The following is a 57,671-nucleotide window of genomic DNA, read 5'->3' on the forward strand; positions in this document are numbered from 1 at the left end:
TCATCAACTGGTGGATGATGTGCGCCATCTGCATGAATTGGAAATAATTCTTGAGTGCACGGTAACTCTTCCTGGCATACTGGTGTTCCATACCATAGCCGCCATTTTTCAGCGTATTGAAACCTTCATTCTCGATCTTCCATCGCAACCGCCCCGTCCTGCTAGTGTCTGCCACATTACGGGCATGGACAGGCAGGTCGGTGATATGCACAAACCGCGTGGTTTTGGGCGCTTCAGCCGAGGCACCTGGTTTGGTCGGTGCGATAGTTTCTTGGCATTCCAGCCAGTTGAGGTTATGCCCCTTATAATCGATGCCGGTAACCCAATGGAAGACTTGGGTAACCGTGTTGCCGTCAGGGCGGTAACAGATGTCTTTACGCCTGTTCTGGCTTTGCAACGGCTGTAATGCCAAGGCCTCTTGCCAGACACTGGGCAGGTTACCGTCCTTAAAAGTGACACAATAAGACCATTGGTTAGCCTTGCAGATGTCAAAAAAACCTTGGTAAGGGTATAGTCCATCAGCAAGTATCACTATAGGCAGGCGTGGGTAAAGCGCTTTTAGCTTGGCTGCCAGACGCACGAAGGTTTTGCGCTCGCAGTCTTGTTTGTCATATTCGCCCCCTTCAGGATTTTCAATCCATTCACTGGCGATGGAAACACTGAAGCCGGTCGAGGTGATCAAGCGTGCTTCGAGGACAAAATGGAAGTAGCTTACCTTACCGGTTTTTGAGGTTTTATGTAGGCACTGCTCGTCGCGCCGGTGGTCGTAACTGCCAACACAACTGCCATCAACCGCGATCCGAAACCACTGCCCACGGTAACGGCTACGATGGAAGGTTTTGCGTTGGAGCAGGTTTTGTACCATTTTTTGCTTGAGGTGTTCGATTTGGTCGATGTCCAATAATTCGATGACATTCTGGACGGAATCACCGTGCGGCATCGCAAAACCGAACAGACGCTTGTAGTTTTTGTGAAACAGAACATCCCCACGGTGCTGGTTGTATTGGTTACGGGAACCGACCTTGAACAAGAACATCGCCAGGCAGGCGGTCAGGTGGGCGGCCAGTTCATAGTTGGAGGCTTTTTTAGGGCAATCATCCACATCCCGCATCCAGCCAAACAGGTCAGGAAAGTGCTGCTGGATGGTCTGGTACATTTCATATACAAGCTGTATTTTCTTTTGTTGCTGGCTGGCAATGGCTTGTGCTTCGGTCAGGGCTTTGCGTAGTTTAGCTTTTTTTGCACGACGCTGGGCTATAAATTGGGCACGATTTGGCTGGGCGTTTTTTCATTAGAAATTTACAATGCAGAATGGAATGGATGGAAAACTGGCTATTGTCCATCTTGTTGCCGGAAAAATTTAATTTCAATGCACGCTAATCGATTGATTTACGTTTAATTCTGATACGCTCTGAATTGCTGGTTTAAGCACAGCCATCCAAACGCCAACCCAAATCAACAATAACAGCCCAATAATAAGCACACCGCGCAACGTATCGGCCAAACCATCAACTAATGGCACTAAGCGCTCAAATAATGCCAATAAGCGTTGTTTTTGTGCTGATGCTGATACGAATGTGTTTTGCTCTGGCATAAAAAACCTGTCTGACGTTAAAATTATAAAAATACTGATTTTATTGAATTTTAGCAACGGGCTTACACATCAAAAAATAGCCGTTCTGTTATAGCGTATAGGCATTCTATTCAGCAAAATTAACTCCTCAATGGAGCGCTGACATTTTTGAATACTCAGGTACAATTAAGCCCCACTCTCGTCAGACCATTAATCTATGAACAACGACTTATTTATCTACGATACTGAGCGTTTTAAAAGCATTGCTTTAGACAATGTATTAGAACAGGGACTCTTTTGCTTTACAGAACATTGTGTAATTGCATTAAATAAACAAGATAATACGTTAATAGCGCAAGTACAAGAGACAAATAACCCGCACACCACACATCACGTAACCTTGTCCAAAGACACAGGCACTAAACTGAACTTTCAGTGTAGCTGCGATACCCCTAAAAATACCGCTTGTCAACATGCAATTGCCGCACTGCACAGCTATACCGCCTATGATAAACGCTACAAAAATCTAATCGACACAAGCGCAGCCGCTGCGGTACAAACCTGTATTGAGCAAGGTAATAATGAAGTCAGAACAAAATTAATCAGCGGCAATCTTGGTTTTGGTACGTGGCAAGCAACCGCAACTACATTGGGTACACAAGGTTTAGAATCTTACCAAGTACACATTCGCAGCCTAACGAAGCCTTTTAATTATTGCACCTGCCCTGACCTTAACCTGTATCGCCTAGGTACGTGCAAACACATTGAAGCCGTGCTGCATTATGTACAAAGCAAACCCGACTATAACAATTATCTCGGCGCTGGTATTCCTGTTTCCTTTGTCTATATGGCCTGGGAAAACAACAAACCCATTATGCGTTTACATGCACTGAGCAGCATGAGCGACAATCTGTCCAGTATTTGTGCGGGCTTTTTTGGCCCTAACAAAATTTTTAACGGTAATTTACCAGAAGATTTTTTTCGCTATACTCAGCAAGTACAAGGCAGAGACGACCTGCATATCGGTGAAGATGCCTTACAATATGCACAACAAAGCGCTAAAAATGCGGCTTACAAAGAGCGTGCTAAACAAATTAACGACGCTATTTTAAACACACACGGCGTAATACCCGATATTAAAGCACGCCTACTGCCCTACCAAATTGACGGTGTGGCTTTTTTAGCCACGCACGGGCGAGCATTATTAGCCGACGATACCGGTTTGGGCAAAACGCTGCAAGCGATTACAGCGGCTTCTTGGCTGGTTAATCATGCCGCTATTAACAAAGTACTGATTGTTTGCCCAGCCTCTTTAACGTTTCAATGGGCACGAGAAATAAAAAAATTCACCGCCTATACCGTACAAATCATACAAGGTAACGCCGAACAAAGAGCCGTACAGTATCAATCTGATGCGCTATTTTTCATTATTAATTATGAATTAGCCATGCGTGATATAACGCTTATCACTGACGACTTTAATGCAGATTTGCTGGTTGTCGATGAGCCGCAACGTACCAAAAACTGGCGCACCCGCATCACCCCAAAACTAAAACTCATACCCAGTCAATACGTGTTTGTGTTAAGCGGCATAATCGTCGAAAACCGGCTGGACGATCTATACAGTTTATTGCAACTGGTTGATCCGACAATACTCGCACCTTTTTGGCGCTACTTACTCGATTATCAAATTACCGATGAAACCGGCACAGTGCTGGGGTATCGCGATTTAGCCCAATTACTGCACCGCATCGCACCGGTTATGCTACGGCGACAACACCAAACCGTCAGCACACAGTTACTGGAAAAAACTGAAGTCCGACTTGATATTCCTCTGGATAAAAAACAACGCGAATTACATGACAGCGGGCTCTCTACTGCCAAGCAACTGGCACAGCTTGCCACACGTCGTACTTTAACCCCTGGCGAGCAACACCGCTTACTGGCGGCGCTGCAACAAGCACGGATGGCGTGCAATGCAGCAGGCTTAGTTGATAACGAAACACACGGCTCACCTAAATTACATGAGCTATCGTATTTACTGGAAGATCTCTGCCTACAAAACAACCATAAAACCGTTATTTTTTCGCAATGGGCAGTCATGACCGAAATGGTCGAAGCATTAACACGCCAAATAGGCTTATCGGCGGTACGCCTACACGGTGGTATGAGCAGTGACACACGTACTGACGCTATTAATCGTTTTAAAAATGATGACAGCGTGCAGGTACTTATTTCTACCGATGCGGGCAGTGTCGGCTTAAATTTAAAATCAGCTACTGTATTGATTAATTTGGATATGCCGTGGAATCCTGCCATTTTGGAGCAGCGTACAGCCTGCCTACACAGGCCAGGACAAAAAAACACCCTGCAAGTGTTTTTAATGCTGGCCGAAGATTCATACGAGCAGCAGGTCACTAAACTTGTTAAAAATAAACGGGATTTATTTGATAATGTTATCAGCCCAGAAACCTCCAAAGAGGTCGTAGGGGTTTCTAAAAAAATGTTGCAAACGCTGATTAATACACTGATTAGTAATACTGCCGAGTCTAACAAACACCAAAATATAAAACCGTCACATGCGTTAGCAGCGTCAGATACTCAGCATAGCGACACAGGGCAATCAGAACCAGACCCTCAGCTTCAGCAACTGCTCACCAGTATGCAACTAGTATTTAAATACCGCTTACAATCCGTCGTCGGCTCACCCGAACAGATATTAGTTATTGTTAATCCTATCCATAACAGCGACGAAGACACTGTGCGCCAACTATCGAAAGGTGTTGTGCCAATCGCCGTTGTTGACACTAAAACACTTAATAGCTTAAAGGGCTTAGAAGCCTGCTCTACACTGGCAACTTTGCCGGTATTGTATAAGCAAAGCCTTACCACAACAATCAACCCACTCACACAGATGGCTGAAGCTAAGCTGCATTCAGCTGAAACTTTACTGGCGCAACACTGTGTAGCAGGGGTGTTAGATTTAATCGCTTCCGCCATGCTCTTACAAGCAGCTGCTATAGCAGGGCAGTTTCAAGCACCCGCAATAGATACCGTAACCGTTTGGTTACATAACGAAATACTACCACAGCAATTACTCACACCCGCCCAAGCGGATGCCATTATCCGCGTGGTGTCTTTACTGCAAAGCCCAGATGTACCATTGAGTTTAATTGAGCAGGCTATTACAGACGCAAGATTATTCTGTTAATGGTGCTACGATGAAAACACTCTGCCGATAATTGTCACCTATTAACAAAAACAGTTCCCTGTTAGCAAGAAAACACGTTAATTTAAACCAACCCAAAACGCTAAACTACTAAAAAAAACAACTGTTGCTAAAAAATCAATACCACCTCAAAAAATTCGCACTAATAAAAATACAATACTTATCAAATAATTAAAATCAAAAATAAGATTTATTTTTCCAAAACAGCGATCATCTCAGCCAATTTAGCAAAAAACACAACATGGCATGAATTATGCTTTGTACATTTTTAAGAATATGGACTATCTGTCATTCACATAGGTGTTTGACCATAAGAGTTCACGACACCGTGAACTGAGTTAACTACATTTTAAAATGGTATTTATTATGAACAAAAAAATGCTTTTTCCCATTTTTTGCTCAGCAATGCTAGGATTTAGCACGGCTAACGCTGGCTACATTACTATTTCTGATACAACAGGCAATAATGTTATGAAAAATGCGTACAATTTGGATTCGGCGTTTAATAAAAACGCCGATAACACTATTGGCAAACCTAACAATGGCAAAGACACGAATATCTCTGAGTCTTTTTTTCATTCATCCGTCATTGCAATTACTGAAAAAGATAACAGCAGTTTGGATTGGTATTCATTCAACGTCACCGCATCAAATAAAAATCCTATACAAGCCTATTTTGATATAGATCAAACCTCGTCTAGTCTGGATTCTTTTATAAAACTATATAACTCTTTTGAGAAGGAAATTGATTCTAATAACGATCACGAAGCAACCGATCCAGGCTCGCTTTATACCGGCACCTTCAAGGCACATAATGGCAAGGATTCTTTTATAAGTTACACTTTTAAAGCCACAGGTTTGTATTATTTATCCATTGGCAATGCCGTTAACCCACCAAATGATAAGCGCAATATCTTTTATCAAAATCCACTTAGCACCGGCCAAAACTACACTTTACATGTGTCGCTATCAGACAATATAGCCGTTAATAATCAACAATCTAATGTGCCAACACCGCCTGCGACATTACTGTTTGGCTCAGGTCTTATAGGATTTATGGGCATGTATCGTCAGAAAATTTTCGCAACCACTTTAACAGCATAAGTCTAAAACCAAATCGCCTTCGCTATAACGAGGGCGATTCTTAATTAAATCATTAACAACAGCGTTTAACACCCGTCCATTTTTCATCTTGCCATTGCTTAAAAAAATCCGCCTTAGTTAACGCGGGATGACAAGCGCCTTCCGCATGCCGCTGATGGTATTGTGCGTAATGCTGCAAATAACGTTCATACGCATCATCGCCAGACAATTGGCGCACGGTTTGCCAAACGGCTTTGATTTTAACGTGCATTAATGCCCCACTTGCTCTTCAGCCAATTGTGTTAGCACATAAGGCGATTCTGTCAGCGGCAATACCGGCTTACCTGCCACGTAGCGCATACACATACGCAACATATCAAACACAATCAACCACAATAAGCAGATAAAAAACAGCGTAATACCGGCATCCAGATGCAGGTTAAAAATCAACTTCGGTGCAGCAGCGGCTTTGTCCACCGGCAATGTACCCAACGCCAGTTTATTGGCTAAATCATTAGCCCCTGCTAAAAAGCCAATGCGCACATCGTCACTGAACAATTTTTGCCAGGCGGCGGTACTGGTGATAATCACCAGCCACAACAACGGTGTGCCGGTAATCCAGGCAAAGCGTAATTTACCCGATTTCACCAAAATACCGGTCGCCACCGACAAGGCAATCGCCGCCAACATCTGGTTGGCAATACCAAACAACGGCCACAAGATATTCACCCCACCGTTGGGGTCAATCACACCGATGTACAGAAAATAACCCCAGCCCATAACAACGATAGCACTGGTCAGCACCACCGACGGCAGCCACGAGGTTTCGCCCATTTTTGGCCAGATATTACCAAGCATATCCTGCAACATAAAACGCCCCACTCGCGTACCGGCATCCAGCGTAGTCAGGATAAAAATTGCCTCAAACATAATGGCAAAGTGATACCAAAGCGCCAGCATGCTTTCACCAAAGGCACTGCCAAAAATACTCGCCATGCCCACCGCTAATGAGGGCGCACCGCCGGTGCGGGCAAATAAGGTTGCCTCGCCCATTTGCCGTGCCAAGTTTTGCATTTGTTCAACCGTTACCGGATAACCCCAAGACGAAATTTTAGCTACGGCATCCGCCGCGTCTGCACCGACTATACCTGCCGAACTGTTGATGGCAAAAAACACACCCGGGTCTAAAACGGTCGCCGCCACCATCGCCATAATGGCCACGAAAGATTCCAGTAACATGCCGCCGTAACCAATCATCACAATGTCGCGTTCGTTGCTGAGCAATTTCGGGGTCGTGCCCGATGCAATCAAGGCATGAAAACCAGAAATCGCGCCGCAGGCGATAGTAATAAATACAAACGGAAACAACTTGCCGCCAAAGATCGGTCCCGTGCCATCAATAAACGGGGTAATGGCGGGCATTTTCACATCGGGCCTGAGTAAAATTATCGCCACCGCCAACAGGGTAATCGTGCCCAACTTCATGTAAGTCGATAAGTAATCACGCGGCGCTAATAACAACCATACCGGAAATATCGCCGCCGCCAAACCGTAAGCCATCACCGCAAAGGCCAACGGTAAGCTATCGTGGTCAAACCAGCCGCGCAAACTTGGGTTGGTGTCTATCCAACCGCCAGCCCCCACTGACAGCAATAATAAAACCACCCCGATGAGGGATGCTTCCAATACACAACCTGGGCGCAAAAAACGCATATAAATGCCGACCAACATGGCTATCGGTATGGTCGCTGACACAGTAAACGTCGCCCACGGGCTGTGCTTCATGGCATTCACCACCACCAAGCCCAATACCGCAATCAGGATAATCATAATGGTAAACGTGCCAATTAACGCCGCCGTACCACCAATGCGGCCAATCTCATCACGCGCCATTTGGCCAAGGCTTCGGGCATCGCGACGAGTGGATATAAACAAGGTAACCATGTCCTGCACGCAGCCGCCCAGCACTGCACCAAACAATATCCACAACGTGCCTGGTAAATAACCGAATTGCGCCGCCAGCGTAGGCCCAACCAGTGGGCCTGGTCCTGCAATGGCGGCAAAGTGGTGGCCAAACACCACCCATTTGTTGGTCGGCATAAAATCGCGACCATTATCCAGGCGCTCAGCCGGTGTGGCGCGGGTGTCATCCACCATGAGTACCGTGGCGGCTATCCATGCCGCATAAAACCGGTACGCCAGTGCGTATACGCACAAGGCGGCGGTGATAAACCACAACGCGTTAATGTGCTCACCGCGATTGAGCGCAATGCCGCCCACCGCTGCCGCACCTAAAATGGCTACTAATAGCCAGATTGCATTTTTTGTTATGCTGTTCATTATTAATACCTGTTATTCAAGCCGCTGCGCCCACTTTTGTTATTATTACCGGGTGCTGACACACGCTACATTGTCATACAGACTTAATAGCCTGTCGATCAATTGCTAAACAGTGGGATAATTTAAGATCTGTTACCAGCCTGTTAGCATTATGGTTGAAAATAACCAACTACATGCTGAATAAGCACAAATGCCTGACTTTTCATGCTGAAAGTCAGGTTTTTGGGGATTAAATTAATAATATCGGTGTAAAGATGCAAGGTGCTACATCCCTACCGCATGTGATTACGGACATAAAACGCGACAAAAAATAATGCTACTGAAGTAGGTTGGCCTGACTGCTGTTTGGCAACCCAACCTACAACAGCGTGTCCGCGCTCAAGTTAATAGCCCTGTATTTGATGTGTTGGTGCGTGTTTAATGCGGACAGTGCAAGATCAATAAAACTTACGGTTATCGCCTTTTAGCCTGTCTTCTTGGGCTTGTTTGGCTTCCAGTTCTTCTGGGGTAAGTTCGGGTACTATAATCACAACAGGCTCAGGTATTTTAGTCAGCTCTTCTATAAACGCTAAAAACCAGTCCTGATCTTTAACGTTGGCCATATCAGGATCGCTGGTAATATCAGCCACATCTGGCAAACTGGCCTTAGCTTTAGAGCTTTGCAGTGCTTTTAAACATGCCTCGTTGTCGCCGCGTAAACTATAGATACACGCCAAGTTATAAGATGCCGTCCCCGCTTGAATGGCGTTGCCGCGTTCAAATTGTTTTTTAGCCTGTTCGTAAATAGCATCATCGGGTGCAGCATTTTTAACACGCGCCATATCCATATACGCCACGCCACAGTCGATAGCCGCCGCTAAATATTCAGCTTGCAGCAATAAACAAAATTCAAATTTTTGAATCGCTTCTTGATACAAGGTAACTGCCTGATCGCCGTCTTTAACTTTAGCCTGGTATAACAAGGCCGCACCCCAGTTATACAAAGCCTGGGCACGCATGGGCTCATCGCTGATAACGTCCGCAAAAGTCTGATAGATGTGTTTGTATAACTGATCGGTGTTACCGCTCTCATCTTGACGCGCCTTAGTGATTTGCTTGATAGCGGTTTCCATCTTAGATTTTTTTTGAAACGATGCAATCAACGACATGTTTTATTTCTCCTTAAGAAAAGTAAATGGCAGATAAAAGTATAGGATAACAGCTCAATTGCCGACGACAACATTAAATACTTCGACCTATACGATTAATTTTTGCTTTTTCCGACAACGTAAAAGGAATGATACTATCTTGTGCCCATTACTGTGTTGCAATGCATATTTTTACTATATATTTGATTAAAAATATTTTTTTATTTTAAAAAAATCTTGCTTTACATTAAATTTAATAAACACTAACTATTGTCTTGACGTGCGTAATCACTATCATGCCTAATTCGCATTTTACCAAAAACGAATAGGTGTCAATTATGATAAATTCTAAAAAGAATATTGTTTATGCATGCTTAATTATTATTTGCACTAATGCTGCGGCATGGGAGGGCGATGAAGATCAAAGTAGTGCCCAGCAAAATCTCAATGCTCAAATATTATCTCAACCCTTTAATGTGGCAGATGAGACCACTTTAGATGAATCTTTATCAGAAGCAACAAAAAGAGGTAAACCCACTAAATCTGAAGTCAAAACAGGACAATACCAGTATTTTCACAATGGTTATTATTATCCATATTGGGCCTATTCACGAGGTTACTGGTATTAAAGCTCCCACACTGTAAAACATCACTAAAATATTCCAGCAGTAACATAACATTAAAAATAATAATTATAGGAAATATATGATTGACTCGAAAAAAACAAAAAACTTTGGCTTAATTAGCATTGTTGCGATTACGTTACTGTTAAATGGTTGTGCCGCAGTTCATACAACAATCGCTAAGAAAGATTTAGATGTGCAAACTAAAATGAGTGACACGGTTTTCTTAGATCCTGTCGGCCCTGATAAAAAGACTATTTATGTTGATATTAGAAACACATCGGATAAATCAAATTTTGATATTCTCAGTACGGTAAAAAGATCATTAAGTACTAAAGGCTATACGATTACAACTGATCCTGATCGTGCGCATTATTGGTTGCGTGCTAACGTGTTAAGTGTTGACAAAGCCAGCCCAACAGCGGCAGAGTCGGCATTGCATGCAGGCTATGGCGGCGCTTTAGCAGGTGGTGCGGCAGGCGCGTTAACAGGTGCGGCGGTAAGTGGTGGTATTGGCGCGGCAGTTGGTGGCGGCGTTGGTATGCTGGTTGGTAGCGCTGTTGAACTTGTTGCTAACGCAGCGGTAAAAGACGTGACTTATATGGCAATTACAGATATTGAATTATCAGAAAAAACAAAGCGCGGCGTGGTGGTCAGAAAAGACAGTCGACGAGATCACAAAAATGGTATCGGCGGTTCTAGCCGAGAAACTGATTCGGAAATCAAAAATACAAAACAATACCGCATTCGCGTTGTCAGTACCGCCAATAAAGTCAATTTAGACTATGCAGAAGCAGCACAGCCATTAACAGAAGGTTTGGCGCGATCTATTTCTGGTTTGTTCTGATAGATACAAAAATATTCATTTTTTTAAACCGTTCTTAAAAACCACAAGAACGGTTTTTCTGCTTATCACGTTCTCCGATATTGCTGCTTTTTAAACTCATTTGCAATTCAATAAGCGTAAATATCTTCAAATACCTCGTAAAATATAGCGTGTCTGTGTTTGACCTGGCATTGCCACAGATGATTAATTCCGGTAATAGGCAGGTAATTGTTATAATTAGCAACTTAGCCAACTGATCAAAATTACACAATGCTATTAACTCAAAAGTGGAGAAACTATGTTTGGACGAATTGAAAGTTATGACCCTGATACCAAAACCGGTGTCATCACAGCCGGCAAAGAGCTCTTCAAGTTTGATATGAAAGTGTGGGTGGCCGACACGCAACCTGAAAAAGATGATATTGTCCGCTTTGATTTAAGAGCTAAAGCCATTGCCAACATCACTTTAGCCGGTGCTTTTATTGATAAATCCAATGCCGTCAAACGTCGGTGGATAGCCGCCTTATTATCGTTTTTACTCGGCTGGGCAGGCATGAGCCGTCTGTATTTGGGTTATTATCAAATTGCTTTTGTGCAAATGTTTCTAACCGCTATTTTAATATCCGCAGGCTTTTTACCTTTTGCATTGCTGTGGGGATTTTTAGATGCCGTGTTATTAATGGCGGGTCATAACGATAAAGATGCCAAAGGTCGACCTTTAAAATAAGCACCGACTTTACTGTACATTTTTTCAAGCACAAAAAAAGGCTCCCGAAGGAGCCTTTTTAATCTTGAATCTGGAAAAAACTTTATTCGGGATGAACGTTAACAGCCGTCAAGCCTTTTGGTCCTTTTTCACAATCAAAACGCACGTTTTGATTTTCTTCCAAAGTTTTGTAGCCATCACCTTGAATTACTGAATGATGTACGAATACATCAGCACTGCCATCAGAAGGTGAGATAAAACCAAAACCTTTGGTGTTATTGAACCATTTTACTTTGCCTGTTGCCATCTTAAAAACTCCTACAATAAAAACTTAACAAATAGAACTACAACATTGAAACCGGGCAAACTAACTGACTGCTAAAATCCCTCAACTCAACATCCCACTTCTAACCACAGCCTATTGTACCGCTATTTTTATCCGTATGCTATTTATTGAAAAATTTTGTACAGCCCATCTAAAACCAAGGCATTCGGACTGACCATTCCTATCACGGTTTTATTATCTAATACCGGCGCTCGCACCAAATTATAGGTGGCAAAAAGCCTTGAACAATAACGAATATCCATATCAGGATGCACGGAAATAACCGGCTTAGTCATTATTTCATAAACATTAACCCGCTCTGGCGCACGGTCTTTGGCCAACACATGACGGGCAATATCACCCGAATTAATCAAGCCATATTCATCATCGTCATTGCGTTTATTAACCAATAATACCGAAGTTTTACAATTTTTCATTTTTTTTAAGGCATCCGCGACCGTGGCTATACCGTCAATACTGACAAAATCGGTTTTCATGACATCACGAACGCGAATGACAATGCGTTGTTCACTCATAGTTTATCCTCAAGTTCTTGGGTTAGTTCTTCTACCTGATGCCGAATGCCAATAGCATCTTCCACGTCAATTTGAAACGCAATGCCCGTACCGGGTTTATTATCAAATTCGGCAACGCGGGCAATTTCTTCCAATATATAGCGACTTAAACGCTCTTCAACTAAAAACAACAACACATCGCGCTGCGTTTCCAGCGTCAAGCCAAAAAAAGTTTTAGGCTGATTTAAGCCTTCACCACGGGCATTACTGACTACAGTCGCGCCTTTAGCGCCACATTTACGCGCTGTTTCCAGCACCAGATCGGTTTTATCATCTTCGACAAAAGCAATAATCAACTTAAAATGCACACACACCTCACACTAAAATCAACGACGACGGTTATTGCGCCACTGGGCAATTTGGGCATAAGCCAACACCGTTATAATAGGAAACAAACTGGCAAAAGCGATCAGACCAAAGCCATCAATTAACGGATTGCGCCCTGGAATCGCTTGCGCCAAACCTAAGCCCAGCGCTGTCACCAAGGGCACAGTCACCGTGGACGTAGTGACACCGCCAGAATCATACGCCAAACCAATCATTAATTTGGGAGAAAATGCCGTTTGAATGATGACTATGATATAACCAACAACAATAAAATAATACAGCTCAAATCCGCTCACAATACGGAACACCCCCAAGGCAATGCCAAAAGCCACACCGATGGACACCGCACAACGCAAACCAAAGGCGCGGATTGCCCCCCCAGAAATTTGCTCGGCTTTAATGGCCACCGCCAACAAAGACGGCTCAGCAAACGTGGTGGCAAAACCAATGCTGGCAGCAAATACGTATACCCAACCATACGACAGCCAATTTGCTAGCTTAAGATCAGCTACCCCCAAAAACGCCGGCGTGGTTAATTGCTTGGCCATTAACTTACCCAGCGGAAATAACGCCATCTCCAGGCCTTCCAAAAAAAAAGCCACTCCCAGCAAAATACAAACAAAACCCAGCAGTATTTTTTTAGGGTGTGCCATTGGCTTGCGGATAATCAACACCTGAAAACCAATGATAATAGCGGCTATAGGCAAAATATCTCGACACGTTGCCAACAAACCCGTCATAAAATGCACAATGCTAACCATCACCGGAGCATCCCATAAGCCATAACAAAAATCATGGGGGTTAATGACGCTAAGGCAATTAAACCAAAACCATCTAACATAGGGTTGCGACCTTTAATGGCAGAAGCCAAACCCACACCCAAGGCAGTCACCAATGGCACAGTAATGGTGGAGGTGGTAACACCGCCCGAATCGTAAGCAATGCCAACAATCTCCGCAGGTGCAAACGGTGTCATAATAATGACGGCACAATAACCGCCAATAATTAAATAATACAACGACCAGCCGCGCAATATACGCAGCACACCAATTAAAATGGCAAAACCAACCGACAGCGCCACGGTAATCCGCAATCCTAAGGCATACTGGCTTCGAGCAACATCAGTTTGTGCAATTAAATGGCTTTTACTGGTAACGTTAGCCGCTTCTTCTGCGACCGCTACCAGTGCCGGTTCGGCAACGGTTGTGCCAAAACCCAGGCAAAAAGCAAACAGTAACAACCAAAACACACTGCCTTTACGGGCAAAAGCATGAGCCATGCTCTCACCAATCGGAAATAAACTTTGCTCCAGTCCGTAAACAAACAAGGTCAGCCCTAAAATAACTTGCAAAACCCCAACCACCATACCCACCACATCAGGAATCGGCTGTCTAATAATAAAAATCTGAAATACCAGTACTACAACAAGAATAGGTAGTAAACTTAAAAAACTACTGATCAGTTGCTTAATAAAACCGTGTTTTAGCATAAAGCATCCAATAAACAATATTTTTAGATAACTGTCGTTTTATTCTGCAAAAAAACACCCCTAACAGCAACATAAAAACTTTATCAAAAATTTCCATGCGTATTTTACGTTTATGGCTAATGCTTTCCAGAATAGATTATTTTTTTTAAAACCGGCTATAATGAGCCGTACGTAAGCTATCGCTTAGATAATACACGCTGAAAGCATACACTTTTTACACAGCTGAAAAATATCGACTGACATCCAGCTCTAGCCAGCAAATATTTGCAAAATAATCCAACACAACACTGGGGATACACACCATGCGCGCCGACCTATTAACTTCCATTTTATCCGAACTCAATGGCACTTCTGCCGATATCGAAGCATCAGGGGTTATTTCAACCGATGGCTTAATGATGGCATCGGTATTACCGGCAGGCTTAGATGAAGATAGAATAGGCGCAATGAGCGCTGCCATGCTATCACTGGGTGATAGAACAGCTCAGGAATTAATGCGCGGTAACTTAGAGCAGGTACTTATTAAGGGTGCCAAAGGCTATGTGTTAATGGTATATGCCGGTGATGAAGCCGTTTTAACCGTTATCGCTAAACAAAACTCAAAATTAGGTCTGATTTTCCTGGATGTTAAACGTGCAGCAGAAAGCATTTCTGAATTACTGCATCCATCTTGATAACCCGCTTTTAAAGGGGTAACTTATTAATTTAACTGCACCGGAAAAATAATGTATTAAACACACCAACTCACCACCAAGCGTTGGTTATAACATTTTTCTGAGGCTAAAATAATCATTTAATTCATCCCACAATTCAGGGAACGGATTTCCCTGCTCAGTCAGTTTTTCCTGTAGCGCCACAAATTTACTGACATCTTGTAAAGATTTATACAGCTCTAATAGATCCACATGCAATTCTTTACGCTCAGCTGTTTGTAAAATCGCCTGGCTCAAAACAGCTTCCGCTTCTTGAAATTGGGAGTATTCAATATAATCACGAGCCAAATCCAGTGGATCGTGTGCAATTTCAGCAGGCACACTATTATCAGCTAACTTAGTAATTAACTGGGTAGTACCCAACAAACCTTTACCCATAACAGCAAAAGAATTTTGCACCCTGAACAAGACATCAATGTCTTTATCTTGTAAATACTGATTTAACAAAAAAGCATGTGAAGCCGCTAATCTGGGCAATGCTTTATCCAGTAATCGCCCACAAAAATCATCCGCATGATTACCCAACACACTGAACAAATCAACCATTGCGCCGTACAAATGCTCAGATAAGTTTTTCTGATAGCACAAACAGATACGCTGCACATGGGTAATTAAATTTTGCGGCTGCCTAAAAATACTCGCCACCAAAAAATCTAAAATACCAGGATGCTCATTCAACCAGTGCAAATTAAGTTGCAGGGGACTTTGTGCAAACAAAAAAGCCACCTCATACTGCGCCAAATTCGGTAATGGTTGTTCGGCATCTTGACAAGAAACCAGATAATCAGTCGTTATCACACGCACTTTTCCTTAAAACGATAAGCTTTTGAAGAATCGACAGACATTGTACATTTATTAACTCCCAGTGCCAGATGAAAAACTTTTAGGGATGAAAATTTGTTGTCTTAACCACTTCCAACCAACATAGAATGCCAGCGCTCTTAAGGAACGCGCACGAAATAACTTGAGCAAGTTCATGCTTCGACAGGCTCAGCACGAACGGTGGTGGCGTTTAAGTTGTTCAAGTTATTTCATGCACGTTCCTAAGTTAAGCAAAAAGCCCCTCTCCTGCTGAGCTGCACCTGTGCTGAGAATAAAATTGACTAAGTAAACCTATCACTCGCTCACAATGGCTGCGCTTCTTTCGTCGGTATATATCGGTGTAAGCTATATATTTTATTGCTTACTCTAAAAACATGTCAAAATAAAATACACTTCGCTTTGTTTGAAAAAAATACATAAAATACTGTATTTAAATATATTTTATTATAAAAACTACTCTAAAACAGCCAATATATGTTAGCTTGCTTTACATAACAGACTCACCATCCTTAGCACATCGCGCAAAATACACAAGACTGAATTGCTTAATGGCATTGTGTGTTTACAAAAAAACAATCGCTTAGTACGGCAAGGTTTACTTTATGATGAAATCTTGTGCAGCGCAACAACAAAAATATCTGCTAAAGCATCAAATACACTGACTTAATACATTTTTCAGCGCTTATTAAAAAACACTAATACATCGACACTTATCAAAAAACATAAAAAAATACACATATTATTATTCATTTTTACATATTACGGCATAAAAATTGCTTTATAATTAATAATATTCGTAACTTAATAATGGTATTTTTATTTTAAAAACAACTCATCTGTTTCATAACAATCTCACTGAAATAATCGACTATACTTCGAAAAAGAAAGAAACGCTGTAGCCGACAACCTAGCCAAACGGATAGAGTCAGTTAAAAATAGAGCATAAATACAATATAAGTCATTTATTTATATATGTATTAGCTTATTTTTATCGTATTTAGACCCCAAAAAATTGGCGCAGGATTGCTAACATAAATAGCTTTTTAACATCTGTCAGATTACTTATGAAACTTACAAATTTTCTCAAAAAAAATACTACCTTGGAAAATATGGCCGAAAACTGTATTATGAAAACGCTACACCTTCTCGTTTTTATTCACAGCTCTTAGGTTACTAAAGTATATGGACACTAACATATTCGAAGCTGCACATAATACTCACTTGAAAAAGCCATTTTCACTGTTGCCGTTGGGCTTTGATGCCGTTATTGTCGAGCGTATACAGGCCATATTGAAAAGCAATCATCAAAGCAACCGCAACTACCAGTTAAGCGTGTCAGATAACAGCGATCAGATTGATATTTTGCTAGTTAATCATGATAACCCTATGGCGTTACATAAAAAAGATACCCTGCTACGCACAAGCAGCCCTCATGCCTGTCTTATTGTGGTGAGCCAAGGCCCTTTAGTAAATACACCGGAATACCATATTCGTGGCATGTTAACCGCGTCGCGCTTATTAAGTATTTTAGATAAACTGCCGTTGCCTAATGCTGGCTTGCATGCACCAAAACAGCCAGTTAGCCCCGTTAATATGCCCCACTTAGTGGCAACGGGGCTTACAGCAGAAGACGCTGGCTTCGCGCTTAAGCCCCCAACAGAAAATACCCAGCCTGTTAACGCTATACCTCAAACAACAGCAACAAACTTACTGAACCCATCTGCAACACCTAACTACCGCACATACAGCAGCTTTAAAACTACAGCCCCCACCCTGCCTGCTGCAGCAACACCCAGCCTAAAAGACATCAGCGCCACAGCGCCGTCACACACAATACCGCCTATTAACGCGGCAGTTGCTGTACCCGTACAACATGATGGCTATCGCGCACTGATCGTAGATGACAGCTTGGCTATACAAATGTCTATTAAATTAAAGCTGCAAGCCATCAGCCAAATTACCACTATTGATTTTGCTGACGACGGCGAAAGCGCTTTAGAAAAAACCGCCACCACGCAATACGATCTGATTTTTTTAGATGTTATGATGCCCGGCATTGATGGCTACGAAACCTGTACACGTTTACGCAAAAGAATCGAGTACAAAAAAACCCCAATCATTATGGTATCTGGCAAGACATCGCCGCTAGATGAAGTGAAAGGAGTAATGGCAGGTTGCACAACCTATCTGACAAAACCTGTCGAAGACCAAGCATTTCACAAACTTAGTCTGCGCGTGCTAAATTGGCTTGCCGATCGTAAAACAGTCGCAACAACGCAGTAAACATATTCTCACTCTTACTCCATAACCAAAGGACAAAACCCCATGAATATTCAAAAAATACTGATCTGTGATGATTCACAAACCGATCTTGCTAACTTAAGAAATGCCTTACAAGGCACTAAATACCTGTTAGTAACTGCCAATAACGGCAAAGAAGCGTTGGAAAAAGCCAAATCAGAACGCCCCGATGTCATATTTTTAGATATTGTTATGCCAGACATGGACGGTTATGCCGCCTGCCGTTCGCTGCGTGATGACCAAGAAACCAAGCATATCCCCGTCATATTTGTCAGCTCTAAAAATCAAAAAGCCGATCGTATCTGGGCGCAAATGCAAGGTGCAAAAGACTTAATTGCTAAGCCTTACGAAGCCAGTGCCATTACTGCCGCGTTGGCTGCATTGCATTAATCGTTTGGCGACAGACTAAAACGTAGATTACGCTTTAAGACTACCCACTAAGCTGAGACATCACAGTACGTTGGGGTGAGGTAACAATCCCCCAACGATACTACACGTTATGCGCTGGGGATGCCAATCACCCCAATCTGCACAGATACATTACACCTTGTCCCATATTAAGTGGCTAGCCCATTTTCTCAGTAGAAAACGCGGCAATCTTAAACTGACAGCAACACACTAACCCCGCAATCTACAGCTGTGTCATTATTTTGATTTCATCAATGAACAACCAAAACTTTTAACCTATTCACAATGCTGCTGGAGTACCCCACCGTGGAAAGAGAGCTCTTCGAACTTAATACCCAAGACCCCACTGTTAAGCCATTAGCCACCAGTTTTAACAGCACAGAAGATCACCTAAATCCCGATATCAGCGATGAAAGCGTACTAGGCTTTCGCGTCGGTAACCTGCGGTTTTTATTAGCAGCCAATATTTTTTGTGAAATTGTCGATCAAAACAAAGTCAGTCCACTGCCCAACGTACAACCATGGTTTAGTGGCGTACTCAATTTGCGTGGTGATATTGTACCGATTATCGACTTACACATTTTATTAGCCGATGGCAGTACCCCGCTCAAAAATCGTCATCTGCTGGCTATTGATAAAGGCAAAAAAACGGTGGCTTTTTGGATTGATGGCTATCCGCAAATGCTCAGCCCACATTTTACCAGCGCCAGCGCACCAGATGATCTCCCAGACGTATTACGGCAAGCTATTACGGATTATAGCCGTCAAGACCAACACCTCTGGCTTACACTTTCGCTGGACAAATTATTTAAAGCGCTGAGCGTTCACACTGTTCAGGACAAGGATTAAGGCTATGTTGCAACACGCTGACAATACAGAAACAACCCGGCTTAAAGCGCATATCGACACTATCGATCAACTTGCCAATCAAGCCTCAGAAACCAACTACTTTGGCTTACAGGATGTGTGCTTATTAATCTTAGAAGCACTGAACGAACGTCTGCATAATGAAATACCGGCTATAACAACAGAACTTGACTTATGCCTACAAAATTTTCCGGTGCGTGTCGTCGAATATCTACAAAACACTGCCAATGCGGCCGAAAACATCATCAGTCTGCTAAAACACCCCGACCTCAATATCGCCTTGATTGACGATGAATTTACGCTATTAGAACAAACATTAACCGACGACAGCACCGCTCAGCACAGCTACACCGACTTAGTAACAGAAAACAATGCTTATGCAGCACAACATTACCCCGAAATTCGTACAACAGCCAACGACACACAAACACAGTACATAGAAAAGCACCTGAGTACACTGGAAAACTATGCCAATGAAGCCGCAGAGAAAGCGCAATACGGCTTGCAAGATGTGTGCTTGTTAATTATTGATGCCGTACAAACGCAACAAGCCGAAGCAAATCCTGTTGAACTGTTAACACTATTAGACAGCTTGCCCGTATTAATTAACCACTACAACCAAGATCCAGACAACGCAACAGATGCCTTACTGGCAGCACTCAACCAGCCAATATTAAATATTGCCCTGATTGATGACGAACAAAACATGCTGAGAACCTTGCTGATAGAAACCAGTACTGTACCGCAAGCGCTACCAGCCAACGATAACAATCCTGGCCTAGAAGCTGCTACTCACCCAACACTGCCCGCCGCCAGTTTAGAGTTAGTAGAACTGCTGGTTATGCAGGCACATCTCATCGAAAAACTATTAGACGAGATAATTTTTAATGACGATCTCAGCAGTCATTTAGAAAGCATTGATGATGAATTGGAGCGTTATATTAACGTCTCAAAAATAGCCGGTTTTGCAGGGCTAGCACAATTATGCGAGCACGTTCAGCATAACACGCAGTATTTTCATAGCCACCCAGATACATTTACGCCTCATCAGCAACAGCTCTTGCAAACTTGGATAGGCCACGTTAAGCATTACTTAGCCACATTTACCGAAGAAGATGCAGGATTAGCGCTAATAACGCACTTAAACGACTCACAATGGCCGGTAGCGCTCACACCGGACATTGCGCTAAAGGTATTAAACCACCTGCGCCACACAAATCTCAGTGCAGAACAAACGGCATTGCCCAAACGCACGCACTTAGCCAGTGACAACGATGTCTCATTAACTTTACCCAGCGATGTTAATCAAGAGCTACTGGGGATTTTGTTACACGAACTGCCCATTTATACACAAGAATTTTCCCAAGCCATACACAACTTGCAGCAAGACGGTAGCGCTGAGGATCTGAACGTTGCCCAACGTATCGCGCACACCCTAAAAGGTTCCGCTAATACCGTGGGTATTGGCGGTATTGCGGTATTAACGCACCATTTAGAAGACATTCTGGAAGCCTACGCTAAAGCGCATAAAATGCCAGGCAGCGCCGCCATTAATGTATTAATTGATGCCGCCGATTGCTTGGAAGCCATGAGCGAATTCCTTATTGGCATGAGCCAGCAACCGCCCGATGGCGCTCGTCAAATTTTACAAGAAATTTTAGATTGGGCTAATCAAATTGACCAAAGCGGCCTACCCGACCAAGAAGAGTCAACACCTCGCCAGCCAAGACCTGCTGCTGTTGAACACACTGCCAACACAACAGCAACCACGGGTCTAGGCGATGAATCATCGTCTATAAGTCAACAAACGGCCATGGTTCGCGTACCCAGTGAGCAAATCGACACCCTATTACGCATGTCGGGTGAAAGTCTTATTCTTAACAGTCAGGCCAACGAACGTTTACGCCGCCTTAAAGCACAACTGCTGGCAATGGATACCCAGTTTATTACTCTGCAACGCTTGAGTGACGAACTGGAACAATTAATAGACATTCAAGATTTAACCGGAAAAACCCTGAGCGGCATTGACCAAGAATTCGATAGCTTGGAAATGGATCAATACAACGAACTGTATACCACCAGCCGACGCTTGGTTGAGGCGGCCTTCGACGCACGCGAAATGAATTTGGATGCCAGAAGCGAACTGGAACACATGAGTGAAGTACTGGAATACCAGCAACGCCTGGTTATCGACACCCAAGGCGCGATTATGCAAACGCGCTTAGTACCGGTGGCTTCTATTACCTCTAGATTACAACGCACATTACGGCAAACCTGTCGTCTAACCGGTAAAAATAGCGAACTGAGCCTATCTGGCGAACAGCTGATGATTGATGGTGACGTACTGAACGCCATGATAGACCCGCTTATGCACATATTACGCAATGCGGTTGATCACGGTCTTGAAAGCGAAGCAGAACGTTTAGCCGCTGGCAAACCCTCAGTAGGACTGATTAATCTTGAGTTTGATCGTGAAGGTAATAATATTTTAGTGCGCTGCCGCGACGACGGACGTGGTTTAGATTTTGCCGCCATCCGTAATACAGCGGAACAGCGCGGCGTTATTCAACAAGACCAAGACGTTTCTGAAGAAGAACTCAAGCGTTTTATTTTGCGACCTAATTTTTCTACCCGTACCGAATCCACGCAAACCTCAGGACGCGGCGTGGGCATGAACGCAGTGCATTTCCAGGTTGTCTCACTGGGTGGCTCACTTAACTTGTATTCGCAACACGGCAAAGGTTTAACTATTGAACTCCGCATGCCGTTACCTATCAGTCGCTCTCATGCACTGTTGGCAATGGCCGGTACGTATCGAGTGGCCATTACCAGCAAAGGCCTTAAACAAATTTTGTATGCCGTAGCAGATGATTTTAGCAGTGTAGGCGGCGAACAAATACTGCATATGGAAGGTATCGACTACCCCGTTATATCACTGAACCGATTGTTACATGTTGCAGAAAACCGCAAGAAAAACCAACGCCACAGTGCCGTTTTGCTGATCGAACACGACGAAAAAACCAGCGCTGTGCTACTTGACAGTATCGCCGACAGCTTGGAACTGGTAATTAAAGATTTTGGCCATTACCTCAAAAAAATCCCTGGCTATATTGGCGCAGCCATTATGGGTGATGGTGCTGTAGCACCGGTTTTGGATATGCCCGCACTGCTTAGATTATCAGCACAAAGCACCAGCGCCTACGTTGAACCAGCCGAAATCATTGATCCTAGGGCGCTGTTATCCAAAGTATTAATCGTAGACGATTCCTTAAGCCAACGCCGTTCGCTAGAACAATTACTCAGTGACGCAGGCTTTGCGGTACACATTGCCCGTGACGGCATTGAAGCCATTGAATTACTCACAGAAGTTACGCCCGACATTATATTAACCGACTTGGAAATGCCACGCATGAACGGTATAGAATTGACGGCACATTTGCGCACGCAGGCACAGATAAAAAACCTGCCAATTATTATGATTACCTCACGTACCACACAAAAACATCATAAATTGGCAGAAGATGCAGGTGTTGATTTTTATTTAGTCAAACCAGTACGCGAAGACGATTTATTAAGCAAAATACAGTATCTCTTGCAAAAAAGAAATCAATAAAACGCCATGCTTAGTAGGTATGCAATACGACTATCCGCTTCAAATGGGGCACGGTGTAAAACTTAACCGTGCGCCCTAAGCCTGCTGCAATCTATAAGATAAACAAACAACCCAACATTACTCTCATTCATACACACTAAAACACGAGGCGCAAAACCATGATACAACAACATCTAAATCCCCTTAACCCACAGACTATTAAGCGACAAATGCTTTGCCTGTAAACAGCATCACCCTTAAAACCAAAGGACAATAAAACTATGAAACACGATAACACCAATCTGTTTACCGGACTTTCGCTAGGGCAAAAGCTACTGTTGCTCTGCGTTGTTGCGACCATACCCGTATTAATGCCTTTATACCTGTATTACAGTGGCCAAGAAAAATACATTGTTATTACCGAAACGGAACAGGTTGGTTTACAACCTGCAACGAATGCACTGCAAGTATTAAACGACGTACAAAAACACCGTGATTTGGCGTTTGCGGCCTTATCAGGTAACGAAAAAGCCGCCACCGAGCGTCAACAAGCCAAATTACGTGTCGATGAGAAAATTGCCAAATTTGACAAACTGGCTGCTAACTTCAATTACCCAGGCTTGGCCGCCGCCTGGTTAGCGTTTAAAGAAGAATGGGCAAAACAAACGATCAGCATTGAATCTAAAACCGTGACTGCGGAAAAAAGTTGGGAAATCCAGACACAGCTAGTACAACAAATTTTTGCTGTTCAAGATTCAATACTCGCTGGCTCTACTATGGATTTGGATCCTGACGCGGAAACCTATTATCTTATTCAAACCGTGATGGTAAACACACCGGCAACCGCTGAAGCGATGGCACAAACCCGTCATGTAGGCGCTGGCATATTAGCCAATGATACCGCTCGTTCAGAAGGTATTACTCAGCAAGACCGCCTGTTATTGTCGACTTTTATCAGCAAAACCGACGATTTAACCAAAACCAGCAAAAACTATATTGAACGTTCGGTTAAAAATTTCCCTGAGTTAAAAACCCGTATCTACGCCAAAACTCAAGAAGCTATCGCAGCCACCGAACAAACCAATAAACTCACCGCAACTGAACTGGTTAACGCAAAAACGGCGACCTACTCTGCACAAAATTATCTCAGCCAATACAATACAGCGATTGATCAGCAGTTTGCATTTATCAGCAGCGGTATTGATTCCATCAATAAAGAATTTGATCGTCAGATTAAAGCTACTCGTACTGCCTTGTACACCACGTTTTTTATCACCCTGGCGGTTATTGGCTTGGTATTTTTAATTGCGACTATATTTGCGCGTTATATTTCTAAATCGCTTACCAATCCTATCACTTACTTAGTAAATGTTATGGACAAAATGGCGGGCGGTGATACCAAAATACGCGCCAATATACAAAGTTTTGATGAAATTGGTGCGCTAGGTCGTCAGTTTGACATGATGATTGACCAACGCGAACTGGTTAATAATAAAATCACCCAAGAAAACGATCTATTGAATAACTCGGTTATTGATTTGCTACAAACGGTGGCAAGGTTGGCGCAAAAAGACTTAACAATTCGCGCGGTGGTAGCGGAAGACATTACCGGCCCCGTATCAGACGCGTTAAATATGTTAGCCGACGAAACCGGCAAGGTATTAAGCAAGGTAACAAAAATTGCGGCTAATGTTTCTAACGTATCTCGACAAATCCAAAGCCAATCGTCTGTGGTAATTAGTGTATCGTCTGATGAAAAGCGCGAAGTGGAACAAGCATCACAAGAACTGAATGACGCGTCTAAAGCCATGCTGGATATTGCCCAATCTGCGTTATCGTGTAACGAAGCGGCTGAAAAAGCCATCAACAATACCAACAAAGCCCAAGCAACGGTATTAAGTACTGTGCAAGGCATTACCGCCATTCGTGACACCATTCGCGAAACCGAAAAACGTATTAAACGTCTGGGTGAACGTTCACAAGAAATTGGCGGTATCGTTAACCTGATTAACGACATTGCGGAGCGTACCCATATTTTGGCGCTAAATGCGTCCATGCATGCAGCATCTGCCGGTGAAGCCGGTCGTGGTTTTGCGGTAATCGCCAACGAAGTACAAAAACTGGCGGAAAACTCTCGCGATGCGACCTCAAAAATTTCTGGTCTGGTCAACAATATTCAGGTAGAGACAGCGGATACGGTAACAACCATGAACGATGCGATCAGTCAGGTGGTACGCGGAACTGATTTGGCACAAAAAGCCGGTGAAGAAATGCGTGAAACCCGTGATACCACGGCAAACTTGGTACAACTGGTTAATCGTATTGCCGCAAGTTCTACACAACAATCACAAACTTCACTACGTTTGGTAGAACGAGCGCACACCATTCAAAAAAGCTCAGCACAAACCTACGATCAGTTACAAGCGCAAGGCATTGAAACTGACCGACTGGTAGAGCTATCAAAAGAACTGGTGGCTTCGGTAAGCGTATTTACACTGTCCAAATAAACACTTTACCAGCGCATAACGACTGACTCGATAGCCACTATCGAGTCAACATCTTGGTTACTGTATGTCGCACGGCATTAAAAATTGAACCCTATGCCTTACACATACTGTCAGTACTGAAATTATTTTTTAACTACTGATGTCTTTAGATTGTTTAAAGCTATCTTATTATGCGAAAATGACTAACAGGCTGGTTGTAAAAGAATTTTAGACATTACGTTAAGATCATGTCACGCAAACCTTACAACTTTACACCCAAAAACAACAAATAATACACTTGCAAGCGGCTTGCTTCACAACCTAGCCACTGACATTTAAGGCATAAAGTGTCGCTTATTTTTTACAATTACTCTAATAACAATACTAAACAATATAATTTTATTTTTTAAAATAACTACCATTCAATAGCTTACCGATTTAAAATAAAATAAGGCACACTATATGCTTAATAAATGTTACTAGTAATTGCACTCAGCATAATAAATTTTTTTTCTAAATACAGATAAAATAATTGGTGTATTGCAATTAACATAAATAACTAATATTTTTAATCCATTTAACACCTATGAGGGGCGAAAACCCGCCATTTTGATGAGACCAACAAAGCAACAGAAAACACAATTGCAGATTGCTCTCCTTGGCATGGATGAGCGTTCTTGTAAAATCATGACCATGTTTTTTAAGGGCCCGTGCGAGGGACATGCGGTCGTGGTTAAAGAAGACAATGCTACCGTAGCTATTATTGATACCCGCTTTGAACACGCCAGAGAATTATTGGAACAAAGCATCACGCAAGGGAAAATGCGCGCCATTATTGTTTTATCATCACAATTAGTCGACAGAATTAATCACGACAACGTCATATACCTTGATAAACCCATAACAGCCGAACCCATGTTTGAAGCACTGGATTGGGCAAAAGATATTAGCGAAGGAAAACAGCGCGGAAAACCTTTTCAAACTCACCGATTTTTAACACCCGCATCCGCAGCAACACCCCCCCCCGTGCAGGCAGCGGTTAAAAGCTTTCCTGCACCTGCACCTGCACCTTTACCTGTCGTCACTCACAACCAAGAACCGCCTCTTGAAAACAACGCAAAACCACCTGAGTTAACAACAGAAAAACCACCAACCGCTCAGCAAACACCGACTGTTACAAAAGAAACAACGGCTGCAAACACAGCCACGGATGCTCCCGTATCGATACAGATGCACGAGAGTGATTTTGCCGAAATTATAGGTACTGTACTTAATATTGACCTTACCGATCCCGCAAAACAGCGCACAGCAACCTACGACCCTGATAAATATTATCAGGGCTACGTACAGCGTGCCTTTAGTAAAGCAACCAATGAAAAACACGCTTTTCAGCTTACCTTAGGCTGGAATCCACTTATCATATTGCCGCAAAACAAACAGATATGGTGGGATGCCGACGACAAATTACTCAAAGCTGTTTCTGATATTGAAATTAATATTAACACTGCCGTCGCCACAAGCTTAAACCTAAGTGACTTAAATGAATCATTAATGGTGCCTGAAAAAAAACAGGATATGGATGCTTTTTTATGGAAACTGGCATTATGGAGCTCCAGAGGTCGCTACCCGCAAGCCATCGACATAGAAAGCCCTATTCAACTGAAAAGATGGCCTAACTTTACCCGCTATATTATCACTCCGCATGCGTTACGGATCTCTGCACTGCTGATAAAAGAAGGCCCCGATACCATGATAGGTATCGCTAATACCCTCAATATAGAGTTACGTTACGTTTCTATTTTTGTCAGTGCAACACACGCATTAGGTTTAATTCGTCAAATACCCAGCCCTAAAATAGATGAAATATTAATGCCTGTGTCACGTAAAAAATCCAATCCGCGAAAAAATGGCATCCTCAATAAAATTCTTAATAAATTACTTGGTCGCTAGCGCAAACCCGCCAATTTGTGCCAAACTAACCCACAGTTTTGCAAACTATTTCTTCAATCGTAAAAATCCAGCGACACCGTCACCACATAACTACGGATGCTACATGCGCACTACCATTATGTTAAGAAAACAACGCCTTCTCCTCCAGAGAGAAAATGCAAATAAGGCAATAAAAATACAGCATGAACGGTATTTTTATTGCCTTCAAGCCACCCCTCTCCAGTACGAACAGAAGCTTTTTTCTTTAACTGTGCTGATAGCGCATGTATAAAATAATTTTTACAGGCCCAGTAGGTGCAGGAAAAACCACAGCCATCGCTGCCATCAGTGACACACCGCCCATTAAAACCGATGTAGCGGCCAGTGATATGACCAAAACCCGAAAAAAAACCACAACCGTTGCCTTAGATTACGGTGTTATGGCGCTAGAAAGCGGCGAGAAAATACATTTGTATGGCACGCCAGGACAAGAGCGCTTTAACTTTATGTGGGATATTTTAAGATCAGGGGGCATAGGGCTGATTCTGTTACTGGACAGCACACGACCTGATCCCTTTAAGGATATGTGCTTTTTTCTAGAGCGTTTTCGAAGCTTTATTGAAGAAACCGGTATTGCTATCGGTGTCACGCAAATGGATTTAGACAGCCGATTCTGTATTGATGATTATTATCGCCAGTTAAAAAAATTAAATTTAAATCCGCCGATATTTTCCGTCGACGCACGCGTCAAACAAGATGTATCGTTGCTGATACAATCGCTCATGTATTCACTAGAACCCAGCTTAAAAACGGAATAAATTATGGCTAGCTATAAACTGGAAAACAGCCTCTATCTCTACCCGACACCTGCAGGCGCTTACTATGCTATAGCCTCAAACGAGGCCGATAAATCTCGACAGTTTTTATGCAGCTTATTGCAACAGCAACAAACACCGTCATTAAACATAGATAATCTCAAAATTTTGATGAATCTGGATAATGAAGAATCTTGTCTGGACTTGCTCTACCATTGCCAGCGTTTAGGCTGGGTGCAAGGCGTGCATGAGATATTGCATTTTCCACAACAACCCATGGAAAAACTATTGCCTGGCTTACTCACTAAGTTATCGCACACCGGCAAAGCCTTACTGGCAGATAATGAAGGGTTTTACTTGGCCAGTAGCGGTTTTCCGCATGAAGTTTCCGAAGAATTATCCGCACTCAGCGCTGAAATTGCTGTTGTTTACAACCGAAGGTCTGGGGTATTAATTAAAAATTTAGGCTTAGCCAGCAATGCCTGGGCCGTTATTGATGCGTCGGGTAACAGTAAAATTGGCTTTTGGCCGATTATGATAGGCGCACAACGCTTTCATATCGTCATTTCTGGACCACCCAGTTTTAACCAAGCAGAGTTTGTATCGTTAATCTGGGTATTAACCGTACGCTACGCAAAAACCGGTATTACTAAAGAATCCACCAACGCTAAAGCCTAATAGGCATGGAAAAAATAGTTATCTATTCAATGAAGTGTGGTAAAAGTCTAGGTTGAGACGACGTTAGCAACTTCAACACATAACGCACTACATCGTTGGGGTTCGTTACCTCACCCCAACCTAGAAAAAATGTCCGAGCTTAAAGGGCTAGTTCTATTTTAAGCGGCACTATTTTTGTCTCGCTTTAATATATTGCCAAAGTGCGAGACTTAAAAGCATCATTCCCACACGGTGTAAAAGATATTTTACAGCGTAACAACCTCATCACCTTGGCTAACCAATACCACATCGGCAGGGCGCATACCAAAAATACCTACCGCAACAACACCGGTAATATTATTAATGGTTTGTTCCCATTTAATAGCATCTCTTATATCCAAATTATGCACATCCAAAATATGATTATGGTTATCGGTTATAAAATCGCGCCACACTGGCTGACCACCGAGCTTGACGATTTCTCTGGCAACAAAACTTCTGGCCATAGGAACCACTTCAACCGGCAGTGGGAATTTACCTAATACATCAACACATTTAGAACCATCAGCAATACACACAAAGGTTTTACTGGCTGCGGCAATAATTTTTTCACGCGTTAATGCACCACCGCCACCTTTCACTAATTGCTTTAGCGGATTAATTTCATCCGCACCATCCACATAAACTTCAATTGTACCCACCGCATTTAAATCAAGTACCGGTATACCCAACTTTTTTAGCAACGCAGTACTGCCTTCAGAACTGGATACTGCACCTTCGATATCGGCTTTAATATCGGCTAAATAAGTAATAAAGTGGTTAACGGTGGAGCCTGTACCTACACCAATAATAGGTACATTTTTAACGTATTTTAAAGCAGCGTAGGCCACTTTTTGTTTTAATTCATCTTGGGTCATGATTTTGTCAGTGTAATAAAAGTTAAAAAACCTTACGATAATACCGCAGATAAAAAAAATCCTCAGCCCTTTTTTGGTCAGCAGCAATTTATTTTATAGGCTGCGCACCACAGCACTAAACTTACCCGTAGTACTTTTGGGAATGTGCTTGACTTGCTCAACCTTAATACGCATAACTTTGCCCAATAATTCTTGGGCTAACGCGATAACCTGTTGCTCATTTACTACATTACCACTGCTCAACACCAACAAAATACGCACCTCATCAGGCTTATCTTGTCTTATCTGTGACTCCAATACATGATCAAGTTTATCAAGCAACATGCAAGCCATGAACACTTTACTGCCATCAGGTTTAATCAGATAATCCGCCGTGCGCCCTATTACCTGTTCAATAACCGGAAAAGCACGCAGGCAAGGACAGCTGTAATCGGACTCCGCAAGCACCACTTCATCATCTAACGAATACCGGATCAGCGGCATCAGTAAGTTATCAAAGCCTGTACCCATTAAGGTATGCGTGCCATTATCTTGAGGTATTAATTCGGTAAAACCATAATCTGACAACAGATGATAATTGCCATATTCGCACGTACCCATCGCACTCACACGCTCAGAGCTACCATACCAATCAAAAATACGGCAACCAAAAGCCTGGGTAATAAGCTGATGCTGCTCATGCGTTAAGGTTTCACTGGAGGTAATAAAACATTTTAACGATTTACCCCGATAGCGTTGTCTTTTATTCAGCAAATAACGCGCTAAAAAGGCTAACGAGGACGAATAAGCCATGCCAAAAACAGGATCAAACGTTTCCATTGCCTGAATATAGGCCTGTGCATTACGTTCAGACAAATGAAAAGACGACATAAGAATGGTATTATCCGCCTTATTGTAACGCCAAAAAGGCGGCTGGGTGGCATCGCTAGCCACAATTTTATCGCCTCGCAACCACAAGCGCCGCTCTCCCAACTTCACCCCTGCCCAATGACATTGCCGAGCAATAAAAGCTTTTTCTCTATTAATGGCATGTAAATCTCGCCATAACTTAATTGGTGTACCGGTAGTACCACTGGTAACACTTGAAAAACGGTACGCTGTTGAATTGTCTGTCAACAAACGTTCGCCCGCCTGAACCACATCAAGCTTAGTGAGTACCGGAAGTCGCTGCATATCGGCAAGCGTTAAAAGTTGCTCAGGTGCAAAACCTGCCGCCGCAAATGACTCGCGGTAATACGGCACATGCATGGCGGCATGATGCACCAGCGCTTGCAAGCGCTTAAGTTGCAATTGCGCTAACGCATCACTGTCCAGCCATTGACTGTCTGCTATATCGTCTGCTGCTGCACCCGATGTTAAATTTTGTAAAACGCGTACCGCATAACCACGCGCGGACACCAAAGCATTTTGAAGCAGCGCAGGACTGTGCCTATAAATACGCGACGTGTACATAAACGCTAAACTTCCCAGTAACAAGATGTAATCAATAAGCGCCCATAATACACTACTCAACAAATATTAAGCACGGTCTAAAATAAGTCATTAAAACCGTCTATAGTTAAATGCGTTTCAATCACTGCTACGTCAGATTCAACACACACCCTAATCACCGAAATTGCTTGCTTTACCTCGTAGGCATTAGACATCCAGCCTAAAGGCAAAGCTTCGTCACCGTAAAATTGCTGTATCTGTAAATCAGTGCCCAAAAACGCCATATGCGCTGAAAATCGCTGACCTTTAATATAAAGATGATTACCCGACAACGCCAACGTCAGGGTGGCACCAAAATGCCAAAACTGTTCAACCTTATGAGAAACTTTACCAGATACCACGTCGTGTATAATTAAGCATCGTTGATCGGCATCAAAGCGCACACTGCGCTGGTGTTGCACAGGATCAGCAAGCCGCCGATAACCATCATGATGCCCCAAAAAATCAAATTGTGCGGCTGATGCCGGCAAGTGATCCACCGTGGCTTTAGCTTTGCGTGTCCACATAAAGCGTCCACCACTGACAGATTGATCAACACCGTCTACGCGCACGGTATTGTGTGCAGAAGTACCCCGAAAATAATCGCGCCACTTTAGTGTCTGCCCATACGAAAAAGTACCCGAATCAACCAAACACGCTTCACCCGCGACAGTCAGCGTAACGGCCAACGCATCCGCATGACCGTGCGCTGCAATAGCTAAATAGCCTACAGCTCCACAATCCACTAAACCCTTAATTTCAGTGGGCAGACCAAAATCAGTACCCAACACAAAATAACCGGCATCTGGAAATTGCCAATCGGTAGCGGTCGGCGCTATTGGGGCAATTTGGTTATATTGACCATTACCCAGCAACCATTTAACCGTATCGGTGGATACCTGCGTATGGTTATTAAAAACAGCATCACCCAGCGCTAATATCATCGCAACACGATTGTTAGCCGCGTGTGGCTCAAGCCGTAACACCATACCATCATCGGCATCGCCTATCTGGGGAATATGCCCCGCAACATCACGAATCGATCTCAAAAACCCTAATGCTTTGGACACCACTCGCCAAAAATCATCAGAAAATTTATCGCTATTGCGCTGAGCAACAATGCCCGCACTAAGCAAAAATTCCAATGTAAAAATATGATAAGCAAACGCCTGCTCTTTATTAACTCCCTCCGCAGAATACTGGCGTAGCACTTCGCGCTCAAGCCCCGCCATACTGGTTAACGCCCATTGTTTAGATTGTGACCAATATGGCCACGTCTTTGCAGCGACATAAAGCCCCGCTAGCTCGCCTATTAAATGATTATTGGCTGAGGAATACCGCGAAAAATGCCAGTTGATAAATTGACAATGCGCAAAAATACTTGCCAGCCACCGCGTCCGTAAGCGCTCGCCGCTTGGGTGTTGAAATAACGCTCCCTCCCATCCACCTAACATGTGCCAAATAAGACTCCAGTTAATCAAGCGGATACTAAGCTCCAAGGCGCTCGACCAATTAACGCCTGTTAAACGCGGACATTGTTCTAACCAGGCATTAATTTGTGCAGCAAGACCATAAAGATAACGTGAATCAGCACTGATAAGATAAGCCTGCGCTAAGCGCACCCAGTGCAAATGGCGATTTAATTCCCAAACATGCTTAATATCGCCTACTAACGCACGGTTACTAATAGCAATATCCGGCCCAAAGCTTAATGGCGCAACAATACCCGTTAAAGGATCACGATTCCAATCCGGTAAACTGCCCACATTAAATGGCTTGGCTGCAAATAAAATTACCCTGCCTGCAAGAATAGCATCGGCTTCTTGTAAATACGCTGCACCCTCTGTATTTGTGCAATCAAAAGTAACCATCGCCTCATGGTTAACCGGTGCGTTAAATTTAGGCATCAGCGTATTCAGTAGCCCGTATTTAAACGCTTTGGTAATACCAAGCTGTCTGATACGGTGAAAAACTTCTACTACCGACATACAGCGTAAGCGATTAATCATCCAGCGTAATTTATGCGGTAATAGATTCATAGCGATTTTTACCTTATTATCCACGTCATTGGCACTACGAAAAATGCTGTATTCATACCGATGTTATGCCAGACAAATCATCATAAAGTAGAGCAAGCCTATCTAATACGGAGCAACTGCTGTAATGATCTTCAATCAGTTGACGGGCGTTTTTAGCAAACTGTGTTCGCAATGCTTTATCGCCCAGCAATTGCCCTAACGCTGCCGCCAATTCAGCTACCTGACCCGGCTGCACTAACAAACCACTGATTTGATGATGAACAACACTGGGTATACCACCCACATTACTCACCACAATGGCCTTCCCCGCAGACATGGCTTCTAACATAGACATCGGTAAACCTTCCGCATGAGACGGCAAAGTAAAAATACAGGCTTTCTGTAGCTCCTGTGCTTTTTGCTCATTGTCTATCCAGCCCAGACATTCCACACACGCAGCAATACCCAAGGCTTGAGCGTTATACTGCACACTAGCAAAATCGCCCTCACCCGCTATAATCAACTTAATAGCGGGGTAAGTCGGTTTAAGTAAGGCTATCGCAGCTAATAATTCAAAGATCCCCTTCTGCGCGTCAATACGCCCTAAAAACAGAATACGTCCGTCTTGTTCATTACTGCCATCACATAAATCAGTTAAAACAACCGAATTAGCCAGTACCATTACCTTGGCTTTTGGGGCAAACTGACAAAGGAAGCCAGCCCATTGGTCTGACAATGCGATTACCTGTGAACTGCGTTCCAGTGTTGCACGTACAAAGGCTTGCATAACAGCACCCGATTCTTCAGTAACATAGCGCTTAAATCCGCCGCCGTGCAAATGAAAAATAGTTTTACATCCGAAACTTCTGGCCACTGCAAGCAACAACGCTTTTCTAATAAAACTGGCATGTGATGCCGCATGAACATGCACAATACACGGCCGGGAAAAAATACAATATTTGATAAGCTCAGCACCTGTTCTTACGAACAACACTAACTTTTTAAGTAAGCCGCTTTCGGCATGCGAACACAAATACCGCACTGCGTATTGCTGTAAAAAACCACTCGCCATGAAGACAGTAATCACCGAAGCAATACCGCCTTTACCCGCAGGGTCAGTACCTATCATAAGATTCATAAGCCTACCTTGACTAGCAACTTAAAAACAGAACAAAGTCAGTGATATTGCAGTAGCTTAGCTTGGTAGCCGCCATCTTGGTATCAAACGTAAACCATCAACCGCCCAAATATTTTCAGACCGAGACAGGGTGTGAGTGCGTAAAAAATCTTTACGCCACTGTGAATCCAATCGCGCTATTGGTGTTTCAGAAAAATGCTGCTTATCCAAACAATCTACACGATTTAATACAGTCGCTTTACCGTACTCGGTAGCACAATCTTGCGCGGGGCGATACAAAATACCATTTTCAATATACAGATTACCGGCTGGTCTAGCATTACGCGCATCGGATTTAACTGGATTTTCAGGATGTGCCTGCCAAGGCCCTAATGGTGAATCCGCAAAATACACATGCAATTCATCATGAACGCACGCTCCTTCATGCGCCATAGCAACAAACATCCACCACATGTCTTGGTATTCAATTAATGTGGCATCAACTGCACGCAGATCAGTTAATAATACCGCCGCCTGCTCCCAACGATCAGGAAATTGCAGGCATTTCCACAGCACCACATTACGTGCTGCACTGGATTCAGGCAGCATATAAAGCGCATTATGCCAGGAAAATACAAAAGGGTAAGAAAGGTGCTGATCACCTGACATAACAGGCTGTGATGCACTGTAAGTACCATCATTAAATAACTCAATAGCCGCTAAATGCCCACGTCCAGAAGCATACGGTAGTTCTTCTACCATTACCCAGCATCGCCCGTCATGCTCTACAGGAAAAGGATCTGCCCAAAAACACCCACTACCAGGGTCTAATACCCACTGGGCATGCATATCAAGACATTCATCTTTACTCAGTCCCGCAACAACAAACCATTGTTCTTTGTATATTATTTTACGTACAATCTTTTGCGCAATAGCTTTCGCTTCAGCAAATCGTGCATGACAAGCACTTGACTCAATCATCATGATTTCTGGTGTAATCGCGGGTAATAACGTTGTTTTACAATACGTAGTTAATACCCGAACCGGAAAATACGCGGCCTTTGCTAAGTTTGTCGCCACACCCCGCTTAACAACGAATGGCTCATGAAAGCCAAATGACTGATAAAGACACTGACACCTGCCATCTACAAAACGCACCCATAAACTCACTTCCAGTGGCAAATTTTTAGCTGCCGAATGACGCGCCGCCTTTAGTACATCAATATCGCGCCCTGCAAAACGAAAAAACCAAAAACCCAATCGGCCGTAGCCATATTGCTGACAAGCTTCAACTGGATTATCACCGTAATGTAAAATAACATCAGGCGTAAGTTGACTGGTCGCCACCAAAACCTCAACACCGCGTAAATTATTGATTGCGGCTACGCCTGCTTGTGCCCAGTTTGGCTGAGGCTCAGTTAAGCGAATAATTACCTTATGCGGTATTATGGCCATCAGAATCTCCGTTTCTGCGCTATCTTTTATTTTTACACCACAGGCGACAGCCATTAAGCAACCTATGTAAACAGTTTAATACTTTAATCCACCCAAAAAACGATGCTTAAAATTCTACTTTTGCAGTAATTCCTACCGTTTGAGCTTCGTAAGAACTATTTTCCTGGCTTGAATCACGATTTTCATGCTCAAACTTTAATGCCAATTCGGTATTTATCCAAGGATTGTAAATAAGATTTACCCCTAAATCCACAACCTCATCACTTCGGCGATTTCCCCCAATAGAATTAGGTGAGTCGCCTAAATAGTCCTGAGTTTCAAAAGACAAGGGTATTTCAAGTCTTATTTTTGTTGTTGGTACCCAGCTTGGGGTTATCCTCGCACCCGTGCTCAACACAAAGCTCGCATTTAGCGTAAAAGCCTGATCAACTTCCCGCCACGCCGAGAAAGCCAATGTTGTTTTTTCGCTGGGAATCCAATTAACATCAAGACGTGCTACCGCATCTGAAAAACCAATCTGATAAGTATCGCCATGCTCGTAGTCTTGTTGTAAATAACCAACTGAACCACCTATACGCAATTTATCACTGTATTTCCATTCGCCATCCACATGATAACTGGTTCGGAAAAACCCATTATCACCAGAATCAATAGATAGTGCGCTCCTCTTCGGATACTGTCCATCGGTAATAACCGCCCGAAAACCTATCATGGTTCTACTCAGATTACGATATTGCACACTGAATTCACCAATATTTTGAATTTGGTTACTTATTTCACGATCGTTTCCATCATAAAGCCATTCATTGCGTAAAAAACCGGCTTTCAAATAAATACTGGGTAGAATCTGGTATTCAGCGTTAGCAAAATAATTCTGTGAGGTCTGCAAGTTGTTTAAAGCTGCTCTGGTAGCGTTTAACTGTGCAAAACTTGCTAATGCTTCTTCATGCTTGTAGCCAATTTCACCTTTTAGCTTACTGCCCGCCACCCAATTCCACTGGGCAAGCACGTTATGTCCTAAATAATCAAGCTCACTAAAATTAGTAAACCAGTTGTGATTAACCTCACCTTTAATAATTAACTGCTGAAGGCTGTATCGCCAATCAACATTTAAACCGGCACGGATTTGATGAATAAAGCTAGTATCTGCGTTGTCTTGTGAACGTAATAAATTACTGTCATAAGAATGACTGCTGCCGACATAAGGCGTAAAGGTGTGATCCAGATTAGTCACTGCAAAGACTGACTGGCTAAATGCGACAGCCACAGCACTCAAAACCCCTGAACGATACAGATACCGAAATCGATCATCTGATTTATAATGACTCTTTAATGTTTTACCACAGTTATTGAAGGTTTTAAGGCAACTAATCACTGAATTATTCTCGTATTTTTAGAGTTCCATGGCAGAATTACTTCATTTACTACCAAAATTATTGCTTCTTTATTATTCCACAGGTCTTTGTAAACACATTGTGAAATAAGCATGGTTAAAAATCATTTATTATTGATCCAACCAAAATAGTGCCCGAATTTTCAAGTAAATTCTTCATGGCTTCCAATTTTAATAACCGTGTTTTATGTTGCCGTGCTAATAACACCGCCCCACCGGCTTTGGCAGCTAATAACTGAGCATCTGATCCTTGCGAACCTGCTGGCGTGTCCAAAAGAATCACATCATATTCGGTTGCTAATTGCTCTAAACACGGCGCTAAACGCCGACCAATCAGCTCTAACGGATTCGGTGGAATCGTACCTGCCGCCAGTACAGATAAATCTCTAAAGCCTGGAATTTGAGTAATAACCGAGTTATCGACACGTTCCGCTAGAAAATTAGACAAGCCTAATTTGCCATCAATATTAAATAATGTATGCTGTCGAGGTTGACGTAAATCAGCGTCAATCAATAAAGTACGCTCCCCTAATTGCGAAAATACAATAGCCAAATTAGCAGCAAAAAAACTACGTCCTTCGTTATTAATAGGGCTGACTATTGCCAAGGCCTTACGATTATCTGTAAACCAACGTAACATCAACTGACTACGAATCGCACGCAAGGTTTCAACCTGGGTGGAAAACGGTTTATACGCTGCAATTAACTCAAAACTTAAGCCGCCTTTACTATTAACCAAAAAAGGAAAATCAAATTGCTGTGCAAGTACTTGCTGAATGTCTTTTTCAGTGATTAATCCGAGTGCTTTGGCCGCTTCACCAAATAACATGCCTTTTTCTTTTTGCAAACGCAGTATTCTTTCTGCACCCGCCAGGGTAATTTTACCCGAATCCAGCAATAATCCACCGATTGTTAATGACTTCACAATACCGATCTCTTACTTGCAAAAAGCGATTTACGTTTTTTCTGCGCAGATAATACACCCAATACTGGTACGCCTAATTGTTCCGCCATATCAATCGGCGACCTTAATCGTCTATCCAATAATTCTGCAATAAAAGCCATACCAATACCCAATAATGTACCTAAAAATACTGACAATAAAATATTCAGCGTAACATTAGGTTTTGCAGAATTTTGTGGCATAAGCGCTGGATTTAAAATAGCAATATTTGATTGACTGGCTTCACTTTCCATACGAGTTTGCACCGAACGCTGCATGGCATTGTCGTAAAATTTTTGCGCATTTTCAACCTCTCTGTTTAATACAGAAATTTCATTTTGTTGCTGTTTTAACTGCAAAACTTTTTCTTTTTGATCACCTAATGCAGAAAGTAATCGTTCATCACGTTGTTGTGCGGTCGTAGCGTTATTACCAATACTCTCAAGTACGGTATTTATTTCTTGATCAATTTTATCTTTTAAGCTGATCATTTCCGCATATGCCTGTTTATATTGCGGGTGATTTTTGTCCACACGTTTAGAAACTTCTGCAAATTTAGCTTCAGCACGCGCCAAGTCACCCTTCAAAGTCTGAACAAACGTGCTACTGAGTACTTCTTCAATGGATTCATACGAATCGCCTTTCTGAGCAGGACTTTCAAATTGCCGTTTTCTCTTAGATAATAATAGCTGATTTTTTCGAGAAAGCATTTCATAAGTATGTGATTGGCTATCTACCAATTGTTTTGATATTTCTGCCAAGCGATCATTTTCAAGATCAACTTTTTCACTCATCACCACAATGCCATGTTTTTGCTGGTAATCTGATAGTTTATTCTGCGCTTGTTCAAGACGCTCACGAAAAAAAGACAACTGCTCATCAAACCAATCTGCATTTTGTCTTGCCGGCTGAGCCCGTAACTCAATATTAGTATCAATATATGCCTTCGCAAAAGCATTACTGACATCCGCCGACAACTGCGGGTCTTTCGCGGAAAAATTCAGCTTAATAACACTGCTTTCTCGTGACGGTAAAACCTCTAAGTGTTTAATAAGATGCTCAGCAACCCAATCACGCATATCACCTTTATAGTGTTTAGCATCAAAGCCTTTCGCCAACAAAGTATTTTCTGTTAAACGCAGCATATCAACCACTTTAACTGCCACATTATGACTGGTAATAATATCTACTTGCGTGCCAAGATATGAACTGGCAACTTGAGACGCAATACTTGCCCCCGAAACCGGATCAACATTCCATTGATCAACGACCAACGAGGCTGTCGCAATGTATTGTTTTGGCATGCGCAAGGTCAGTGCCGTAATTGTACCGACCGTTAACAACAAAATCGTAATAATTAAATATTTACGCGAATAGAGGATAATCAGAATTTGCTGAAAATTCATAATACTATCCTTATAAAATTAAAACCAACGCTCGTCAATAACAATAACATCATCTTTTTGCACCAAATCGGTCAATTTGACATCTATAGTTTGTACTCCCATTTTTTCTGTAGTGCGCTTAATAACCATGTCACGCTCAGTACCGCGATTAGTTAAACCACCACCCAGTGACAACGCTTGCGCCACCGTTAGTTTAGACTCGACACGATAACTACCAGGGTGCTGTACTTCACCATAGATATAAAACATCGGTGCTTTAGGAATATAAATAATATCGCCTTGTTGCACAGGTAATAAATCAGTTTTCTTTGTTGACTCAAATATTTCGCGTAAATTAACAACTTGACGAGTAATAGCTCCCACGTTACTGGTTACATCCCCTGCTGGACTACGGTGCGCAACAATAACTTTTTCGTCACCCAGATCGGTTATACCACCGGCACTGGCAATAACATCCACTAAAGTGTTGGCAGAATCCAAATTATATCGTCCAGGACTATGAACTTGGCCTAACACAGAAACCTGCTGACTTTTATATTCTGTAATCATAACCGTAACTTGTGGATCAATAATAAATCCACCACTTTTCAACAATCGCGCCAATTCACGCTCAGTCTCAAAGGTTGTTTTACCTGCAACAATCACCTCCCCAATTAATGGAAAGCTAATGCGTCCATCTGTTGAAACTCTTGTTTCAGTTTTTAAATCTTCGTAGCCATACACCATGATGCGCAACGCATCATCAGCACCTATGACATAATCAGCTGATGCTGTTTTGATTTGCATTGCCATCAAAAAAAACACGGCCAAAAACATCGCAAATGATTTTTGCGTAAAATTCATTATTTGCTCCCCGCTAAGTTATCGATAAAACTAATAAGCATTTCGATCTTTAATTATGACGCAGATCGTCTTTAAAATAATATAAAAATCAAATGGTAAAGACCAGTTTCTTAAGTAATCCAGATCAAAATCAATTCTAGCTTCCATTTTTTCAAGTAATTCCGTTTCACCTCTACACCCATTCACCTGCGCCCATCCTGTGATGCCCGGCTTAACTTTATGGCGAATCATATAACCTTTAATTTGTTTTCTATATAATTCATTGTGAACAACGGCATGTGGCCTTGGCCCCACAATACTCATGCGACCTTGCAGCACATTGACAAACTGAGGCAATTCATCAAGCGAGGTTTTTCTCAAGAAAGCACCTAATGCGGTAATCCTCAAATCATTTCTAACCGCCTGCGTCACTAAATCCCCATTTTCACTGACTGTCATGCTGCGAAATTTATAAACGACTATTTCGCCACCGTCTAATCCATACCGCCGTTGTTTAAAAATCACCGGCCCAGATGAGTCCAGTTTAACCCCTAGCGAAATTAGCAGCAACAACGGACTAATTAAAATCAAAATTAACACCGACAAAACCACGTCACTGATTCGCTTAACAAAACCATTCACACCTGCAAAAGGTGTTTCACACACAGCAACAATAGGAATCTCCTGGATAGCACTGATGTTTGCTTGTATCAAATCGTATAAAAACACATCTGGGACAAAATAAATAGACACCGTGGTATCTCGTAACTCATCCAGTAAAAACATAATGCGTGGCTGATCCGTCATCGGTGCAGCAATATAAACCTGATTAACCTGATGTTTTTTTACAAAATCTGCCACTTTGCATAATTTCCCTAACAGTTTTTCTACCGGCATTCCCGTGTCAACATGTAAACGATTAGACTCGCGATCATCAAAAAAACCCAGACAATTAACGCCATATACAGGATGCTCAGCAAACCGAGCGGCGAGCCGCAAACTCAGATCGTTAACACTGACGATGACTGCACTGTTTAAATTTTCACCCGATATGGATACACGATCAAGTACATAACGCGCCGCCAATTGCGCCAATACAATCATAAAAGGCGTAATAATAAACCAGTTAATTAACAGCTCACGCGAAGACTCACCAACTATTTTTGAAAAATAACCAATAAGCGCCATAACAACAACAACAACAAACCAACGCAAAAATATCGCGCCAACTGTATGCGCCCAAAAAGCCTTTAAACTTGAAGTCAAATCAACACTGTCCAGTAGCTTGGCAACCACTAAAAAAGCAAATAACGCCAATATAAATAACTGCCCTTCAAACGGAAATCCGTAATACTGAGCAATCAATATAAGTGTTTCAACAGCAACTAAAGGATTTAGAATTTGCCCTATAACAAAAAGAAGTGGTCGTTCATTGATCTTCATATATTATTATCATCCTTGTCTAATTTGGGCAGATTTTGTCGCTACCGCCCTTAAATCTATTTTCAGTGTTCCCCCTTCAAAATCTGCGTTACAAATAACACTCAGGGCGATCCATCAAGCCATAAAATTGAGGAAACGATGCTATGGTCAATTAAAAACGCTGAACTAGCAATCCGTATAAGTACCTATATTTAAGTTTTTATGAACGACAATTGTAATTATTTGTCGCGACAAAACAACACTAATCACTTATCGTAAAAACTATTGACACACACTCAATAAGCTGTTGATTAAAAATAAATACACCAGCATTATTTTATGTATTTTATTTAAAAAAATACCCTATTGCATTCAAGAATAAAAATTTGTCAATTCTGACTAAAGTTTTTGTAAGTATTCACCTCCCCCTTTTTCAAAAGAGGGGAACTGAATGATTACGCGTTTTTCAAATACGCAAAGCAAACGCGTTAGACACTTCTTCCCTCTTTAAGAAAACGAGGTGGGAGAGGATTTAATCTAACAAACCCAACTTAACGCCAAGCTAATATTATTTTTTATTACCCATTCGTTACCCGTAAAAGCAACCTAAAAAACACAGTTATGGCTACTTTTACAATCAATACGATAAAATTTATTCAACCTACACTTTATGGCTTTTATTGCCTGCACAAACATCGAATTTTCGTCAAAAACAAAAGCACAATTACAAACCAACCTATTGATTATTAATTATTAGTTTTATTTATTTCTAAACCGATTTTTGCAAAGAAGAGAACTGAACGGTTAACTATTTTGCATCTTTAAAAAGACCACGCAATAAATTCGACACCGTTTAGCCGAGTATAGACCAAATACACGACTATCGTTTTCTAAAAAGACTCAACACTCATAAAAACTCAAACCAACATAACAATATTCTTAGCATTATTCAATACAGTTTTATCAAAATATCAATAAACCATAATAATAAGCACTTGTATTTAATTACAAATAATTCTCCACATATAAACTATACAAAATAAAAAATATTTACACTATTTTACCACATATCGTATTAGCTATTGTAAAACACATCTACAAACAGCGCTTAAAACTGGTTACAACTCATCTTACATGTTAGAATAATAGCACGGTATTTTTTGCATTTTTTTCCAATCAAATCGTAAAACTATCTTACAAACAGAGTCAGTCGCCGCACTAAAATAGCACTTGATAACAGCTTACCGATTAAAAACTATCACTTGCCCCAGAGACAATTACTACAAACAAAATTTTGGACTATCCTAAACTTTAGATTGATCATGTAACCGTTATTTTCAAACCCAACATTCGCTAGCTTGCTCAGATTTTTTATAGGGATTATTATGTTAACCACACCTCGCGTCGCACTCGTCTCGCTGCATTTTGCTGAATACAGTATAAATTTAGCGGTAGCACTGTCTAAAAAAACACAGGTTATGCTGATTTTATACCAAGATAATGCTGACAATGAGCTTGGCGCAGATTGGCTACAAAAAATACCCACACACAGCTTAAATATAGTCGTTTTATCCAGACCCAAGACAGCATGGCATGTTATTAAAAACAGCCAACAATTTATCAAGACTATCCGGCAATTTTCTCCAGATATCATCCATTATCAAGAAGATCCTCGCGATGAATTGATGCTAAGCCTCGCCTTTTTGGCAAAAATCCCCTCTGTACTCACTATTCATGATCCTAAACGCCACAGCGGCTTAGATGCGGTTATTTCTCGCTTTACTTTTTATCGGATGATTGTAAGACGTAGCGCAGATAGCGTTATTACGCACGGCGATATTATGGCCACCGAATTAATGGCTATGTACCCACGACTCAAAAACAAGCTATGGTCTATTGCTCACGGACCACTTGGTGTCGGCTTTAACGGCACTGTCGCTGCACACCCCAACAATTGTCGCTTACTGTTTTTTGGACGCATCAACGCCTATAAAGGCCTTAGTTTTTTTGTCGAAGCCATTATTGCGCTGCGTGCTAAAGGTCATCCTGTTATAGGCGTTATTGCTGGCCGAGGTGCCGACTTAGAGCCCAATCGGCAACGCATGCTTGATGCGGGCGGTTTTGAAATTATCGATAAATATATCGCTGCCGAAGACATACCCGATTTATTTCTCGGCAGTCTTATTACTGTGCTGCCTTATACCGACGGCACACAAAGCGGTGTCGCAGCAATGGCACTGGGCTTTGGTCGTCCGGTTGTTGCCTCCGCTGTAGGCTCAATTCCAGAATTGGTCAGAGAAGGCATAAATGGCTTGCTGGTACCCGCCTGTGATACCGAAAAATTAACACAAGCACTTGAAAGTATTATTAGCAATGCCAGCTTATGGAACACATTGGCTAATGGGGCTCTGCATCTTAAATACGGTGAGCTTTCTTGGGAAACAATAGCGGATAAAACATTATTAGCCTACACGGCAACTATCCAAGCAAAAGCCGCCTTATAAAACAAACTTAGGCGTGCGCATGAATAATTTGAGAAAACTCATGCTTGGACAGGCTCAGCACAAACGGGAGTGGAGCCTAAGTTGCTCAACTTATTTCATGCACGTTCCTTAACTAACTGACCTTCATAAGCCATTGTTTTAGCAAAAAGTCGCCACTACCGATACCAAAAAAACATGGCTATAGGTATTTATACGGATTGCTATAGTCAAAGTTTTACTTGATGATAAATTTTATTACCATAAATGGCTTAATCATATTTGTAATCATTCAGTCCCCCTCTTTGAAAAAGAAGGGTTAGGGGAGATTTTTTAAATAAACTCCCCCAATCCCCCTTTTTCAAGGGGAAGTGAATACTGACTCACATTTTAACAAAAACCTACAGGCGGGGTCTCAACCTTAAACAGTGGGAATACCCCAGCGCATTATTGACGATCTATTTTAAAATTAAAGGGAGAAGTATCAATGGATTCTATTGTAATCGTTGTTCCTGAATTACAACCGGTTCCACCGGTACAGGGCGGCGCTGTTGAACACTGGGTCGATGAGGCCAGTCGACGATTGTTAACATCCTATCAACGCTTAGCAATTGTTTCACGTCCTGCCAACGTAGCGGGCAATACCCATATTGAATATATTGGTATCCCCTGGACACCAATGGAGTTATTTTTTCATCGGCTTAAAGAGCGTGTCACCTGGAAAAACCCACTGCGTTACATTGCTAAAATCCAGAATGTTTATTCCTATGGCCAACGCGTGGCACGCGCAGTAGCAGAATTTGACCTGGTGTATCTACATAATGAACCCAATATTCTGCTATTACTTAACAAACGTGTCGGTCAAAAAATTGTACTGCACATGCACAACGAACATTTGTCCATGCGTTTATTCCGCCCATTTTATCGTCGAGGTCTTGCTAAAGCAGATCAAATCATCTGCGTCAGTGATTACATACGCCAACAGGCTATTGCAATCTTTCCAGAATATGCTGAACGCTTTCATGTGGTATTTAATGCCACCGATACCGATGTTTTTAAACCGTATCATAACGAAGCCTTACAGCAACTGGCAGGTTTGGTAAACTTTGATCCCAACAAACGCTATCTGCTCTACGTAGGACGCTTGATGCCCATTAAAGGCGTACATGTATTACTTGATGCTTTTCGCGAAATTCATCGCCTCCTACCTGACGTTCGCTTGATTATTACAGGGGCATCTTTTTTTAGTGCCAGTGCAAAAACCGCCTATGAACAAAAGTTAATGGCGCTGGCAGACTCAGTCAGTGAAGCTATTGTGTTCACAGGCTTTCTGCCTCATGAAAAACTCAAATACTTGTATTCTGCTGTCGATATCATTGTTTTCCCCTCTACATGCCAAGACGCATGCCCCTTGGTGGTACTGGAAGCCATGTCATCAGGTACTTGCTTAATCGCTTCGGCGGTTGGCGGCGTGCCCGAAATTTTAGAAAATGACAAAAACGGTCTGTTGGTAGAAGCCAATAATCCAACGGCATTGACGCGTGCAATTTGCGACACTTTAAACGCTCCAAAAACCCTACAGCGCATGGAAAATGCCGCTCGCCAAAAAATTATTGACGGCTACACCTGGCAACGGCTGGTTAATGAACTTAACACTTTATTTGGATCACTGACATGATAGCAATCGTTTACCCGCAGTTTTACGGTGTCGGCGGCATTGCTCGCTATCTGGATTCATTTTTATCCAATCTGCCGACCGATCACCCTCCAATTTATCTTATAACCGGCAATGAACATAAGGTAGATCGCCATTATCCAGGCGTTGAAATTATTCATATCCCATTAGGTTCTAGCGATTTAAATCGATTTAGCCTGTTTGTCTGGGGCTTTCAAGCACGAAAAACACTATTACAACTTTATGATGCAGGCAAAATACACTGGATTAACCTGCATTTCCCCCCGTTGATTCCGGGTTTGTTTTTACCCAAACATATTCCCATTGTGCTCACCGCACACACCACTTACCTTGGTATGTCGGGGCGTTATTATGCTATTAAACATTTTGACAGCCAGTGGAGCAATGCGTCTTTAGCGATTAAATCCTATATGGAAAAGCGTATCTTTGGCCTGAGCCATAAAGTGATTACTTTAACCGAACAAGGTCGGCAAGAAGTGCTTGCCTACGGCTTTAAAGGCCCTGTCACTGTCATTCCCAATGGAGCAGATATCAATCTGTTTACACCCGATGACACGGTTAAAAAAAATATCGATGTACTGTTTTGCGGGCGCATTGAGCTTCGTAAAGGCAGCCGCGCAATAGCAGAACTATGCAAAAACTTGATTGCCAAAGACACCACGGTACAAATCTGCATTGTAGGTTATGGTGAAGATGAAGCATGGTTAAAGCAAAGCTTAATCGTTTATCCGCATAATGTGGTAATGACCGGCAAAGTGCCGTTTTCAGAAATGCTAAACTATTACAATCGCAGCCGTATATATGTCTCAACTTCTTATTACGAAGGCTTACCAGGCACTTGCCTTGAAGCAATGGCCATGCAATTGCCCGTCGTAGTTTGGGATTTTCTGTTTTATCGCGATTTGGTCATCGAAGGCCAAACAGGCACTTTGGTCGCCGCCAATGATTTTATCGGTATGACAGACACTATATTGACACTGTTAGCACAGCCGCAGCAGGCAATCGACATGGGTAAAAAAGGCCGTGCTTTACTGATAAAAGAATACAGTTGGCGCACACTGGCACAAAATGTACTAAAGGTTTTTCAAAAATAACACCTGCAACAATGGTAATACTGTATCAAATTTAGCTAATCTCGGTAAGTTTATACAGTTTTATACACAGACAAAGTGAGGTAAAAGCCGATCACTTTAACAAACAGTTACCAACCTACATTTTGTTCTGCGTTAAGTTGGTAGCCTAACAAACCGAGTGACTTAGCTAAATGAATATTCTTGATTACCTTAAGTTCTACAGCCTAACCAGTATTGGTTTTTTTTACAATCCGCTACACAAATTACGGGAGAGATGTTCATGGTAAACCGTCAATTGCACGTCATGATGTTAGGTCTACGTGGCTTTCCAAATGTACAAGGCGGCGTGGAAACCCATGCGGAGAACTTATGCCCTTTATTGGTAGAACAAGGCTGCCAGATCAGCGTCATCACACGTTCGTTGTATCACGCTGTCGAAACAGATTTGCGCTGGCGCGGTGTAGACTTTATTCCACTCTGGCATCCAAAATCCAAAAGCATGGAAGCGATAGTACATACTTTTTTAGGTGTGCTGTATGCCGCTATTAAACGCCCAGACATTCTGCACATTCAGGCAATTGGCCCATCAATCATGACACCGCTTGCACGATTATTAGGCTTGCGTGTCATCGTCACGCACCATGGCCCAGATTATGAACGGCAAAAATGGGGGCGTTTTGCCCGTAGAATACTGCATTTAGGTGAACGCTGGGGAATGCGTTACGCAAACGGGCGCATTGTTATTTCACAGGTCATTGCCGATTTAGTACTCAGCAAACACCGTGTATCCTCGACGCTGATTCCTAACGGCGTGGTGATGCCACAGATTCCTAACTCAATAAATACACTCACGCAATTTAAATTAACCTCAGGTCGTTATGTGTTACTGGTCAGTCGATTAGTACCTGAAAAACGCCATCTGGATTTAATCGCCGCTTTTAAATTAGCCAATCTACCCGATTGGAAACTGGTTTTGATAGGTGGCGCAGATCACCCCGATACGTATCAACGTGAAGTGATAGCAAAAGCCGCTGAAATAGGCGCTATTATGACAGGTGTGCAACAAGGAACAGCCTTGTGGGAACTGTTTACCCATGCAGGATTATTTGTACTGCCCTCCTCCCATGAAGGTTTACCTATTGTGTTACTGGAAGCGCTCAGTTTTGGGCTGCCTGTGCTAGCAAGCGACATCCCTGCCAATTTAGAAGTGGGCTTAGCCGATAAACACTACTTTCCATTAGGTAATATAGAACGGCTTGCAGACAAAATCAGGCAGTGGTCAACTCAGCCACTCAACAAGACGGAACGCAAGACTATTCGAACATGGGTGACTGAACGTTATAATTGGCATGATATCGCTAAAAAAACACAAGCTCTTTATATCAAGACCGCGCTATAAAGCGACGTAAACTATCGTGTGATTACTGCCCGACGTTTAATCAGCGCGTGGCCATGCAGCAAGACCTATTGTTTACATGCTCGCTGTATACGCCAATATTCCCAGCGCTGAACCATGCTGGGTGAAACACACGCACACATTAACAAACTAACCCACCAACGTCTTGACACCACGCCACGCCATATACCCAGTAACTGCTTAAAACCCTGATAACGCAATCCTGCCATTAATTTAGTCCGCACAGAACTGATCCTCGCCTCTGTCACCAACCTTAATGCAGATTTTCTCAAGCTATCTGGCAGCTGACGATTAAGCGCTCGCTGCTCAAGTCGCAAGTGTGCAGGGAATAAAACGTCTCCTTGATACAAGGCACACAAACTTTCACCCACCGCCATTCTGTAAGCGGTAAGCTGTGATGGGCAATACGCAATAGACGATTTTTCGGCCAATCTAAAAAACAAATCCTGATCTTCACCCATTTGCTCGCCTTCTGGAAAACAAGGCTGAAACTGCATTAAAAAAGATCGCCTTACTGCAACCGAATCAATGTTAAACAAAATATCAAAACGCCATCGACAAAAAATATCATCTATAATTTCAACCGACGCATTATTTGAAACCTGCCAAAATTTTTCATCGCCAGCCGCCACATTAACCAATTTATAGCTGGTAGCAAAAAAAGCTAAAGCAGGATAATTTTTTGCCAATGTCATCACCGTATCAAGATACTGCGGCAGATACCAATCATCAGCATCTAAAAAACACACCACATCGCCTTTTGCTAAGGCAAGTCCTTGATTTCTAGCACGAGACACACCACCATTGGCTTGTTGTACTAGCACTATCCTATCATCGTTAATCGCACGAACGCGGGCGACACCGTCATCTGTAGAGCCATCATCAACAACAATAATTTCAAAATCCTGGTAGGTTTGATTCAATACCGACCGTAACGCGTCTTCTACAAAAGCAGCTTTGTTGTACAGCGGAATAATGACAGAACACAACATAAACAACTACCTTCTAAAATATAAGTGCTACACATAAAATGCCAATAAATTTATTTAAAAAATCTATCTTGCGGGTGTTTTTTAATATGACTAAAAGATCGCTACAATAACGCATGAGCAGGCGGTGTTTTTAAATTGGCGGCATTAGTCTGTAGACCAGAAAAATGCGATGCGATAACCATTAAAATAATAAGATGCGTCAGCTCATCGGGCCCGTAATAACCCACCATAGTTAAAGGCACTTCACTCATAGAACGAAACATCACCATTAAAAAAAGCGCTAATGTTAAACCTTGGCTAACACGCACTGTTTTAAGCGCATAAAACAGCAATGTCAAAACATAGATAACAAGCCCAATAACACCGACAATCCCCGAACTACTCAATGTTTGATAAAATTGACTGTGCGCGGTAACCGCCGCAGAAATACCTATTTTTGCACGGTGTGCATCATTCCAAATGGTCAACCCATAGCCAAATAAAGGATTGCGCTGCCACTCTAATACGGCAACTTCCCAAATCTGGGCTCTGCCGGTCATTGTCATCAAATCAGCCCCCGCTTGAGACATAAGGAAAGAATTTAAAAAATTACCGGATGAACTAAATAAAAGCACACTTATCAATACGGTAAACATTATCATAACCAAAGATAATGCCATCACTAAAAAAAAAGGTCGTCTAAAATCAAAAAAATACCTTTTCAAAATTTCGCTGTAGCGAAAATAAGACAACGAAAGTGTCGATAATGAAAAAGTAATCCAACTGGTTTTTGATTGCGCTATAACCAATGTTATAAGACCAATAATCCAGGCAAAACGATTAAGCCAACCCTTATAAGGCCTACTTGATAAACACAACAAATACACCACTGTTAATCCACCCATAGTGTTTGAATGGCTTGTTAACCCCGCGTAACGCACTGTTAAACCAGGCACAACGCCATCAAGATAACCTGTTCGAATAACCATTTGCGGAGCAACAATCAAAAAACACGCACTCACAACCAAGCAAACCAACATAGCATTACGCACGTTGCGAATAGCAACATCACCTTCTGCTTCACTGAATAACAGTGCCGCACTGCCACCCAAAAACAAATACATATATTCATGAGAAATAGAGGGGTGTGTGCCTAAAAATGCCGCCAATACCACCGTGGTTAGAAAAAAGAAAATAAAACACAGCAATAACCCCATAGGTACTTTAGGGTTTCGGCCATAATGCAACACGCGATTAATAATTCGTTCGCTTACCGCCACTAAAATAAACAATGTAATACAACGAGCGATCACAAACACATACGCAGGTGTCGACTCATGCGCGGCTATACCAGATTCCGATGTTGGCATAAGACTGAAATCGCGCCCCGATGTCATTTTCGCTAACATAACACTGAAAATAATAGGATAAAAAATATACGGCAACAAGCCTATTTCTCGCTGGCGACCCCAATGTAAAACCCCACCAAAACCAATAACAGCGGCTATCACAGCCAAAAAAACTATCAGCCCCAAGACAATGCTCATCATTTGTTTGCTCTCATGCGCTTTTTACTCAGCTCTGTATTTTTGACACAAATCTTGGGCTAAAACGCGCTAACATACCCAGCACATGATGACCCAGCAACCCTGAAAATCGCTGCAAAACGACCACAAACACACCACACCCTAGTAAAATTCCACCCGCTAGCGGCAAAATATGTTGAGATGCGCGTGCAATAAGCTCACGCGCACCCTGCCCACTCATAGCCGTTAACTGAACTGAAAACAGTGTATTAACCCATTCGCCTAGTTCTACTCCTGCAAAACTCCCAAAAGTCACTAACAGCGTCATGGCCCAGCCGCGTGCAAAAGAGGGCGATAAATGCCGTACACCAATCTTTAAGCGCTGGCAAGCCGCCGTAGTAATCACCAACGCTCTTACACACAAAATACCTGCCGCAACCAAAGCCACCACCACCACACCTTGGTGAGCAAACGTGTAAAAAGCCCAGCCAGCCAATACAATAATAGGTAGCTGCAATAAGCTCTCCAAATGCTTACCCTTGGTATTCCACAAAATAGGTGTCGACATTGCCCAAGTAATATACACCGGCATTGATAGCGCCAAAATAGCCAAGACAACCGCTGTGGATTGCCAGGCATCACCGTACAAAAAACCAACTAAGTCATGTGCAATAATAGCAAAAAGTGCAAAAAGTGGTGTAATCAATACCCACACTGAAGCGATAACCGGTAAAAAAACGCGCCGTAAACGCTCCGGTTCTGACTGAAATTTAGCGCCTGCCGTTAAAAATGCGGGCTGTAAAGCACCAATCAATAATTTATTAGGCGTACTGGCTAGGTTATAACCCACGCTATACAACCCCACGGCATGAGAATCCAAAAAACGTCCTAAAAGAATACGATCAATATTGTCTAGCACCCAATTACATAAATTAGTGACAAACACCGTCAAACCCACCCCCGACATAGATTTAGCACCGGCATACCAAAACAGTAATTTAATTGAATGCGGATAGCGAATAAAACTCATAATCAACATGATAATAGCTTGCGCCAACCAGGCGGCAACCAAAGACCACACACCAAAACCACAGTAAGCCATTGGAATACCAATCGCCAAGTAGGCGATAGCGTAGCTAATAATTTGAATAATATTAATCCAACGAAAATCCAGATTGCGGCGCAGTAAATTGCTAGCCGGTGCAGTAATAGCACTGATGACACAAGCGACACTTAGCCATCTAACAATGGGTTCAACACGCGGCTCTTTAAAATAATCGGCTACTTCTGGCGCAAACACGTACAGTGCCGCAGCAACCACGCCACCTGAAATTAACTGCCAGGTAAATGCAAAACGAATGTCTTCTGTCGTTAAATTTTGGATTTGAATTAAGCCCCAAGCAAAACCAAAATTAGATAAAAAATTACTGAACGTTAAAACGATAAGCCCCATCGCAAACAACCCGTAATTTTCTGGCCCTAAAAGTCGCGCTAACACAATTTGCGCACCTAATGACAAGCCGTATTGAGCGATACTTCCTAGCGCACTCCACTTAACCGCACTGACACTTTGTTTATTAATATTGTCTTTCCCTGTCATACATTCCTTACCTTTCTCGCTAAACACCCGCTAATTGACACCTTAAAAGGCTATCCACTTAGGCGGCACAAAGTGTACTGTTATTGGCGTAGGTTGGGGTGACGATAGGAACCCCAACATAAGATGCACCGTACCGTTGGGGTTCGTTATCTCACCCCAGCCTACAAACCTTGTCCCAGCTGTGTGGGTAGCCCTTTAAAAAATACGTGAACAATTTGGCTACCTACTTAAAGCGGGATAGTTTCAGGTTAAGCCGTTCGTGGTGAACTTATCGAACCATGATTGGCTTAACCGTCCACTCTTCGACAGGCTCAGGCCGAACGGTTAAGCCTTACACCGTGCCTCGCCTTAAGTAGGTAGCCAACAATTTAAAGTAATTAAAATAGAACACTTATTGCATTGCGCCCTCGCCTTCCAAAGCACTAATGCGTGCTGATAATCTAAAAAACATAATGGCTGCAACAAACACCAACATAAATCATCAGTTGCTCATGACAATATTAGATCAAAACCATGCACCGCTCTAGCCTAAATGCGTAATTTTCGATTTAAAACGCATCAGGTTGCTTTATTACTCACCAAGCCTATCTTGTCTGGTTAACGAAACAATGTACAAACTCGGCTATAAATAAAGCGACACCATTCGACGCCAGTCATAACCACAGTGCGCACGCCCAGCCCATTCATGGAATTGGTGCTTAATGCCCTTACTGTGCAAAATATTACTCAAATGCTGATTGTTACCCCAAAATGGGTCATCTTTCCCGATCACCAGCATAATATCCATATTCTGTAAATGCTGCAAATGCTCTGTATCTTGTAAATTGGCCATAAAATGGTTAGGGGTATGAAAATAAATATTATCGTCATAATAGCCACTGAACAAATCGGTGAAATGCTCCACCGACAGGGTCAAGTCATAGCGCCCAGAAAATGCACTGAGTTTTTGGAATAGATGCGGGTGACGAAAGGCAATATTGGTAGCGTGATATGCGCCAAGGCTACAGCCGTGGGCAATCGTACAAGGGTGGGCGTTTTTATCCTGCATAAAAGGTAAGACTTCATGCACGATATAATTCTCAAATTGGACATGGTAGTGTATACGTTCGGATGGCTGCTTCCAGAAGCAGTACAGTGACTCATGATCAACACTGTCGACACAAAATAGTTGCAGATGCCCGGCTGCAATTTTGTGCGCGAGCTTCTGCACCATCCTCAGGCTTTCATATTCGTAAAAACGCCCATCGCGGGTGGGGAAAACCAAAACTTTCGCACCGGCATGGCCAAATACCAACAACTCCATTTTACGCCCCATTCGTGGGCTGTGCCATTGATGATATTCCCGCTGCATTACTTAACCTGCTTATAATTGTGAAAAAAAATCCCCCAATGCCTGTAGTAACACCCGCTCTTGTTCAGCCTGCTTCGGGTAAGCGAAATGGCCTGCTTCTAATACAAACAGGGATTTCGATTCAGGCAGAGCATTGTAAATAGCAAACTGCCCAGGAGGGGCAACAGCTGGATCAAACAGCGCCGCCGCAACATGTACGATTTGGTGAATAAAGCGTGCCGCGCTGGCAGCATCATAATACTGTAATGTTGCAAGCACAGTACCGTGTTGCCGCTGATAACCTTGAACCGCTGCACCGCTACCGATAGTCGGCAATGTCAAGCGTAAAGGATGGTTACCAAAAGAGGGGACATTTAAATGTGCCCGCTGGATGCGTGATTCCCACGGTAACGCCAATGCCCCTATGCCACCGCCAAAACTAATCCCTGCAAAGCCAATATGGCCTTGTGTGGCAGGAAATAATAATAGCATAGCCGATACCGCCAGCCATAAGTCTTCAACACAACCGCCCAAAATATAGCGGTCGGGTTTATCAATATCATGTAAGACATGGAAAGCAGGATCAGCAGAAACTAAGGCTTGTTGGCTACGTGATAAGCCCCGAAAACTGGGGAAAAATAACACCGTGCCTTCGGGTTGTAGACGAAACTCAGGTTGATCACACCCTGCATAGCCATGACCCACGATTATGCCGCGTGTCACTGGCTTATGTTTCGGTACCCATACCCAGCCGCGAATAATAACGCTATCGGTGGAATAATAGCGCAGATCAAACACTTCATAATTGCCGTGGTCTTTGCCGACATGTTTAATACGTGGACGCGGATGAATCTGCATAGCGCGGGCATAACGCGCCTGCCAGAAATCAGCAAAATCATCGGGAGGCGATGGCGCTGTAATGGCCAGTAGATCTTGCAAGGAATAGCCGTAGCTTGGGTCAAACGAAAAAGCATGGGGGAAAGCAGTGGACATAAAACGATAGACTTGTGTGCTAAACCTACGCTTATACGCTATTTTCTTCACACCCGTACGATGAAGTTCTCCCCATCAATACCATTAGTGGCGTAACCGTCGGCTTCATCGTCGTTTATCCAGTGTTTGCCGTCGTACAAGTAACGAAACTGGTATTCTGCCTTGCCGGTATCCAGTTCTACCAAGGCGGTAAACTCACCACTTTTCAAGGCATTCATTTCGGTGGCTTGCAGATTCCAATCGTTAAAATCACCCACCAGATGAATGCTTTTGGCATTATTAGCCGCTGTTTTACTGACACGAAAGGTCACTTTGCAACAGGGGCTATTTTTCAGATATAGTTTTTTGATGCTCATAGTTTCATTTTTGATAAGTTGTTTTGACATACCAGTATGGCATATGAATGTTACAACTGTATGAGTATATGAGTTAATCGGCTAATTGGCTATAATGCGTTAGCTGGCTATAGCATCGAAAAAAACACCAGTAATATCATTTGTAAACGACTAATGCTTCACAACTCTAGGCGATGGGCAGCATAGATTATAAGACTAAACATAACTGGTATGATGCCGCACAACCGGTTTTTTGCATTCATAACGCCAATTACAATCGTGCTTGTTGCAAGCATTACGCAGTTCTGAACCAAAGCAGGGTTGATGATAAGTGGCCATTTGTATAGCCCAAATTAATTCAATTTTAAGCGTCATATTTTCAGGATTTTTTACACCCGACGACTTGGCCAATTTCTGTAAGCTTCTAAGTGTCATAGTAGAATCATCTTCATCTGACGCCAGTAAATAAGCTGAAATTTGTTTCTGGACATGGCTATTTTCCACCGCCATCACATCATCTGGCGAATGATTGCCAAAGAAACTTCCCACGACATCGTAATGTTCACCCTCAGCAAATGAGGGGTAATAAGCCCTATTTTCCATAATTTATCTCAATCGTAAAGGTTGGCTAATAAATAACATCATGGTTTAAGATAGGCGAAACATTTCCCTGGCGATAGCCTCTATACCCCATGACACCAGTAAACAAAACAATGTCATCGGCAGGCAAAATGCAACCAGTGATAATGTATAGTCAGATGCGTTTTGGTTTATTATTAGTTTTAACTTATTCATAATGGCTGCTCTTTAGTAAATTTAACCGGCAGCTCTATCATGGAACAAAAAGATGAAAATATGATGACAAGTACGTGACATTTTGATGACAATTACTCTGGTACTTCAATACGATAAGCTTCTATCATAGCTTTACCCGTATTGGGCATAATCGAAGCCAGATAAACCGTATTACCGTAAACTATCGGCGCAGACAAGGGGCGACCCGCGCCTAATAAAGATTGCTCAACCAGCAACGCACCGTCTTTTACCCGTATACCGTACAAAGTGCCAGATGTACCAATATCAACCACCCAAACAATCTCATCGCCTTTATTATCTATTGTTGAAATAACCGGCAAGGAGGGATGACTTCTAAATGACTGCACGGCCTTTTCACTGGCTGGATTCGGAAATTGCCATAAACGCTTAAACTTAGGTTTCCCGTTTTCCTCAACAATGCTTAACGCCACCAGACCAGCCGGATGTGTGGTGTCTGGCACAAACGTAGGAATAACGACAACAGGGTCTATACCAGCGGTAGACAGTACCGGCTGAGTGACAATCATGCCCATCCAGCTGGCTTTACACACATCAGTTGGCGTGCCGCACACATCGACAATTTCCAGGCGATCGTATTGCGTGCCCAAATGCCCCGCATCGATCAAATACACCGCGCCTTCTTTACCGGGCTGTACCAGCACCGAATGCCCACTTTTCAGAGTAGCTTTAACCGGCGCACTGGCACCCAAGTCATAATCCATCCAGGCCAAGCATTCCCAAAAAGTTTTACGGTCGCACTCACCTGTTGCTGGTTTTAACGGCATATTCCATTCTGACAAACGTGGAATAAACAGATTTTTACAAGACGCTATGCACGCAGTACTGGGATTTTTTGGATAAAAGTTTTGACACAATTGTGCATCACAACCAGGGTCAAATTGCAGGTTAGGCTGCACACGCATCAAGGTATTGGCATAGTCACCCCGTGCCAGATCAATTTGGCCATTGCCAGTAGGCACGATCAATTCAAAACTATCGGCAGTGGGGTAAACCTGCGGCCCTGCCGGTGTCCAAATACCACCACCGCAAATCATTTCCTGATTACCGTATGCCATTGTGACCGGACATTTCGCTTCGGGTGTGGTTAACAACACATTGCGGATCGCATGGGCTGTGCCTTGTTGCTGCCAGCTATCCATATCAACCTCAAACAGCCAACCGTGATAAGGCTGGGTATCACCGGCATTCCCAAAAGCAAGATACAAACTGCCCCATTTGGCATCCGGCCTGATGACATGCTTAAGCGCCGAATGTGAAAACGCGGTCGGTGGATTAAATTTAATGCTGCTTAAGCCGTCCGCACTGGGCTTTTCAGCAGAAACATCCAACACAGGAAAGCTTTTGTCCAATTGTCTTTGGTCTAAATCAATAACAGCCAGACGATGGCTAACCCGTATATTTTTCTCCAGGCATTGATAAAGAATAACCAATTTACTACCAATAATAACGGGGGTAGATACAATCTGTGCTTGCTGGCCTTTGAGGGCAGGCATATTAACTTGCCAGACCAAAGCGCCCGTCTCACTGTCCAAGGCGGCAACAATACCATTGGATACGGGCACAATAATGAAAGGCAAATTTTGGGAAATATCGAGTAAGGGTGACGCGATAATACTCTCATCAAAAGTGACAGAAGC

At 42.7% G+C, this 57,671-nt stretch carries 48 protein-coding genes (1 of these 48 running past the window's edge); 19 read left to right on the forward strand and 29 right to left on the reverse strand.

Annotated elements, in window-relative coordinates; translation table 11 throughout:
* Positions 1–940 (reverse strand): hypothetical protein (locus CRENPOLYSF2_RS12790; protein WP_140396862.1); only part of this gene is annotated, 940 nt, incomplete at its 3' end.
* Between CRENPOLYSF2_RS12790 and CRENPOLYSF2_RS18595 the strand changes: the two genes are divergently transcribed.
* Positions 932–1,228, forward strand: a complete 297-nt coding sequence (locus tag CRENPOLYSF2_RS18595; protein ID WP_140396863.1) for a hypothetical protein — start codon at positions 932–934, stop codon at positions 1,226–1,228. The two genes, CRENPOLYSF2_RS12790 and CRENPOLYSF2_RS18595, sit on opposite strands and share 9 nt — an antisense overlap.
* A gap of 138 nt (positions 1,229–1,366) precedes the next feature.
* Here CRENPOLYSF2_RS18595 and CRENPOLYSF2_RS12795 read toward each other — a convergent pair whose 3' ends face one another.
* Complete coding sequence (locus CRENPOLYSF2_RS12795; RefSeq protein ID WP_087144340.1) at positions 1,367–1,594, reverse strand: hypothetical protein; 228 nt, start codon at positions 1,592–1,594, stop codon at positions 1,367–1,369.
* 196 nt (positions 1,595–1,790) lie between these two features.
* On the opposite strand from CRENPOLYSF2_RS12795, the gene CRENPOLYSF2_RS12800 reads away from it, so the two are divergent.
* The gene (locus CRENPOLYSF2_RS12800) at positions 1,791–4,784 is read left to right on the forward strand and encodes a DEAD/DEAH box helicase (protein ID WP_087144341.1); all 2,994 of its coding nucleotides are present in this window, start codon (positions 1,791–1,793) and stop codon (positions 4,782–4,784) included.
* A 489-nt stretch (positions 4,785–5,273) separates the two neighbouring features.
* Positions 5,274–5,906, forward strand: a complete 633-nt coding sequence (locus CRENPOLYSF2_RS12805) for a pre-peptidase C-terminal domain-containing protein (protein WP_176371123.1) — start codon at positions 5,274–5,276, stop codon at positions 5,904–5,906.
* 52 nt (positions 5,907–5,958) lie between these two features.
* Here CRENPOLYSF2_RS12805 and CRENPOLYSF2_RS12810 read toward each other — a convergent pair whose 3' ends face one another.
* From CRENPOLYSF2_RS12810 to CRENPOLYSF2_RS12820, 3 genes are all read right to left on the reverse strand, one after another.
* On the reverse strand, positions 5,959–6,156 hold the full coding sequence (locus tag CRENPOLYSF2_RS12810) for a CstA-like transporter-associated (seleno)protein (protein ID WP_087144343.1): 198 nt from the start codon (positions 6,154–6,156) through the stop codon (positions 5,959–5,961).
* Positions 6,156–8,225: a carbon starvation CstA family protein gene (locus tag CRENPOLYSF2_RS12815; protein ID WP_087144344.1), complete on the reverse strand. Its 2,070-nt coding sequence runs from the start codon at positions 8,223–8,225 to the stop codon at positions 6,156–6,158. Before CRENPOLYSF2_RS12815 ends, CRENPOLYSF2_RS12810 begins: the two co-directional genes overlap by 1 nt.
* A gap of 437 nt (positions 8,226–8,662) precedes the next feature.
* Positions 8,663–9,373: a TPR end-of-group domain-containing protein gene (locus tag CRENPOLYSF2_RS12820; RefSeq protein WP_087144345.1), complete on the reverse strand. Its 711-nt coding sequence runs from the start codon at positions 9,371–9,373 to the stop codon at positions 8,663–8,665.
* Between the two features lie 317 nt (positions 9,374–9,690).
* On the opposite strand from CRENPOLYSF2_RS12820, the gene CRENPOLYSF2_RS12825 reads away from it, so the two are divergent.
* The 3 genes from CRENPOLYSF2_RS12825 (at position 9,691) to CRENPOLYSF2_RS12835 (ending at position 11,528) form a co-directional block, all read left to right on the forward strand.
* Positions 9,691–9,981: a hypothetical protein gene (locus tag CRENPOLYSF2_RS12825; protein ID WP_087144346.1), complete on the forward strand. Its 291-nt coding sequence runs from the start codon at positions 9,691–9,693 to the stop codon at positions 9,979–9,981.
* Between the two features lie 76 nt (positions 9,982–10,057).
* The gene (locus CRENPOLYSF2_RS12830) at positions 10,058–10,822 is read left to right on the forward strand and encodes a complement resistance protein TraT (protein ID WP_087144347.1); all 765 of its coding nucleotides are present in this window, start codon (positions 10,058–10,060) and stop codon (positions 10,820–10,822) included.
* 277 nt (positions 10,823–11,099) lie between these two features.
* The gene (locus CRENPOLYSF2_RS12835; protein ID WP_087144348.1) at positions 11,100–11,528 is read left to right on the forward strand and encodes an NINE protein; all 429 of its coding nucleotides are present in this window, start codon (positions 11,100–11,102) and stop codon (positions 11,526–11,528) included.
* A gap of 82 nt (positions 11,529–11,610) precedes the next feature.
* On the opposite strand, the gene CRENPOLYSF2_RS12840 is transcribed toward CRENPOLYSF2_RS12835, so the two are convergent.
* From CRENPOLYSF2_RS12840 to CRENPOLYSF2_RS12860, 5 genes are all read right to left on the reverse strand, one after another.
* Positions 11,611–11,814 carry a cold-shock protein gene (locus tag CRENPOLYSF2_RS12840; protein WP_087144349.1) on the reverse strand — a complete coding sequence of 68 codons (204 nt, stop codon included), beginning with the start codon at positions 11,812–11,814 and terminating at the stop codon, positions 11,611–11,613.
* Between the two features lie 143 nt (positions 11,815–11,957).
* A complete protein-coding gene (locus tag CRENPOLYSF2_RS12845) occupies positions 11,958–12,368 on the reverse strand; it encodes a CBS domain-containing protein (RefSeq protein ID WP_087144350.1) in 411 nt (136 codons plus the stop codon).
* Positions 12,365–12,715, reverse strand: a complete 351-nt coding sequence (locus CRENPOLYSF2_RS12850) for a P-II family nitrogen regulator (protein ID WP_087144397.1) — start codon at positions 12,713–12,715, stop codon at positions 12,365–12,367. Before CRENPOLYSF2_RS12850 ends, CRENPOLYSF2_RS12845 begins: the two co-directional genes overlap by 4 nt.
* An 18-nt stretch (positions 12,716–12,733) precedes the next feature.
* Complete coding sequence (locus CRENPOLYSF2_RS12855) at positions 12,734–13,495, reverse strand: DUF1538 domain-containing protein (RefSeq protein WP_087144351.1); 762 nt, start codon at positions 13,493–13,495, stop codon at positions 12,734–12,736.
* On the reverse strand, positions 13,495–14,223 hold the full coding sequence (locus CRENPOLYSF2_RS12860; protein ID WP_087144352.1) for a DUF1538 domain-containing protein: 729 nt from the start codon (positions 14,221–14,223) through the stop codon (positions 13,495–13,497). Before CRENPOLYSF2_RS12860 ends, CRENPOLYSF2_RS12855 begins: the two co-directional genes overlap by 1 nt.
* A gap of 302 nt (positions 14,224–14,525) precedes the next feature.
* Between CRENPOLYSF2_RS12860 and CRENPOLYSF2_RS12865 the strand changes: the two genes are divergently transcribed.
* Entirely contained in the window at positions 14,526–14,897 is a 372-nt protein-coding gene (locus tag CRENPOLYSF2_RS12865; protein ID WP_087144353.1) for a roadblock/LC7 domain-containing protein, read from the forward strand.
* 87 nt (positions 14,898–14,984) lie between these two features.
* Here CRENPOLYSF2_RS12865 and CRENPOLYSF2_RS12870 read toward each other — a convergent pair whose 3' ends face one another.
* The gene (locus CRENPOLYSF2_RS12870) at positions 14,985–15,734 is read right to left on the reverse strand and encodes a type IV pilus assembly protein FimV (RefSeq protein ID WP_087144354.1); all 750 of its coding nucleotides are present in this window, start codon (positions 15,732–15,734) and stop codon (positions 14,985–14,987) included.
* Between the two features lie 1,206 nt (positions 15,735–16,940).
* Here CRENPOLYSF2_RS12870 and CRENPOLYSF2_RS12875 point away from each other — a divergent pair.
* From CRENPOLYSF2_RS12875 to CRENPOLYSF2_RS12910, 8 genes are all read left to right on the forward strand, one after another.
* The gene (locus CRENPOLYSF2_RS12875; protein WP_087144355.1) at positions 16,941–18,041 is read left to right on the forward strand and encodes a response regulator; all 1,101 of its coding nucleotides are present in this window, start codon (positions 16,941–16,943) and stop codon (positions 18,039–18,041) included.
* A gap of 42 nt (positions 18,042–18,083) precedes the next feature.
* Positions 18,084–18,449 (forward strand): response regulator, encoded by a 366-nt coding sequence (locus CRENPOLYSF2_RS12880; RefSeq protein ID WP_087144356.1) that lies wholly within the window; start codon positions 18,084–18,086, stop codon positions 18,447–18,449.
* Positions 18,450–18,773: 324 nt separating this feature from the next.
* Entirely contained in the window at positions 18,774–19,316 is a 543-nt protein-coding gene (locus CRENPOLYSF2_RS12885) for a chemotaxis protein CheW (protein ID WP_176371124.1), read from the forward strand.
* A gap of 4 nt (positions 19,317–19,320) precedes the next feature.
* Positions 19,321–22,947, forward strand: coding sequence for a hybrid sensor histidine kinase/response regulator (locus CRENPOLYSF2_RS12890; protein WP_087144358.1), 3,627 nt, complete (start codon positions 19,321–19,323; stop codon positions 22,945–22,947).
* Between the two features lie 260 nt (positions 22,948–23,207).
* On the forward strand, positions 23,208–25,433 hold the full coding sequence (locus CRENPOLYSF2_RS12895) for a methyl-accepting chemotaxis protein (protein ID WP_087144359.1): 2,226 nt from the start codon (positions 23,208–23,210) through the stop codon (positions 25,431–25,433).
* A 591-nt stretch (positions 25,434–26,024) separates the two neighbouring features.
* The gene (locus CRENPOLYSF2_RS12900; protein ID WP_087144360.1) at positions 26,025–27,362 is read left to right on the forward strand and encodes a hypothetical protein; all 1,338 of its coding nucleotides are present in this window, start codon (positions 26,025–26,027) and stop codon (positions 27,360–27,362) included.
* A 263-nt stretch (positions 27,363–27,625) separates the two neighbouring features.
* On the forward strand, positions 27,626–28,159 hold the full coding sequence (locus CRENPOLYSF2_RS12905) for a GTP-binding protein (protein ID WP_087144361.1): 534 nt from the start codon (positions 27,626–27,628) through the stop codon (positions 28,157–28,159).
* A gap of 3 nt (positions 28,160–28,162) precedes the next feature.
* Entirely contained in the window at positions 28,163–28,834 is a 672-nt protein-coding gene (locus tag CRENPOLYSF2_RS12910; RefSeq protein WP_087144362.1) for a hypothetical protein, read from the forward strand.
* A 245-nt stretch (positions 28,835–29,079) separates the two neighbouring features.
* Here the strand turns inward: CRENPOLYSF2_RS12910 and rpiA are convergent, their stop codons facing one another.
* The 10 genes from rpiA to CRENPOLYSF2_RS12960 form a co-directional block, all read right to left on the reverse strand.
* Positions 29,080–29,730 (reverse strand): ribose-5-phosphate isomerase RpiA, encoded by a 651-nt coding sequence (gene rpiA / locus CRENPOLYSF2_RS12915; RefSeq protein WP_087144363.1) that lies wholly within the window; start codon positions 29,728–29,730, stop codon positions 29,080–29,082.
* Between the two features lie 93 nt (positions 29,731–29,823).
* A complete protein-coding gene (locus CRENPOLYSF2_RS12920) occupies positions 29,824–31,182 on the reverse strand; it encodes a phenylacetate--CoA ligase family protein (protein WP_087144364.1) in 1,359 nt (452 codons plus the stop codon).
* Positions 31,183–31,259: 77 nt separating this feature from the next.
* Positions 31,260–33,239, reverse strand: a complete 1,980-nt coding sequence (locus CRENPOLYSF2_RS12925; RefSeq protein ID WP_087144365.1) for a heparinase II/III family protein — start codon at positions 33,237–33,239, stop codon at positions 31,260–31,262.
* A gap of 52 nt (positions 33,240–33,291) precedes the next feature.
* Positions 33,292–34,356 carry a glycosyltransferase family 4 protein gene (locus CRENPOLYSF2_RS12930; RefSeq protein ID WP_087144366.1) on the reverse strand — a complete coding sequence of 355 codons (1,065 nt, stop codon included), beginning with the start codon at positions 34,354–34,356 and terminating at the stop codon, positions 33,292–33,294.
* 57 nt (positions 34,357–34,413) lie between these two features.
* Positions 34,414–35,844, reverse strand: coding sequence for a glucosamine inositolphosphorylceramide transferase family protein (locus CRENPOLYSF2_RS12935; RefSeq protein WP_087144367.1), 1,431 nt, complete (start codon positions 35,842–35,844; stop codon positions 34,414–34,416).
* 52 nt (positions 35,845–35,896) lie between these two features.
* Positions 35,897–37,057 carry an outer membrane beta-barrel protein gene (locus CRENPOLYSF2_RS12940; protein WP_176371125.1) on the reverse strand — a complete coding sequence of 387 codons (1,161 nt, stop codon included), beginning with the start codon at positions 37,055–37,057 and terminating at the stop codon, positions 35,897–35,899.
* A 223-nt stretch (positions 37,058–37,280) separates the two neighbouring features.
* Positions 37,281–38,108 carry a chain length determinant protein tyrosine kinase EpsG gene (gene epsG, locus CRENPOLYSF2_RS12945; protein ID WP_217884113.1) on the reverse strand — a complete coding sequence of 276 codons (828 nt, stop codon included), beginning with the start codon at positions 38,106–38,108 and terminating at the stop codon, positions 37,281–37,283.
* Positions 38,105–39,532 (reverse strand): chain length determinant protein EpsF, encoded by a 1,428-nt coding sequence (gene epsF, locus CRENPOLYSF2_RS12950; RefSeq protein ID WP_087144370.1) that lies wholly within the window; start codon positions 39,530–39,532, stop codon positions 38,105–38,107. The genes epsG and epsF overlap by 4 nt, the downstream gene beginning before the upstream one ends.
* Positions 39,533–39,550: 18 nt before the next feature.
* Positions 39,551–40,375 carry a polysaccharide export protein EpsE gene (epsE, locus tag CRENPOLYSF2_RS12955; RefSeq protein ID WP_087144371.1) on the reverse strand — a complete coding sequence of 275 codons (825 nt, stop codon included), beginning with the start codon at positions 40,373–40,375 and terminating at the stop codon, positions 39,551–39,553.
* A 30-nt stretch (positions 40,376–40,405) separates the two neighbouring features.
* The gene (locus CRENPOLYSF2_RS12960) at positions 40,406–41,797 is read right to left on the reverse strand and encodes an undecaprenyl-phosphate glucose phosphotransferase (protein ID WP_087144372.1); all 1,392 of its coding nucleotides are present in this window, start codon (positions 41,795–41,797) and stop codon (positions 40,406–40,408) included.
* A 1,364-nt stretch (positions 41,798–43,161) separates the two neighbouring features.
* Between CRENPOLYSF2_RS12960 and CRENPOLYSF2_RS12965 the strand changes: the two genes are divergently transcribed.
* The 4 genes from CRENPOLYSF2_RS12965 to CRENPOLYSF2_RS12980 all read left to right on the forward strand — a co-directional run bounded on the left by CRENPOLYSF2_RS12965 (position 43,162) and on the right by CRENPOLYSF2_RS12980 (position 48,424).
* Positions 43,162–44,280, forward strand: coding sequence for a glycosyltransferase family 4 protein (locus CRENPOLYSF2_RS12965; RefSeq protein ID WP_087144373.1), 1,119 nt, complete (start codon positions 43,162–43,164; stop codon positions 44,278–44,280).
* Positions 44,281–44,743: 463 nt separating this feature from the next.
* Positions 44,744–45,934 carry a glycosyltransferase family 4 protein gene (locus tag CRENPOLYSF2_RS12970; RefSeq protein WP_087144374.1) on the forward strand — a complete coding sequence of 397 codons (1,191 nt, stop codon included), beginning with the start codon at positions 44,744–44,746 and terminating at the stop codon, positions 45,932–45,934.
* Positions 45,931–47,046, forward strand: coding sequence for a glycosyltransferase family 4 protein (locus tag CRENPOLYSF2_RS12975; RefSeq protein WP_087144375.1), 1,116 nt, complete (start codon positions 45,931–45,933; stop codon positions 47,044–47,046). Before CRENPOLYSF2_RS12970 ends, CRENPOLYSF2_RS12975 begins: the two co-directional genes overlap by 4 nt.
* Positions 47,047–47,305: 259 nt before the next feature.
* Complete coding sequence (locus CRENPOLYSF2_RS12980; protein WP_217884114.1) at positions 47,306–48,424, forward strand: glycosyltransferase family 4 protein; 1,119 nt, start codon at positions 47,306–47,308, stop codon at positions 48,422–48,424.
* A 65-nt stretch (positions 48,425–48,489) separates the two neighbouring features.
* On the opposite strand, the gene CRENPOLYSF2_RS12985 is transcribed toward CRENPOLYSF2_RS12980, so the two are convergent.
* The 8 genes from CRENPOLYSF2_RS12985 to CRENPOLYSF2_RS13020 form a co-directional block, all read right to left on the reverse strand.
* The gene (locus CRENPOLYSF2_RS12985) at positions 48,490–49,434 is read right to left on the reverse strand and encodes a glycosyltransferase family 2 protein (protein WP_087144376.1); all 945 of its coding nucleotides are present in this window, start codon (positions 49,432–49,434) and stop codon (positions 48,490–48,492) included.
* A 101-nt stretch (positions 49,435–49,535) separates the two neighbouring features.
* Positions 49,536–50,963 carry an O-antigen ligase family protein gene (locus tag CRENPOLYSF2_RS12990; protein WP_087144377.1) on the reverse strand — a complete coding sequence of 476 codons (1,428 nt, stop codon included), beginning with the start codon at positions 50,961–50,963 and terminating at the stop codon, positions 49,536–49,538.
* 25 nt (positions 50,964–50,988) lie between these two features.
* Entirely contained in the window at positions 50,989–52,539 is a 1,551-nt protein-coding gene (locus CRENPOLYSF2_RS12995) for a lipopolysaccharide biosynthesis protein (RefSeq protein WP_087144378.1), read from the reverse strand.
* Between the two features lie 622 nt (positions 52,540–53,161).
* On the reverse strand, positions 53,162–53,890 hold the full coding sequence (locus tag CRENPOLYSF2_RS13000) for an esterase family protein (protein WP_087144379.1): 729 nt from the start codon (positions 53,888–53,890) through the stop codon (positions 53,162–53,164).
* Between the two features lie 12 nt (positions 53,891–53,902).
* On the reverse strand, positions 53,903–54,862 hold the full coding sequence (locus CRENPOLYSF2_RS13005; protein ID WP_087144380.1) for an acetylxylan esterase: 960 nt from the start codon (positions 54,860–54,862) through the stop codon (positions 53,903–53,905).
* Positions 54,863–54,909: 47 nt separating this feature from the next.
* On the reverse strand, positions 54,910–55,218 hold the full coding sequence (locus tag CRENPOLYSF2_RS13010; RefSeq protein WP_087144399.1) for an isoamylase early set domain-containing protein: 309 nt from the start codon (positions 55,216–55,218) through the stop codon (positions 54,910–54,912).
* 195 nt (positions 55,219–55,413) lie between these two features.
* Positions 55,414–55,800 (reverse strand): Rho termination factor N-terminal domain-containing protein, encoded by a 387-nt coding sequence (locus CRENPOLYSF2_RS13015; RefSeq protein ID WP_087144381.1) that lies wholly within the window; start codon positions 55,798–55,800, stop codon positions 55,414–55,416.
* A gap of 284 nt (positions 55,801–56,084) precedes the next feature.
* A protein-coding gene (locus tag CRENPOLYSF2_RS13020; protein ID WP_087144382.1) for a PQQ-binding-like beta-propeller repeat protein crosses the window boundary here: on the reverse strand, positions 56,085–57,671 show its 3' portion. The gene runs 141 nt beyond the window's last position; the window shows 1,587 of its 1,728 coding nt (coding positions 142–1,728); the start codon falls outside the window, past its right edge; its stop codon occupies positions 56,085–56,087.

This window comes from Crenothrix polyspora (assembly GCF_900163755.1).
GTDB classification, from domain to species: domain Bacteria; phylum Pseudomonadota; class Gammaproteobacteria; order Methylococcales; family Methylomonadaceae; genus Crenothrix; species Crenothrix polyspora.

Coding starts and splice junctions, on each gene's coding strand:
- CRENPOLYSF2_RS12795 (WP_087144340.1), bottom strand. CDS start 1,594: ATGCCAGAGCAAAACACATTCGTATCAGCATCAGCACAAAAACAACGC.
- CRENPOLYSF2_RS12800 (WP_087144341.1), top strand. CDS start 1,791: ATGAACAACGACTTATTTATCTACGATACTGAGCGTTTTAAAAGCATT.
- CRENPOLYSF2_RS12805 (WP_176371123.1), top strand. CDS start 5,274: ATGAAAAATGCGTACAATTTGGATTCGGCGTTTAATAAAAACGCCGAT.
- CRENPOLYSF2_RS12810 (WP_087144343.1), bottom strand. CDS start 6,156: ATGCACGTTAAAATCAAAGCCGTTTGGCAAACCGTGCGCCAATTGTCT.
- CRENPOLYSF2_RS12815 (WP_087144344.1), bottom strand. CDS start 8,225: ATGAACAGCATAACAAAAAATGCAATCTGGCTATTAGTAGCCATTTTA.
- CRENPOLYSF2_RS12820 (WP_087144345.1), bottom strand. CDS start 9,373: ATGTCGTTGATTGCATCGTTTCAAAAAAAATCTAAGATGGAAACCGCT.
- CRENPOLYSF2_RS12825 (WP_087144346.1), top strand. CDS start 9,691: ATGATAAATTCTAAAAAGAATATTGTTTATGCATGCTTAATTATTATT.
- CRENPOLYSF2_RS12830 (WP_087144347.1), top strand. CDS start 10,058: ATGATTGACTCGAAAAAAACAAAAAACTTTGGCTTAATTAGCATTGTT.
- CRENPOLYSF2_RS12835 (WP_087144348.1), top strand. CDS start 11,100: ATGTTTGGACGAATTGAAAGTTATGACCCTGATACCAAAACCGGTGTC.
- CRENPOLYSF2_RS12840 (WP_087144349.1), bottom strand. CDS start 11,814: ATGGCAACAGGCAAAGTAAAATGGTTCAATAACACCAAAGGTTTTGGT.
- CRENPOLYSF2_RS12845 (WP_087144350.1), bottom strand. CDS start 12,368: ATGAGTGAACAACGCATTGTCATTCGCGTTCGTGATGTCATGAAAACC.
- CRENPOLYSF2_RS12855 (WP_087144351.1), bottom strand. CDS start 13,495: ATGGTTAGCATTGTGCATTTTATGACGGGTTTGTTGGCAACGTGTCGA.
- CRENPOLYSF2_RS12860 (WP_087144352.1), bottom strand. CDS start 14,223: ATGCTAAAACACGGTTTTATTAAGCAACTGATCAGTAGTTTTTTAAGT.
- CRENPOLYSF2_RS12865 (WP_087144353.1), top strand. CDS start 14,526: ATGCGCGCCGACCTATTAACTTCCATTTTATCCGAACTCAATGGCACT.
- CRENPOLYSF2_RS12875 (WP_087144355.1), top strand. CDS start 16,941: ATGGACACTAACATATTCGAAGCTGCACATAATACTCACTTGAAAAAG.
- CRENPOLYSF2_RS12880 (WP_087144356.1), top strand. CDS start 18,084: ATGAATATTCAAAAAATACTGATCTGTGATGATTCACAAACCGATCTT.
- CRENPOLYSF2_RS12890 (WP_087144358.1), top strand. CDS start 19,321: ATGTTGCAACACGCTGACAATACAGAAACAACCCGGCTTAAAGCGCAT.
- CRENPOLYSF2_RS12895 (WP_087144359.1), top strand. CDS start 23,208: ATGAAACACGATAACACCAATCTGTTTACCGGACTTTCGCTAGGGCAA.
- CRENPOLYSF2_RS12900 (WP_087144360.1), top strand. CDS start 26,025: ATGAGACCAACAAAGCAACAGAAAACACAATTGCAGATTGCTCTCCTT.
- CRENPOLYSF2_RS12905 (WP_087144361.1), top strand. CDS start 27,626: ATGTATAAAATAATTTTTACAGGCCCAGTAGGTGCAGGAAAAACCACA.
- CRENPOLYSF2_RS12910 (WP_087144362.1), top strand. CDS start 28,163: ATGGCTAGCTATAAACTGGAAAACAGCCTCTATCTCTACCCGACACCT.
- rpiA (WP_087144363.1), bottom strand. CDS start 29,730: ATGACCCAAGATGAATTAAAACAAAAAGTGGCCTACGCTGCTTTAAAA.
- CRENPOLYSF2_RS12920 (WP_087144364.1), bottom strand. CDS start 31,182: ATGTACACGTCGCGTATTTATAGGCACAGTCCTGCGCTGCTTCAAAAT.
- CRENPOLYSF2_RS12925 (WP_087144365.1), bottom strand. CDS start 33,239: ATGAATCTATTACCGCATAAATTACGCTGGATGATTAATCGCTTACGC.
- CRENPOLYSF2_RS12930 (WP_087144366.1), bottom strand. CDS start 34,356: ATGAATCTTATGATAGGTACTGACCCTGCGGGTAAAGGCGGTATTGCT.
- CRENPOLYSF2_RS12935 (WP_087144367.1), bottom strand. CDS start 35,844: ATGGCTGTCGCCTGTGGTGTAAAAATAAAAGATAGCGCAGAAACGGAG.
- epsF (WP_087144370.1), bottom strand. CDS start 39,532: ATGAATTTTCAGCAAATTCTGATTATCCTCTATTCGCGTAAATATTTA.
- epsE (WP_087144371.1), bottom strand. CDS start 40,375: ATGAATTTTACGCAAAAATCATTTGCGATGTTTTTGGCCGTGTTTTTT.
- CRENPOLYSF2_RS12960 (WP_087144372.1), bottom strand. CDS start 41,797: ATGAAGATCAATGAACGACCACTTCTTTTTGTTATAGGGCAAATTCTA.
- CRENPOLYSF2_RS12965 (WP_087144373.1), top strand. CDS start 43,162: ATGTTAACCACACCTCGCGTCGCACTCGTCTCGCTGCATTTTGCTGAA.
- CRENPOLYSF2_RS12970 (WP_087144374.1), top strand. CDS start 44,744: ATGGATTCTATTGTAATCGTTGTTCCTGAATTACAACCGGTTCCACCG.
- CRENPOLYSF2_RS12975 (WP_087144375.1), top strand. CDS start 45,931: ATGATAGCAATCGTTTACCCGCAGTTTTACGGTGTCGGCGGCATTGCT.
- CRENPOLYSF2_RS12980 (WP_217884114.1), top strand. CDS start 47,306: ATGGTAAACCGTCAATTGCACGTCATGATGTTAGGTCTACGTGGCTTT.
- CRENPOLYSF2_RS12985 (WP_087144376.1), bottom strand. CDS start 49,434: ATGTTGTGTTCTGTCATTATTCCGCTGTACAACAAAGCTGCTTTTGTA.
- CRENPOLYSF2_RS12990 (WP_087144377.1), bottom strand. CDS start 50,963: ATGATGAGCATTGTCTTGGGGCTGATAGTTTTTTTGGCTGTGATAGCC.
- CRENPOLYSF2_RS12995 (WP_087144378.1), bottom strand. CDS start 52,539: ATGACAGGGAAAGACAATATTAATAAACAAAGTGTCAGTGCGGTTAAG.
- CRENPOLYSF2_RS13000 (WP_087144379.1), bottom strand. CDS start 53,890: ATGCAGCGGGAATATCATCAATGGCACAGCCCACGAATGGGGCGTAAA.
- CRENPOLYSF2_RS13005 (WP_087144380.1), bottom strand. CDS start 54,862: ATGTCCACTGCTTTCCCCCATGCTTTTTCGTTTGACCCAAGCTACGGC.
- CRENPOLYSF2_RS13010 (WP_087144399.1), bottom strand. CDS start 55,218: ATGAGCATCAAAAAACTATATCTGAAAAATAGCCCCTGTTGCAAAGTG.
- CRENPOLYSF2_RS13015 (WP_087144381.1), bottom strand. CDS start 55,800: ATGGAAAATAGGGCTTATTACCCCTCATTTGCTGAGGGTGAACATTAC.